Source organism: Frigoribacterium sp. SL97, from assembly GCF_026625765.1.
Taxonomy (GTDB): Bacteria; Actinomycetota; Actinomycetes; order Actinomycetales; family Microbacteriaceae; genus Frigoribacterium.
Genome location: NZ_CP113062.1, coordinates 3,631,015 through 3,688,685 on the forward strand (window position 1 = coordinate 3,631,015; position 57,671 = coordinate 3,688,685).

Consider the following 57,671-nt stretch of genomic DNA (forward strand, 5'->3'; position numbering starts at 1 on the left):
TCGTCGAGCAGGCGCTCGGCCAGGTCAGGCTCTTCTCCGGGCGGGCGCAGGACGAGCCGGTCCCCGACGAGGGCGTCCTGCGCGACGCGATGCGCGCCTCCGTGGGCTCGCCGATCCGCGACCGGTCGACGACCGACAGCGTGGCGCGCTGACCATGGCGACCCCTCTTCCGGTCTCGATCGGTCGGGTCGCGCTCGGCACCGGGCGTCCCGCGGTCTGCGTCCCGCTCGTGGCCCGGACCGTCGACGCGCTGGTCGACGCCGCCTCGGCGCTCGACACCGACACGGCCGAACTGGTCGAGCTGCGCATCGACTTCGTCGACGCCGCGTTCGCCGCGGCACCGGACCCCGACGGTCCCGTGCGTACGGGAACCGAGGCGACGGGAGCCGCCGACCTCGACCTCGTGGCCGACGTCGTCCGTCGGGTGCGTGGCGCGCTCGACGCCGAGCTGCCCCTGCTGTTCACCCTGCGGACCGAGCCCGAGGGAGGCGAGCACGACGTCGCCCCCGCGACCTACGACGCCGTGCTGCGCTCGGCGATGGCCACCGGACTGCTCGACGCCGTGGACGTCGAGATGTACACCGACCCCGACCTGCTCGGCGGGCTCGTCGACGCGGCGCACGACGCCGGGCTCGTCGTGGTGATGTCGTCGCACGACTTCAGCGGCACCCCCACGCAGGGCGAGATCGTGTCGCGCCTGCTCGAACAACAAGAGAACGGTGCCGACGTGGCGAAGTTCGCGGCCATGCCGTCGAACACGGACGACGTGCTGACCCTGATGCGGGCCACGGCCGAGTTCCGGGCGGGTGCCGGCATCGTTCCCGCGATCACCATGTCGATGGGGCCGCTCGGCGTCGTGTCCCGGCTCTCGGGCGAGACGTTCGGCTCGTGCGTCACGTTCGGATCGGCGGGGGCGACGAGCGCGCCCGGACAGGTCCCGGCGGCGGGGCTGCGGGCGGCGCTCGAGCTGGTGCACGAGGCGCAGCAGGGCTGACGGCGTCGCCTCGGCGTCGGACCGGCTTCGTCCGGGGCCTCGGGCGTCAGGGCTCCGGAGGCCCGACGCACGCAGAGTCCACCACCGGGAAACGAGCGACGGACGTCGCTCAACGGGACCACCACGGCGGTCGGGCCCACCGGAGTGCGAACAGGTTAGCGGTCGGTGGTCCGACCCCGTAACCCCCTTGCGCCCACGAGTGCCACGTGGTCCACGACGAGGACCGGCAATGGACCGGGGCTCTCGACGACGCCGTCGCCGCCGTGTCCCGGCGGGACTCCGGCGCCGTCCGGCCGGGTCAGGCCGGACCCGGGTACTGCCGCTCGCCACCCGTGTCGAACCGCTCGCCCGAGGCGCGCGAGGGCAGCAGCGACATGACGAGCAGGGTCAGCCACCCGAGGACCGGCAGCAGGTAGAAGAGCACGTACCAGGCGGTGAAGCCCCCGTCGTGCAGGCGCCGCGACTGCAGCGCCAGGGTCGGCAGGAAGCTGACCACCGACCACAGCACGACGACGACGCCCTGTGGGTCGATGTAGGTCCAGTCGCCGTTGTCGCCCCCGGCCCAGGTCGACGTCCCGCCGCTGCCCGTGGCCCAGGCCTGGAGCGCCCCCTGGAACACGAGCGCGATGACGAACCACCACCAGTACTCGCTGCGGCTCGCCCTCCCGTGGAACGTGGCGTACTTGCGCCAGAACCGGACGACCGCGACCTTCGGCGAGGCGCGGTGGTACGGCTGGTCGAGCGGCACGGGGCCTGCGGGTCCGGTCATGGGATCTCCTGCGGTGGGGTGACGGGCAGGACCATCCTCGCAGCGCCTCCGCCGCGTCGTGGCCGATCGGGGCGGCCCGTCGGTACTGTGGGGCCCGCCGACCCTCGCGTCGGCGCCGTCGCCCATCCGGGGCGGCGCCAGACGAAGGAGACCCCATGAGCATCGGCGGCGGAATCGCCTTGATCGTGATCGGCGCGGTCCTCGCGTTCGCTCTCGACTTCCAGGTCGCGGGCATCGACATCAAACTGATCGGCTACATCCTCATCGCGGCCGGCGTGGTCGTGACCATCATCGGCATCGCCTTCGCGTCGCGCCGCCGCTCGACGGTCTCCACGACCCGCAGCGCGGTCGACCCGGCCACGGGCGAGCGCGTCGAGCGTCGCTCGACCGACAGCGACCCGCTGGTCTGACCCGAGGGTCCGACGCGACCCGAGAACGCAGGAGGCGCGGTGCCGGCTGGCACCGCGCCTCCCGTGTGTCGGGGCGGGGAACGCCTAGAGCTGCACGCCGTCCTGCACGGACGCCGCGCGGTGGCGACGACGCAGCACGAGGGCGGCACCGGTGCCGGCCAGCATCAGCGCGAGCAGCAGGGCGGGCAGGGCGTCGGAGCCGGTGAACGCGAGGGGCCCGCTTCCGTTGCCGGCCGTCCCCGCGCCTCCTGCGCTCGAGCCGTCACCGGGGACCGCCGCGGGCGGGGTCGTCGGAGCCGGGGTGACGGCGCCTTCGACGACGGCGACGGTCGTCGCCAGCGTCGTGCCGCTCTGCGTGCCGGTCAGCGTGATCGTGTAGCTGCCGGGCTCGGTGGGGGCGGTGACGGTGTAGGTCGCGACGCCGTCGACCACGTCGGCGATGCCGAGGTCGGTCACCGTGCCGTCGACGTCGAGCGTGCCCGTGACCTGGCGGTCGCCGGCGAGGCCGGCGGTGCTGACCGGGAACTCGGCGCCGGGGGCGACCTCGGTCGGAGCCGAGATCGTCGCGTCGGCGCTGAGGCCGTCGAGGTCGCGGTCGAGCTGCAGGGCGTTCACGATGGTGAAGAAGTTGTCGGTCTGGTCGATCAGGCCGACGACGTTCGCGGCACCGGGGCCGTAACCCGCGACGCGCAACTGCGTGCCGGTGTGCTGCTGCGACCCGCCCGCCGCGGCGGTGCCGTAGGCGATCTTCATCGTGGTGCCGTCGACCGTCGTCAGCGCGGTGCTGAGCGTGGCGGGCGGCGTCGAGTCGACGATCTGGCTGGTGTGCGCGTGGTCCGCCGTGACGATGACCATCGTGTTGCCGTCGGCCTTCGCGAAGGCGAGGGCGGACTGGACGGCTTCGTCGAGGTCGAGCACCTCACCGATCTGACCGCAGGCGTCGGCGCTGTGGTCGCGCTTGTCGATCGAGGCACCCTCGACCTGCAGGAAGAAGCCCTGGTCACCGGTGTCGAGCAGGTCGATCGACTTCTCGGTCAGCGACTGCAGCGAGAGGCCGGTGGACAGGCGGGCCGGGTTCGGCTGGCAGGTCTGCGGGGCCAGGTCGGCCCCGCCGACGGTCGCCGTGGTGGCGGCGTACCGGGTCGGGAAGTTGCCGTCGGTGAAGGTGCCGAGCACGGGCTGCGCCTGGTCGGCGGTCGTCAGGGCGTCGAGGCCGGCCGCGTCGCGCACGACCTGGTAGCCACGGTCCTGCGCCTGGGCGAACAGGGTGTCGCCCTGCCACTGACCGGCACGGGCGGACTGGCCGAACGAGGTCGCGCCTCCGCCGAGGGTGAGGTCGGCACGGGTGCCGATGATCTGCTCGCTGATCGAGCCGAGGCCGCCCTGGTCGAGCGCGTCGGCGCCGCACTGGGTGACGCTGTCGGGGCCGTAGCAGCTGCGGGCGGCGACGTGTGCGGCCTGCACGGCCGGGGTGGCGTCCTGCAGCTCGGCGGTCGAGACGTTGCCGGTCTTCTTGCCGTTGGCCTTGGCGATCTCGAGCAGGGTGTCCTGCGGGACGCCGTCGACGTCGACCGAGATGGCGTTGTCGTAGGTCTTCGTGCCGGTGGCCCAGGCGGAGCCGGTCGCGGCGGAGTCCGGCACGTAGTCGGGCTTGCCCTTGTTCGCGCCGTCCCGGTAGACCGAGTACGTCGTGTACTGGCCGGTCAGGGGCAGGGCGTCGATGCCGGGCAGCGTTCCGCCGGCGCCGTAGGCGTAGTTGCGCGCCGACGTGATCTCGCTGTCGCCCATGCCGTCGCCGATCAGCAGGATGACGTTCTTGGCGGGGCCGACCTCCACCGAGTCGAGCAGCAGCTGCGTGCTGTCGTCGATGCTGCGGGCGGCACCACCGTTCTGGGCGACGTTCGCGGGGGTGGCCGCGAAGGCGGCGACGGGGCTGAGGGCGAGGGCGGCGGCGGCGGCCGTCGCGACGACCCCCGTCGTCAGGGCCGCACGCCGGCGGTTCGGGGTGTTCTTCGACACGGTTCTGCTCCTGTGATCGTGATCGTGATCCGGTCGCCACACGACGGAGTCGCCGCGGGGCGGGGACCAGCAGACTCCTGCCGGGTGGCCGCCACGTGAACGAGGCCGTGCGCGCGGGTGAACACCCTCGGACGGGGGTCGCCCGCTCGGCTGGCACGCCCCGCCGCCCCGGCCGGCCGGCCCGCCGCGCTGCCCCGCCCCGCTGCCGGCTCAGCCGACCCATCCCGCTGAGCCGACCCGCGCTGCCCTGCCTGCTCAGCCGGCCGTCGAGCGGAGCACCGACGACCCGTCGGGGCGGCGTCGCACCTCGACCCGGTCGGCGATGCGCTGCTTGAGCTCGTCGACGTGGCTGACGATGCCGATCACCCGCCCCGAGGCACTGAGCCGGCCGAGCTCGCTCATGACCGCGTCGAGGGTCTCGGGGTCGAGGGAGCCGAACCCCTCGTCGACGAACAGGGTGCCGAGCTCGAGCCCGCCGGCCTCGGCCTGGACGACGTCGGCGAGGCCGAGGGCGAGGCTGAGCGAGGCGTAGAAGGTCTCACCGCCCGAGAAGCTGCCGGGGTCGCGGGTGGTGTCGGTGGTCGCGTCCCGGATGACGAGCGAGAGCCCCGTCTTGCGCGAGCGCGACCCGACCTCGCGCTCGTCTGACGAGGCGAGCTCGTACCGCCCGCTCGACATGACCGACAGCCGGACGTTCGCCGCCGCCACGACCTCGTCGAACCGGCGCAGCAGCACGTAGGTGCCGAGCGTCACGCCCTTGACGTTCTCGCCGGTCGAGGCGCTGGCGAGGTTCGCCATGCGCACCACCGCCCGGGCGTGCTCGACGGCGGCGTCGGCCGCGGCGGTCACGGCCTCGAGGGCGGCCAGGGCCTGGCGCGACCGCCCGGCCCGGTCGCCGGTGCGCGTCGCGCGGTCGGTGGCCTCGTCGAGCTCGGCCTCGACCCGGTCGAGGGCCTCGACGGCCGACGGGACGTCCGCCACCTCGTCGCCGGTCAGCACGGCGACCTCGGGCTCGACCAGCCCGGCCGCGACGATCGCCCGTTCGCGCTCGTGGGCCGAGACCCGCGCCTCGAGCGCGGCGAGGTCGCCTGCCTCGAGGGCGGCGTCGGCGACCTGGTCGACGTCGTCGAACCCGCTGCGCTCGAGGGCGGCCGCGAGCTCGGCACGTCGGACGGCCGCCGCGTCGGACGCCACGTCGGCGGCGTCGAGGAGGGTCAGGAGGCGCGTGTCGCGTTCGACGCCGTCACCGACCGCTGCGGTGAGCTCGGCGATGGTCGGGGCCCGACCGTCGAGCAGTCGCGCGATCTCGGCCTCGTCGTCGAGCAGGGCCCGCCGGTCGGCGGCCACGCGCTCCCGGCCGGTGGCGGCTCGCTCGCGGAGGTCGTCCCGCTCGGCCCGCAGCTCGTCGACCTCGCGGTCGTGGGCCACGAGCGCCGCCTCGGATGCCGCGAGGGCGGTACGGGCCCGGGTGGCCTCGGCCACGCGCAGGGCGAGCCGGGCCAGGTCGGACTCGACGTCGTCGCGGGTCAGGTCGCCCAGGGCGCGGCGGGCCTCCGCGGCCCGCCCCTCGGCGGTCGCGTGCCGTGCGGCGGACTCGCGCTGACGGGCCTCGGCCGCTCGTGACGACCGCGACGCGGCCTCGACCTGGTCGTCGGTGGGGTGCTCGGTGCCGGGAGCCGCCGGGGCCGGATGCTCTCGCGAGCCGCACACGGGGCACGGATCGCCGACGACCAGAGCCGCGGCCAGGTGACCCGCCATGCCCTCGATCTGCCGACGGCGGAGGCCCGCCTCGTCGTCGAGGGCCTGCAGGGCCGCCGCCGAGTCGTCGGCCAGTCGTGCGGACGCCTCGTCGACGGCCCGGCCGAGGGCGTCGAGGTCGTCGAGGTCACGCAGGCGGACCCGCGCCTCGGCCGTCGCCTGCTCGGCGGCGACGAGGTCGGTCGAGGCGTCGGCCAGGGCGTCGCGCTCGACGACGAGCGACGCCCTGACGGCGGGGGCCGCGACGAGGTGCGCGTCGAGCTCACGGCGCCGCTCGTCGGCGTCGACCAGGGACTGCTCAGCCGCTTCGAGGGCCGTCCGACGACCGGGCAGGGCCTTCTCGGTCCGGGCCGCCTCGGTCAGGAGGGCGACTTCCGACAGTCGGGCGTCGCGACGCGCGGCGACGTCGGCTCGGAGCGGGACCTCGCCGTGCGCCGCGATCGTCTCGCCGTCCGCGACGACCCCGGCGGCCTCGGCCAGGCGTGACGCCGCATCACGCTCGGCCTCGGTCGCCCGCGTGACCGCGGCGAGCGCATCGGTCACGGTCGCGGCCCGGGTCGCCGCGGCGACACGCGAGCGGACCGTGGCGATCTCGCCGTCGCCCTCGTCGAGACGCGTCCGCCGGACGATCAGGTCGGCTCGTCGGTCGAGTGCCGCCCCCAGCGCCCGCATGCGATCGAGCCACCGTCGTGCCGCGTCTCGGGCCTCGACCACCCGTGACCGCTGAGCCGACGCGGCGAGGGCCTGGGCCTGGAGGTCACCGAGCAGGGCGGCCCCGCCGTCGGCGGCAAGCCCCTCGTCGAGGGCCTCGGCCTCGAGGCCGCTCGCCTCGAGCAGTCTGGCTCGCGCCAGCTCGATGTCGCGGTCGGCGGCGGCGACGGCGGCGTTCGCGACCTTCCGCCGGTCGACGAGCTCGGCCGTGGTGCGCTCGTAGATCTCGGTGCCGAAGAGCGACTGCAGGACCTCTTTGCGCTTCTCGCCGGTCGAGCGGAGGAAGGCGGCGAACTCGCCCTGGGGCAGGACGACGGTCTGCACGAACTGCTGGCGCGTGAGCCCGAGGATGCGCGAGACCTCGGCGCCGGCCTCTTGCGTGCTGATCGAGACGATCTCGCCGTCGACGGCGTCGGGCGACGAGAGGCGCCACAGCTTGGCGGTCGCGTTCGCCGGCGTCGTGCCCGTGCCGCGCGCCTTCGGACGGCGGTACGCGGGCGTGCGTCGGATGCGGTGAACGCCCGCTCCGTTCTCGAAGACGAGCTCGACGAAGGGCTCGACGTCGGGGGCTGCGTGGTGGCTGCGCAGGCGGTCGGGCGTCGAGGCCGAACCGGCGAGCCCGCCGTAGAGGGCGAAGACGATCGCGTCGATGATGGTCGACTTGCCCGAACCCGTCGGGCCCTCGAGCAGGAAGGTGCCCGAGGCGCCGAGCGCGGCGAAGTCGATGCTGTGCTCGCCCGCGTAGGGCCCGATGGCCCTCAGGGTCAGCCGGTGGAGGTTCATTCGCCGACCTCGCTCGCGAGTGCGGCCTCGTAGGCGCCACGCACCACGGCGAGCTCGGTCTCGCTCGCCGCCCCGCCCGAGGCGAAGGCGACGAACTCGGCCGCCACCTCGATCGGGTCGGACTCGGCCGTGACGGCGGCGAGCGCGGAGGCCTCGACCGCTCCGACGGGCGTGTGGAGGATCGCGAGGGCGTGCGGGAAGTGCTCGGCCACCCGCGTGTAGAGCCGTTCGGGGTGCACCGGATCGGTGACGAAGACCCGGAGCCAGGCGTCACGCAGGTCGTCGTGGCGCCCGTCGAGCAGGGCGTCGAGGGAGTCGGTCACCTCGGCCAGTCGTCGCGGGACGGGGGCCGGGACGAGCTCGACCGAGACCGAGCCGTCGGCGGCCAGCTCGACGATCGTGGACGACTTGACCTGGTTCCGCTCGCCGAACGAGAAGGCCAGGGGCGAACCCGAGTAGCGCAGGCGACCGGACGGGCCGACGCGCTGGGCACCGTGCAGGTGGCCGAGGGCGACGTAGTCGACGCCGTCGAACGCGGCCGACGGCACGGAGTCGACGCCGCCCACCCGGATGTCGCGCTCGCTCTCGCTGCGCTCGGGCGTCGGGGCGCCGTCGGGCTCGCGGTCGGCTGCGGGCCCCGCCACGACGAACGCGTGCGCCACCACGACCGACCGGGTGCCGGGTCGCCCGGCGAGGTCGTCGCGCACCCGCTGCATCGCCGCACCCACGACGGCCGCGTGCGACCGGGGCAACGGCTCGTCGGCTCCCGCCGGTGCCAGGGACCTGCGGACGCTGTCGGGGTCGAGGTAGGGCAGCCCGTAGAAGGCGACCGGCCCGTCCGGGTCGTCGACGACGACGGGCTCGTCGAGCAGGTCGACCGACGCCCGCAGGTGCAGGCCCGGGCGCATCAGCTCGGCCGCGAACCCCAGACGCACCGCCGAGTCGTGGTTGCCCGGCGTGACGATCACGGTGGCGTGCTCGGTCAGGCCCGCGAGGGCCCGGCCGAGGAGGCGCACGCTGGGCACCGCGGGGACGGCCCGGTCGTACACGTCGCCCGCGACCGCCACGACGTCGATCGACCGACCGACCACGAGCCCCACCAGGTGGTCGACGAAGGCCTGCTGGTGCTCGTGCAGGTCGACCCCGTGCAGCGTGCGCCCCAGGTGCCAGTCGCTGGTGTGCAGGATGCGCACGGCGCCCCTCTCGTGGATGTCGCGGTCGGTGCGGCAACAGGTGCCGGAGTCGGTGCCCCCGACTGTATCGGGGGCCTCCGACAGAGCCGACCGCGCCTCCTCGGGTACCGCGCCGCGCCTCCCCGGGTCCGGCACCGCGCCTCCTCGGGTCCCGCGCCGCGCCTCCCCACCGGTCGCCGCCCCGCCCACGGGAGTGAGATGGTCAGATGCCCGCACACCGTGGCGGGCCCGACGAGAGCGAGACCGTGAGCCACGACGCCCTGCAGCCCGACCAGGTCACCGCCCTCCGTCGCGAGGTCGAGGCCCGCCTCGACGCGATGGTGGCCGACCTGACGACCTACGCGAGCCTCGAGACGCCGTCCGACGACGTCGACCTGCTCGAGGCGGGGCTCCGCTGGATCGAGACCTGGCTCGGCGAGACCGTCGGCCCGCCGGCCGAGCGCCGGGTGCACGTCGTCGAGGGCTACGGCGACACGGTGACCCTCGACTACCCGTCGCCGTCGGGCTCCGCCGAGTGGGTGTCGGCCCTGTGCCACTACGACACGGTCTGGTCCGAGGGGACGCTGGCCGGGTGGCCCGTCACGGTCGAGGGCGACCGCATGACCGGCCCGGGCGTCTTCGACATGAAGTCCGGGCTGATCCAGCTCGGCAACGCCCTCGCGATCGGCGACCGCCTGGGGCTGCCACGTCCGAACGTGCGCCTGCTGCTCAACGGCGACGAGGAGGTCGGCAGCATCGCCTCGCGCGAGGCGATCGAGCGCGAGGTCGGACGAGGAGGCGCGGTGTTCGTCTTCGAGTCGGCCGCCGACGGTGCCGTGAAGACCGCCCGCAAGGGCGTCGGCATCTTCGAGGTCGAGGCCTTCGGGGTCGAGGTGCACGCCGGCCTGCACCCGCGCTCCGGGGCGAGCGCCGTCGACGAGATCGCCCGCGTCGTCCTGGCCCTGCACGCGGCCGCCGACGTCGAGGCGGGCACCTCGCTGAACGTGGGAGTGCTGCAGGGCGGCACCCGCACCAACGTCAAGGCCGGCTACGCCCGCGCGATGGTCGACGTGCGCGTCACCTCGTCGACCGAGGCCGAACGCATCGAGCGGGTGTTCGCCGGGCTCGCGGCGCACGATCCGGCCGCGACGCTGAAGGTCACCGGCGGCTGGAACCGCCCGCCGATGGAGCGCTCGGTCGCGACCGGCGCGCTGTACGAACGCGCCGCCCGGGTCGCCACCTCGCTCGGCTTCGAGTTGCGCGAGGTGTCGGTCGGCGGCGCCAGCGACGGCAACTTCGCCGCCGCGCTGGGCCTGGCCGTGCTCGACGGGGTCGGCGGCGTCGGCGGCGGAGCGCATGCCCGACACGAGTGGATCAGCGTGCACGGCATGGTCGAGCGCACCGAGTTCGTCAGCGCCCTGTTCGCCGACCTCGCCTAGTCCGCCCCAACCAACCCCACCGCACCGCTTTGCCGTGCTTTGCACCGCTCTGCACCGCTCTGCACCGCCGAGTGGACACGACGCCGCCGCGCGACACGGCGCCTTGTCCACTCGGCGGTTCGCTGCCGCGGCGCCGACGACGCTGTGCGAATAGCGCACCCTCACGACCACGACGCCGAGGTGCGGCCCGACCGCAGCGGCACCCCGCCACGGCGCACGATCGCCGCCAGCCGTCGCGGATCGAGCGCGTCGTCGATGTCACATCTCTCGATGCGTCGGACCCGCCCCGTGCCCAACAATCGAGCCTCGCGCTTCTTCTCACGGCGTACGACCTCGGCCGGGGACGAGCCCGCGAGCAAGCGAGGGTCCGAGTACTTGCCGAAACCGTCGAACTCGAGCACGAACCCGAACTCTTCGAAGAAGAAGTCGCATCGTCCGACGAATCCCCGGGCGTCGAAGAACTCCTCTTGCAGGATCGGCTGAGGCGCACCGAGCCGATGCAACGCGACTCGCACGAGCGACTCCCCGCCGTTCTCGGACAGGGGCGTGGCGAACGAGATCGCTCGCCCGAGTGCCAGCTCACCCCGCCGTCCGACCACGCCGTCGGCCATCGCCCCGAACCGGAGCCGGAACTCGTCACGCAGATCGTCGACTCGGGTGCGCATCTCGGCGGCCCTCGGAAGCCGACTCTCGACCAAGAGCCGACGACGCATCACGCCGTCGAGACAGAGGACGCCGTCGTCGAACCCGGATGACCTCGCGACGTCGAAGGCGGTGCGCAGCTCACTCGTGACCAGCAGGTCGCCCACCGACTCGATCTCGTCGTCCTCGAGACCGGCCCCGTGCTTGACGAGGACCGGCGTGCACTGGGTCGAGGCCCGACGTCGGTCGATCACGTGCACCCGGCGCGGGTCGCCCTGGACGCTCGGCAGCCCGTGCACGGCGACGGCCGAGCCGTGGGACACGACGCAGTCGGCGGGGAGCGCGGACACGGCGGCCCGCACCCGGACGACGTGGCGACGCCAGGGCCTCAGTCGGCCCCAGTCCTCCGTCGCCACGTAGACGCCCCGTTGGACGCGCACGAGACGTCCCGCGGCGGCGTCGCGTCGCAGGGCGCGCGCCTCACGGGACTGCGCACCCGGCGTGGCGGAGAAGATCAGATCGGGGAGGTCGTCGTCCATCCCTCGATGCTCGCCCGTCGATCGGACCCGGCCGCGCCTCCAGAACTTCGCTGTGGACGACCGCCCACCCACCGCGTCATGTCGACGAGACGACCTCTGCGCACCGAGAACCGCCGAGTGGACAGCGCGCCGCCGCATGACGCGGCGCGCTGTCCACTCGGCGGCGTCCAGCACCGGCGCCCGACCTCAGCCCTCCAGCGTGAAGTCGTAGACGCCGGCGTCGAAGCGGGCGTAGCCGGGGTAGTCGATCAGCTCGTAGAGCTCGGCACGGGTCTGCATCGTCGGCACCTGCGAGTCGAGCGACCCGTCGGCCACGAGCGCGTCGAGCGCCCGGGACGCCGCGCCCATCGCGGCACGCATGAGCGACACCGGGTGGATGACCATGCTCACGCCCACGTCGTGCAGTTGCTGGTGCGTGAAGAGGGCGCTCTTGCCGAACTCGGTCATGTTGGCGAGCACGGGCACGTCGAGCGCCGAGCAGATCGCCTCGAACTCGCCGAGGTCGGCCATCGCCTCGGCGAAGATCGCGTCGGCCCCCGCGTCGACCAGGGCCCGGGCCCGGTCGACCGCGGCCTCGAGCCCGTCGAGCGCCCGGACGTCCGTGCGCGCCATGATCACGAGCGACGGGTCGCGGCGCGCGTCGACCGCGGCCCGGATGCGCCCGGCCGCCGTCGCCGCGTCCACGACCTGCTTGCCGTCGAGGTGGCCGCAGCGCTTGGGGTTGACCTGGTCCTCGACGTGCAGCCCGGCCACGCCGGCGGCCTCGAGCGCCTGGACGGTGCGGGCGACGTTCATCGGCTCGCCGAACCCGGTGTCGGCGTCGACGAGCACGGGCAGGTCGGTCATCGACGCGATCTGCCCGGCCCGTGTGGCGACCTCGGTGAGCGTGGTGAGGCCGATGTCGGGCAGCCCGAGCTCGTTGGCCATCACGGCGCCCGACACGTAGACGCCGTCGAAGCCCTTCTGCTCGATCAGGCGCGCGGTGAGCGGCGTGAACGCGCCGGGGAAGACCAGGGTGCGCTCGTCGGCCAGCCCGGCCCGGAACGCCGCACGCTTGTCGGCCGGCGACACCGTCGAGTACAGCATCAGAAGAGCCCGCCCGGCTGGGCGGCGGCACCCGCGAGGGCGTCGGGAGCGACGATGCCGAGCTGCCGCACCTCGGCCGCCGTCAACGAGGGGAGGCGCGTGGCCAAGTCGACGAACCGCTCGACCTCGGCGTCGGGCAGCACGCCCTCGGCCAGCGTCCGGAACTTGCGCACGTAGTCCTCGCGTCCGAAGGGCCGCGCCCCCAGGGGGTGGGCGTCGGCGACGGCGATCTCGTCGACGAGGGTCGTGCCGTCGACGAACTCGACCTCGATGCGGCCGCCGAACGCCTTCTCGGTGGGGTCGGTCGAGTGGTAGCGGGCCGTCCAGGCGGGGTCCTCCGCCGTGGTGATGCGCTGCCACAGCTCGACGGTGTCGGGACGCTGCGCCCGGGCCGGGGCGTAGCTGCGCTCGTGGTGCCACTCGCCGTCCTGCAGGGCGACGGCCACGATGTAGGGGATGGAGTGGTCGAGCGTCTCGCGGCTGGCCGTGGGGTCGTACTTCTGCGGGTCGCCCGCTCCCGAGCCGATCACGACGTGCGTGTGGTGGCTGGTGTGCAGCACGATGCCGCGCACCTGTGCCGGGTCGCGGAGGGCGAGGTGCGCGCGGCCGAGCCGCCGGGCGAGGTCGATCCAGGCCTGGGCCTGGTACTCGGCCGAGTGCTCCTTCGTGTACGTGTCGAGGATGCCCCGCTTGGACGCACCCGGCGCCGGCAGGGGCACGTCGTACGACGCCCCGGGTCCGTCGAGCAGCCGGGCGATCACGCCGTCCTCACCCTCGTAGATCGGGGCGGGACTGCCCTGGCCCCGCATCGCGCGGTCGACGGCCTCCACCGCGGCCTTGCCGGCGTAGGCCGGGGCGTAGGCCTTCCACGACGAGATCGCCCCCTTGCGGGACTGCCGCGTGGCCGTCGTCGTGTGCAGCGCCTGGCCGATCGCCTGGTGCACCACCTCGGTCGAGAGCCCGAGCATCGTGCCGAGGCCGGCCGAGACCGACGGGCCGAGGTGGGCGACGTGGTCGATCTTGTGGGCGTGCAGGCTGATCGCCCGGACGAGGTCGACCTGCACCTCGTAGCCGGTCACGATGCCGCGCAGCAGGGCCGCACCGTCGAGTCCGCGGTGCTGTGCGACGGCGACCATCGCCGGGATGTTGTCGCCGGGGTGCGAGTACTCCGCCGCGAGGAACGTGTCGTGGAAGTCGAGTTCGCGCACGGCGACCCCGTTCGCCCAGGCGGCCCACTCGGGCGAGACGGGGTGCTCGGGCGCGACGCCCGTGACCTGCGAGCCCGCGCCTCCGGTGGTCGGCGGATGCGCGAGCGCCTGGTCGCGTGCGACGGCGACCGGCGCGCGCAGCAGCGACGCGGCCGAGACGGCGGCGTTGTCGATCAGGCGGTTGATCACCATCTCGGTCACGTCGTCGTCGACGGGTGCGTCGTCGGTCGCGAGCACGGCGAGGCGCCACGCGAGCTCGTCCTCGCGGGCCAACGGCTGGTCGCTGCGGTGCACGCGGACCGTGTGCACGACCAGGTCGGCGGTCGGGGCGCCCGACTCGCCCATGACCCCGGACGAGGAGGCGCGGGTCGCGTCGCTCCCGCCGCTCTCGTCGGTCGTCGCCCCGGCGTCGTGTGCGTGCTCGGACGCCTGCTCGTGCTGCGTGCCCATCGGCCACCCTCTCTGGTGGGGCGGGCGTCGTGCGGCCCGCCGTGCGCCGTCGTCGGTGACGGCCGTGTCGTTGCCGACCAGTCTCGCACCCGGTCCGGGCGACGCGTCTCGCCCCCGCCCCGGACGATGAGCCTGGCGTCCCCCGGCCCGCCGACGCGCCCCGTTCGAGGGTGAACCCGTCTGTCCGCCACCTGGCAGGCTGGGAGCATGACGACCGAGAGCCCGCTGGGGGGCGGCTCCGACGAGCGACGCCCCTCCGCCGACCAGCCGACCACCTCCTACCCCGCGACGGGGACGTCGACCCCGCCGACCCGACCGGGCCGCCCGATCGGGCTCGCGATCGCCGCCCTCGTCGTGGGCATCGTCGCGTTCCTGCTCGGCCTCGTGCCCGTGGTGGGCACGATCGTCGGACTCGCCGCCGTGGTGCTCGGCATCATCGCGCTGCTGCGGCACCAGTCGAAGGTCATGGCGTGGATCGGCCTCGGCCTGGGAGCCGTCGCCACCATCGTGTCCATCGTCGTCGCCGTCGGCCTCGGCGCGGCGATCGACAGCGTGCAGCAGGACGACCCGGCCGTGACCGCCACCTCCGAGCCCGCCCCCGTCCGCACCTCGTCGACGCCTGCGCCCACCCCGTCGGCCACGCCGTCGTCGGCGGCCGCCGACGTGCCGGCCGACCACTCGGACGCCCTGGCGGACGCCGAGACCATCGCGAACGGCCTCGGCAGCAGCAAGCTCGAGACCTACGCGAAGCTCGTGGCCGGCGGCGCCTCCGAGGCCGCGGCGCAGTACGCGGTCGACACGGTCGACGCCGACTGGCAGGCCAACGCCGTCCGCAAGGCCAAGGCCTACGCGGCGGACGGCATGACGGGCGACGTGCTGCGCAACCAGCTCGTCAGCGAGTACGGCGAACAGTTCACCGCCGAGGAGGCCGACTACGCCCTGGCGCACCTCGACGACTGACGCCTCGTGACGCGATCGTGATCCTGGCCGGCCCGACCTCATCCTCTGGGACGAGTGCTCGGGCCGGACCGGTCTGTAGCGTCGAGAGCGACCACCGGAGGACGACCGGAGGCCAGGAGGGCACGACCATGAGGAGCACGACCACGATGCGCACCGCCATCGGCACGGGGGCCACGGCCTGCCTGATCCTGGTGCTGACCGCAGGCTGCACGGGCGGCGCCGGCGACGCGACGCCGAGCCCGTCCGAGACGAACTCCGCGTCGCCGTCCTCGGCCACCGGCACGGCCACCGCCACGCCCGCCCCCACGCCCGCGCCCACCGAGACCGCCGGCCCGGTCGCCCTCCCGGTCGACTGCACCGACATCGTCGACCAGGCCACCTACGCCTCGACCTTCGGCGACATCCCGCTCAACCCGGTCGAGTTCGGCGGCTCGGGCACCAGCTCGGGCGTGGTCACGCCGACCACCCCGCCCGCCGGGGCCGGCGCTCGTGACGTCGTCGGGGCGGCGACCGAGCTGTCCTGCCTCTGGCGCGATCCGCGGGCCGACGTCTCGGGCATCTCGGTCGCGATGGGCCACCTCGAGCCCGCCGCCGGCGCCGCGGCCCTCGACGGTCTCGCCTCGCAGGGCTACACCTGCACCTCGGTCCACGAGGGGCGCAGCTGCCAGCTCGTGACGCCCGACCCGCTGTACCCGGTGGACCGCGCGCAGACCTACTGGCTGCGCGACGACGTCGTCGTCACCGTCGACCAGACGAACGTGCCGACGGACGACCTGATCGGCTCGATCGCGACGCGCCTCTTCGGCTGAATCCGCGCCTCCTGCACCTGTCGCACCGTGGACCGGACGTCGCACCGCCGAATTCGGCGGTGCGACGTCCGGTCGGGGGTGCGGCGCACACGCGGCGCACGCGCGGCGCACGCGCGGCACACGCGCGGCGCACGCGCGGCGGGCGCTACAGCACGTGCTTCGGCACGCGGTGCAGCGTGACCGCGCCGACGGCGTCGAACGGGTGCAGCGGGTCGGGGGCGACCGAGCCGGTCGGGCCCCCGAGCCTCGAGTGCCCCACGGCGCTGAGCACGGCGTAGGCGTCTCCGCGCGACCAGCCGTGGTCGTCCACGAGGAACGAGAAGGCGTCCTCGTACCCGCGGCGGATGCTCTCCTGCACCGGGTCGCCGAGGCCGACGAAGATCCAGTCGTCGGCGGTCTCGATGCGCGGCGCCCGCAGGCCGAGACCGGGCACCAGGTCGATGGAGACGACCGCCGTGCCCTCGGCCTCGATGGCCACGAACGACGACTCGCCCTCGGCCATGATCGCGTGCACGTCGCCGATCGACAGGTACGCCCCCTCGACCATGACCGGGAGGTAGACCGTCGACCCGACCGTGTTCTCGGTGACGTCCATGTTCCCGCCCTGGGCGTACGCGGGCATGATCGTCGAGTTCTCGCCCTCGGCGGGCGCCGTGCCCATGCAGCCGATCATCGGCCGGGCCTCGAACACGTGCCGGTCGGTGACGTGCACCCCGTCGGAGTCGATCGGCACGCGGCGGGTGAACATCTCGTCGCCCATGACGTGCTGCAGGGCCCCGGAGCCGGGCAGGCTGACCGACCAGCCGTGCTCGATGAGTCGGATCTCGTGCACCGTGACGGCGAGCGCGTCGCCCGGCTTCGCGCCCTCGACGTAGACCGGCCCGGTGACCGGGTTGATCGGCACGGACAGCTTCGCGAGGTCGTGGTGTCGGTGCAGCTCGGCGTAGACCGCGTCGCTCGTCTCGAACCCGATGCGTTCGCCGGTGCCCGGCTCGATGCGCAGGGCCGGCGGCACCGTGGCCGTGAAACCGGGGCGACCGTGCTCCTTGCCGAGGAAGTGGTCGATCCCGTCGCGGGCGGCGTCCTCGGCGGTCATGCGTCGCGCCGTTCCGAGTCGGCCGCGGGCACCGACGTGACCGCCGGCTCGTCCGCACCCTGCCCGAGGGACGGCGCCGCGCCTCCTCGGCTGCGGTAGTAGAGGAACACGCCCGCACCGAGCACCAGCCAGACGAGCCCGCCGATCTTGGCCTCGGGTGCCGCGTTCACCAGCACGTAGCCGATGATCAGGAACCCGACCACGGGCACGACGAGGTGCAGCAACCAGTTGCGCGACTTCTTCTTCACGACGTAGTGCACCACGACGGACACGTGCAGCAGCATGAAGCCGAACAGCGCCCCGAAGTTGACCAGCGACGAGATGACGTCGATCTGGCCGACGAAGAACAGCACGAGCACGGCCGAGAGCGCCGACACGACGAGGATCGCGGCCTGCGGCACCTGACGCGTGTTGATCTTCGACAGGAACGCCGGCAGCTGCCCGTCGCGGCTCATCGAGAACAGCAGACGCGACGTCGCGGCCTGGGCGGCCATGGCGTTCGCGATGCCGACGGCCAGCACGTTGACGACGAAGAACGCCGTCGCCCACCCGCTGTTCGACGCCTCGCGCACGAGGTCGAAGAAGGCGTTCCCGGCCTCGCCCTCGGGGAACGAGTCGCGGCCGCCGGCCAGCGCGCTGGCCAGCCAGGTCTGCAGGATGAAGCAGAACGCCACGATGAACAGCGCGATGATCATGGCCTTGCCGGCCCCGCCGCGCTTGCCGGTGCTCTCCTCGGCGAGGGTCGAGATGCCGTCGAAGCCGAGGAAGCTCAGCACGGCGATCGACAGCGCCGAGGCGATCAGGGGGGCGGTGACCTTGCTGGAGTCCCAGATCGGGTCGGTCGTGAACTCGGCACCGGGGATCGTGCCGCCGTTGAGCGCGGTCACCGCGATGATGACGAAGATCACGATGAAGACGACCTCGATGGCGAGGAACACCCGGTTCATCAGCTTGATCGAGCTGATGCCGAGCAGGTTCACGGCGGTGTTGACGGCGACGAAGATCAGCGCCCACATCCAGCGTGCGGTGCCCGGGAAGATGCCGATCATCGACTCGGCGGCGAAGACGTAGAGCAGCGTCGGCACGAGCAGGTAGTCGAGCAGGATGGCCCAGCCGGCGAAGAACCCGGCCACGGGGTGGATGCCCCGCCCGACGTACGAGAAGACCGACCCGGCGAGCGGGATCGACTTGGCCATCTGCGCGTAGGCGAGCGCGGTGAAGATCATCGCGACGAGGCCCACCAGGTAGACCAGCGGCACCATGCCCGAGGAGGCGTTGTAGACGGTGCCGAAGATCGCCCAGGGCGCGATCGGCACCATGAAGATCAAGCCGTAGATGAGCAGGTCGACGGTCGAGACCGACCGCTTGAGTTCTTGCTTGTAGCCGTACTGCTCGAGCTGCTGCTGGTTGCTCAGCTCACCGCCGGAGGCGGCCTTCGTGGGCAGGGACATGGTGTGCTCTCTCGCTCGGGTGGGGATCGGGTCGGTGCGGATGCGGATGCGGGTGCGGGTCGGGGGTGCGGGTGGGACGCGGATCGGTGCGGATCGGTGCGGGTCGGTGCGGGAGGCGCGGGCCGCGTCGGTTCAGGAGGCGCGGTCCGCGCTGGTCAGGAGGCGCGCCCGGCGTCGCGCAGCTCGTCGTGCGCCGCCAGGAACGGCGCGACGACGGCCCGGAACTCCTCGGGCTGTTCGAGGTGTGAGCAGTGGCTGGCACCGGCGAACACGTGCGACCGGACGTCGGCGATGCCGTCGACGAAGGGCTGCCAGGTGGCGGGCGTCGCCTCGTCGAACTCGCCCGCGACGACGAGGGTCGGCGTCGTGATCGCCGGCAGGCGGTCCACGACGGTCCAGTCGCGCAGCGTGCCGATGACGTGGAACTCGTTCGGCCCGTTCATCGTGTGGTAGACCGTCGGCTCGGCCTCCATCTGCTCCTCGCTGTCGACGAAGTCCTGCGGCATGGGCACCACGCGGCAGACGTGCCGCTCGTAGAACGCCTGGGTGGCGGCGAGGTACTCGGGGTCGGTGGTCGTGCCGTCCGCCTCGTGGCGTGCCAGCGCCTCCTGGGTGTCGGTCGGCAGCTGGTCGCGCAGCTCGGCGGCGCCCTCGACCCAGAGCTGCATGGACGCGGGCGAGTTGCAGATGGCCAGGCTCGCCAACCCGTCCGGCGTCGTCACGGCGATCTCGGCCCCGAGCATGCCGCCCCACGACTGGCCGAGCAGGTGGTACCGCTCGAGGCCGAGGTGCGCCACGAGGTTCGCGAACTCGGAGACGAAGAGGCTGGGCTGCCAGAAGTCGACGGGCGCGTCGGGCAGGTGGGTGCTGCGGCCGCAGCCGAGCTGGTCGTAGTGCACGACGGTGCGGCCGGTCTCGTCGGCGAGGGCCTCGAGGTTGCGAAGGTAGTCGTGGGCCATCCCCGGGCCGCCGTGCACCACGACGAGGGGCAGCGCACCCTCGCGCGGCTCGTCGGGCGTGGTGACCCGGTACCAGGTCTCGGCGTCGTGGAAGGCGGCGGTGCCGTTGGTGATCGTGGACATGCGGGTGAGCATGCACCCGGCTAAGGTCTCGCGACAAGACCTTTCGCGATGCCTTAATCTGCTCGTAACACGACGAGACCTCGACGGCTGCACGCACGACGGGTCGGCGAGCCGGGACGGGGACGCGATGGGCCAGGACGACAGCCGAGGAGGCGCGGGCGCCGCGCGCTCGGACGTCGCGGTCGACGGCGGCCTCGGTGGCGCCCTCGGGGCCCCTCTCGCCCCCACGACCCGGGTCGACGACCTCACCGACCGCCTCGTCACGGCCATCACCATCGGCGAGTACCTGCCCGGCTCGCGCCTCCCCGCCGAGCGCGACCTCGCCGCCTCGCTGCGGGTCGGCCGCATGACCGTGCGCGCCGCCCTGGCCCGACTCGTCGAGCAGGGGTTGATCGTGACGCAACGCGGGCGCGGCGGGGGCTCGTTCGTCCAGGCGCCGGCACCGGGTTCGGGCACCGACGTCGTGCGCCGCACGCTCGCCGCGCGCTGGTCCGACCTGCGCGACACGAGCGAGGCGATCAGCCGACTGCACGGCGTCGTCGCCGAGGCCGCGGCCGAGAACCGCACCCCGGACGACGTCGACCGGCTGCACGACCGGCTCGAGGGCTACCGCGGCGCGGCGTCGGGCCTCGCGTCGCAGAAGGCCGACGAGGCGCTGCACGTCGCGATCGCCGAGGCCGCCGGCAACGCCACGCTGCGCGGGGTGCTGTTCGACCTCGAGGCCCGGGTGAGCATCTCGGCGCCGGCGCACCTCTGGGGCGGGCCGGACGGCATGCGCGAGATGGAGCTGCGCGCCCTCGCCGACCACGAGGCGCTCGTCGCCGCGATCTGCGACGGGCGTGCGGCGGACGCCGCGGCCATCGCCCGCGAGCACGTCAAGATCGACCTCGAGCTGCTCGAACGCGAGCTCGGTCGCGCCGCGCACTGACCCCGCACCCGCGCCTCCCCGCCTCCGTCCCCGCGCCTCCTGAGCCCCTGCGACCACTGGGGTCTCGGTGCCGCGGCGCGGCCGAGGCCGGCCGTGACAGGCTGGGCGCGTGAGCGACTCGACGACGAACGACACCACCCCCACGACCGCCGGAGGCGTGGCGCACGGCGCCCCGCCCGTCACCACCCCGCCCGCCTGGTGGACGACCGCGACGGTCTACCAGATCTACCCGCGCAGCTTCGCCGACTCGAACGGCGACGGGGTCGGCGACCTCGGCGGCATCCGGCAGCGGCTCGGTCACCTGCACGACCTCGGGGTCGACGTGATCTGGCTGTCGCCGATCTACCGCTCGCCCCAGGCCGACAACGGGTACGACATCAGCGACTACGACGACGTCGACCCGCTGTTCGGTACGCTCGCCGAGTTCGACGCCCTGATGGACGAGGTGCACGCGCTCGGCATGAAGCTGGTCATGGACCTCGTCGTCAACCACACGAGCGACGAACACCCGTGGTTCGTCGAGGCCCGGTCGTCGCGCGACTCCCCGAAGCGCGACTGGTACCTCTGGCGCGACCCGCTGCCGTCGGGCGAGGGGACCGACGCCGCGGGCACGCCCGGGGCCGGCACCCACCCGACCGCCTGGCGCAGCGCCTTCAGCGGCCCGGCCTGGACCCTCGACGAGCCCACCGGCCAGTACTACCTCCACATGTTCGCGTCGAAGCAGCCCGACCTCAACTGGGAGAACCCCGACCTGCGCCGGGCCGTCTTCGACATGATGAACCGCTGGCTCGACCGGGGCGTCGACGGGTTCCGCATGGACGTGATCAACCACATCGCGAAGGAGCCCTCGTCGCTCGCGCCCGGAGCCTCGCACTTCGTCATGGGCGGGCAGATCCACGACCACCTGCGCGAGATGCACCGCGAGGTCTTCGCCCACCGCACCGACCGCGAGCTGATCACGGTGGGCGAGATGCCGGGGGTGACGGTCGACGACGCCCGGCTGTTCACGGCCGCCGACCGGCACGAGCTCGACATGGTGTTCCAGTTCGAGCACGTCGGCCTCGACCACGGACCGGCCTCGAAGTTCGACAACCTGCCGTTCGACCTCGTGGCGCTCAAGCGCTCGCTGTCGCGGTGGCAGGAGGGCCTCGCCGACCAGGGCTGGAACAGCCTCTATCTCGGCAACCACGACCAGCCGCGGTCGGTCTCGCGCTTCGGCGACGACGGCCGCCACCGGTTCGAGTCGGCGACGCTGCTCGCCACCGTGCTGCACCTGCACCGGGGCACGCCGTACGTCTACCAGGGCGACGAGATCGGCATGACGAACGCCGGGTTCACCGCGGTAGAGCAGTACCGCGACATCGAGTCGATCAACTGGTTCGACGAGTCGGTCGCGGCGGGGGCCGACCCCGAGGGCCTGCTCGAGGCGTTGCGCTTCCGCAGCCGCGACAACGCGCGCACCCCCGTGCCGTGGTCGGGAGGCGCGGCGGCGGGCTTCAGCACCGGCACCCCGTGGATCGAGGTGGTCGCGAACCACGACACCGTGAACGTCGACGCCGACCGTGCGGCGGGTGACCGCTCGGTGTTCGAGCACTACCGGCGGTTGATCGCACTGCGACACGAGTCGCCCGTGGTGGCGCTCGGGTCGTTCGAGCTGCTCGCTCCGGACGACGAGCGGCTCTACGCGTTCACCCGCACGCTCGGCGACGAGCAGCTGCTCGTGCTGGCGAACTGGTCGGGCGAGGCGTACGAGCTCGACCCGGCGCTCCACCCGGCACTGCGGCGCCGGTCCGTGCCGCAGGTCGTGATCGGCAACGTGCCCGGCGGGGGCGGGCTGACGCTCGCGCCCTGGGAGGTGCGCGTCCTGCGGGGCTGACCCGCGCCTCCTCGGCTCTCCCGCGCCGCGCCGCGCGGGGATTCGCACCGTCCGCTGAACGTCGCACCGCCGATGTTCGCGGTGCGACGTTCAGTGGAGGGTGCGACTCGCGCCCCCGGGACGCGCTAGCGTCGGCGAGGTGAGCGATCCCGACGACGCGCCCGCGCCTCCCGACGACCCGGCACCCGCCGAACCGGCACCCGCCGAGCTCCCGCACGGCTGGGTGCGCGTCGGCGAGCGCCGCTGGTGGTCGACGTGGGTCGGGGCGACGACCGCGTTCGCCTTCTTCGCGGTGATCCAGGCAGTCCAGTTCGTCTTCCGCATCGCCGAGATCAGCTTCCGGTGGGATCTCGCCCTGTTGGTGGCCGTCGGGGTGACGGTCGGGATCTTCGCGCTGATCACGGTGATCCGGAACGCCCGGGCCCCGCAGCCCTGGATCGACCTCGACTCCGGGCAGCTGCGCGCCGGCACCCGCCGCCCCGTCCCCCTGGCCAGGGTCGACCGTGCCGTCCTGACGACGGCCCCGCTCGGCAACGGCGGCCGCGTGCTCGTGCTCCGCCTGACCGCCAAGGAGGCGCGGGTCGACTTCATCCTGCGCGACCGGAAGGACGCGACCCTCGACCCGACCTCGACCGCCGTGTTGGCGGAGGCGCTGCGCCGCACCTCCGTCGCCATGCCGACCTCGATCCACGACCCCACCGGCCGGTTCGCGCGGTACAACTTCCCCGGCCACGTCGACCGCGACGACGCCGTCGCCCTCGTCGAGCACCCGCCCGCGGCCGGCGACCCGCTGCCCGCGGCCTGGTGACCGCGACTGGTGACCGGTTCGCCCTCGAGCGCCCTCGTCCGAGACCACGTCGCACCACCGTCGCGTCGTCGAACCACGCAGAAGGTGGTTCCCCGACGCAACGGTGGTGCGACCTCGCCGACGGGTCCCGGACTCAGCGCTTCCAGTACCCCGAGAACGTGATGCGGTTCTTCGGCAGCCCTGCCGCGTGCAGGTGCCGCCGTCCGCCGGTCGCCAGCGCGGACTCGCCCACGACGTAGGCGTAGGCCCGCGGGTCGGCCGCCGACCGGGCCAGCAGCGCGGCGAGCGCCCCCTCCCCGGGCGCGACACCCCCGGCACCCTCGGCACCCCCGGCACCCCGACCGTCTACGTCGTCGTCGCCGCCGAGCGGCCGGCTGCCGGACCCCAGGGCGCCGAGCGCCCGGGCGTCGAGCTCGTCCCGCACCACCCACGTCACCTCGACGCCGTCGGGCGCGTCGAGCGGACGCACGTCGGCCCGGGTCGGCACCTCCTGGATCACCGACCCCACGGAGGCGCGGTGCAGCGACCGCACGATGCCCTCCGTCCCCGGCAACCCGGTCTCGTCGGCGACCAGGTGGATCTCGGTCGCGTCGTCGGGGGCGTTGAAGAGCACGCCCTGGTCGAGCAGGCCGAGGGCGTCGCCGGGGCGGGCGGCGCAGGCCCAGATCGCCGCGCCTCCTTCGAGTTCGCCGGACCCGCCGCGGTGCAGCACGAAGTCGATGTCGAGCTCGGCGCGCGAGGCCCCGCCCGCACCGGCCGCACCGGCACCCGCGCCGGCCGCCCCCGCACCCGCACCCACACCGGCACCCGCTTCCGTCCCGGCCGAACCCGCCGGCCGGAACTCGCGCACCGTGTAGTTCGCGCAGTGCGGCCGCTCGGCCTCGGGGATCGCCAGGTACTGCGCGTACCAGAGCGACGTGGTCGCCCGCGGCAGCCTCAACGAGTCGCTGCCGGGCACCGGCAAGAACAGCCGGAACCACTGGTCGAAGCCCATGCCGCCGAACTCGTGCAGGTCGTCGCCGACGACGGTGACGCGCTGGAAGCTCGGCGAGACGCGCTCGGAACGCAGCACCTCGAGGCGGTGCACTCGGGGGTCGGCGGGCTTGACGGGCGGACGGCGGGTCGACATAAGGTAAGGCTAACCTAACGAACCGCGGGTCGCATCCGACGTCGACGACCACGCCTCCGACGGGCACACCGACGTCGAGCCACCCGCACGACCCGCACCACCCGCACCACCCGCACCACCCGCACCACCCGCACCACCCGCACCACCCGCACGACGCGCGACACCGCGCCCTGCCCCACCGCTCCACGATCCGAAGGAGACCCGTGTCCGAACGCCACGCGTCCGCACTGCTGACCACCGCGACCGCCGACGAGTACGAGCGCCTCACCGGCGCCGCCGTCGCCCGGATCGCCGACCGCTTCCGCACGACGCGCCAACCCTTCTCGGGCGAGAGCCGTGCGCACCTGCAACACCTCGTCGACGCCGTCGACCTGGACGCCCCGGGCACCGGCCTCGACGACGCCCTGCGCGAGGTCGACGAACTCTTCACGGCGAACGCCGTCTGGTTCCACGACCCCGCCTACCAGTCGCACCTCAACTGCCCGGTCGCCCTCCCGGCGGTCGCCGCCGAGGCCGTGCTCGCCGCCGTCAACCCCTCGGTGGACACCTACGACCAGTCGGCCGTCGGCACCCTGATCGAGCGTCGCCTCGTCGACTGGACCGCCGAGCGCATCGGCTTCGACCCCGCCACCCGCGACGGCGTCTTCACCTCGGGCGGCACGCAGTCGAACCTGCACGCCCTGCTGCTCGCCCGCGAGCACGCCACGGCGCGCGCCCGCGCCGACGCGAGGGACGAGGAGGCGCGGCTGCGGGGCACAGCCGCCCCCGGCCACCGACCCGTGCCGCGCGCCACGGCACTGCACGACCTGCTCGGCCGCATGGTCGTGGTCGCCACCGCCGAGAGCCACTTCAGCGTGCAGAAGTCGGCTCGGCTGCTCGGCCTCGGCGAGGACGCCGTCGTGACCGTCCCCACCGACGACGCCGGTCGGATGCGACCCGAGGCCCTCGCGGTCACCCTGGACGCCCTCGTGCAGGCCGGACACCTGCCGGTCGCCGTCGTCGCGACCGCCGGCACGACCGACCGCGGCTGCCTCGACCCGCTCGCCGCCGTCGCCGAGGTCTGCGACCGCACGGGCGTGTGGCTGCACGTCGACGCGGCGTACGGCGGCGGCCTGCTCGTGTCGCCGACGCGTCGGCACCTGCTCGACGGCATCGAGCACGCCCGGTCGGTCACGGTCGACTTCCACAAGACGTTCTTCCAGCCGGTGTCGTCGAGTGCCCTCATCGTGCGCGACGGGCACGACCTCGACCCGGTCGCCTGGCACGCCGACTACCTCAACCCGCTCACCGACCCCGAACCGAACCAGGTCTCGAAGTCGCTCCAGACCACCCGACGGTTCGACGCGCTCAAGCTCTGGGCGACGCTCCGCGCCCTCGGCGCCGACGGCGTCGGCGAGCTGGTCGACCGGCTGATCGACCTGGCGGCCGGGGCCCACGACCTGCTGCGGGGCGACGACGAGTTCGTGCTGCTCGCCGAGACCCAGCTCAGCACGGCGCTGTTCCGCTGGCAGCCGTCCGGCGTCGACGACGCCACCGCCGACCGGCTCGTCCCCCTCGTCCGACGCGTGCTCTTCGAGTCCGGCAGGGCGATCGTCGCGAAGACCGTGGTCGACGGGCGTCCCTGCCTCAAGCTCACGCTGCTCAACCCGGACGCGGGTCTCGACGACGTGAGGGGCGTGCTCGAGCTGGTCCGCGCCTCCTCGTGGGCCCTGCTCGAGAGCGACGCCCCCGCCCTCGTCGCCGCCGGGACGGAGGTCGCCCGATGACCGCCGCCACCACGGCAGCCGCAGCCGCCACCCCGCGCGACGCCCCGCGCCTCCACGACCTGGTCGGCATCGGCCTCGGCCCGTTCAACCTCGGACTGGCCGCCCTGACCGACCCGCTCGACGACGTCGACGCGGTGTTCCTCGACGAGAACGACGGCTTCGCCTGGCACCCCGGCATGATGATCGAGGGCGCCACGATCCAGGTGCCGTTCCTGGCCGACCTCGTGACGATGGCCGACCCGACCTCGCGCTTCGGGTTCCTGAACTGGCTGAAGGCGACCGGGCGGCTCTACCCGTTCTACATCCGCGAGGAGTTCTCCCCGCTCCGCGCGGAGTACGACGCCTACTGCCGCTGGGTCGCCGACCAGCTCGACACCCTGCGGTGGGGTCGACGCGTCACGAGCGTCGACGAGCAGCCCGACGGGACGTACGTCGTGACCTCGCGACGTGCTGCCGACCAGGCCGTCGAGACCTGGCACGCCCGACACGTCGTGCTGGGGGTGGGCACCGAGCCGCGCCTCCCCGAGCCGCTGCAGCGCCTCGCCGACCGGGGCGACGCCCACGGCCGGGGCGACACCCACGGCCGGGTCGTGCACAGCGCCGACTACCTGACGGCCCGCGACCGCCTGCGCGCCGCCGACTCGGTGACGATCGTCGGCAGCGGGCAGTCGGCCGCCGAGATCTACCGCGACCTGCTCGACACGACCCGCGTCGGCGACCGACCGGGGCACCGGCTCGACTGGGTCACCCGTTCGCCGCGGTTCTTCCCGATGGAGTACACGAAGCTCACGCTCGAGCTCACGAGCCCCGAGTACACCGACCACTTCCACTCGCTGCCGCGCGAGACCCGCGACCGCCTCGGCCGCGAACAGCGCAGCCTCTACAAGGGCATCAGCGGCGACCTCGTCGACGACGTGTACGACACGCTCTACCGGCTGAGCGTCGACGGGCCGGTCGACTCGACCCTGCTGACCGAGACCGAGCTGGTCGACGCCCGGTGGGTCGACGCCGACGAGCAGCTCGAGATCACGGTCCGGCACGCGCAGCTCGGCACGACGACCACCCGCCGCACGGACGCGCTCGTCGTCGCGACGGGCTACGCCGCACGACTGCCGTCGTTCCTCGACGCCCTCGGCGATCGCGTCGACCGGGACGACCTCGGCCGCCTCGCCGTGGCCCGGGACTACTCGATCGACGGGGGCCGGGGACGGCTGTTCGTCCAGAACGCCGAGGAGCACACCCACGGCCTCACCGCCCCCGACCTCGGCTTCGGCGCCTGGCGCAACTCGAGCATCATCGCCTCGATCACCGGCCGCGAGATCTACCCGATCGAGCGCCGCATCGCCTTCCAGACCTTCGGCCGGCCCGACGGGCCGACATCGACCGCGACACCGACAGCGACACCGACACCGACCGAGGAGGCGCGGGTCACCCGATGAGCACCACCCACGACACCGAGGCGCTCGCGCCCGAACTCGCGCCAGCAGCCTCGCCCGCAGCGCCCGCGGCACCCGCAGCGCCGTCCCGCACCGACGAGGGGGCGACGGGCGTGGCGTTCTCGCGCCGCGCCTCCTGCGGGCTCGTCACGATCGAGCCGTTCGCCGCGGACCCCTACGCCGTCTGCCTCCGCCGGTGGTTGGCGCACCCGGCATCGGCCGCCTGGCAGATGGCGGGCCTGAGCACCGACGAGGTGCGCGCCTACCTGGCCGCGATCGACGCCGACCCGCACCAGCAGGCCTGGCTCGGGCGGGTCGACGGCGAGCCGACGTTCTTCGTCGAGACCTACGACCCGGCCGAGGTGCTGCTGACCGAGGTGCACGACGCCGAGCCCGGAGACGTGGGCATGCACCTGCTCGTCGCTCCCCCGCGCGGGCAGCGGGTGCACGGCCTGACCAGCGCCGTCATGGCGAGCGTCGTCGACTTCGTCTTCGAGATCGAGCGGGCGAGGCGCATCGTCGTCGAGCCCGACGTGACCAACGACCGCATCGCGGCGAAGAACGACGAGGTGGGGTTCCGGGCACTCGGCGACGTCGAGCTGCCCGACAAGACGGCGCGACTCTCGGTCCTGACGCGACACGACCGGGCGGCGGCGCACCTCGCGCCCGGCCCCGTGGACTGGGCTCATCGGCACCTGGTGACCAAGGCGTTGAGCGAGTTCGCCCACGAGCGGCTGATCGCCCCGGTGGCCGACGACGACGCCGCGACCGCCCCCGCAGTCGACGACGACGACGCCGACGCCGCTGCGACGGACGGCGCCTGGCGGGTCGCCCTCGACCACGACGGCCACCGGATCGACTACCGGTTCACGGCCCGCCGGCTGACCCTCGAGCACTGGGCGATCGACGACACGACGGTCACCCGCACGATCGACGACCGCCCCGAGCCCCTCGACGCCCTCGCGTTGGTCGTCGAGCTGGACGACCTGCTCGGCATCCCCGAGTCGCTGCTCGCCACCTACCTCGAGGAGGTCTCGTCGACCCTGGCGAGCGCCGCCTACAAACGTCACCGGGGCGGCCCGACCGCCGAGCGGTTGACCACCGCGGACTTCCAGACGGTCGAGGCGGCGATGACCGAGGGGCACCCGGGCTTCGTCGCGAACGCCGGGCGCATCGGCCTCGGACTCGACGAGTTCCACGCGTTCGCCCCCGAGGCCGCGGCTCCCGTCCGGCTGGTCTGGTTGGCGGCGCGTCGGTCGGTGACGCACCTCGCACTCGGGGCAGGACTCGACGAGAGGACGCTGTGGCAGGCCGAGCTGGGCCCCTCGACCGTCGCCCGGTTCGACGCGACCCTCGCCGCGAAGGGCCTCGACCCGGCGGGGTTCCACTACCTGCCGGTGCACCCGTGGCAGTGGCAGCACCGCGTCTCGATCTCGTTCGCCCCCGACGTCGCCCGGCGTGATCTCGTGCTGCTCGGCGAGGGCGACGACACGTACCAGGCGCAGCAGTCGATCCGCACCTTCGCGAACCGCAGCCGGCCCGACCGGCACTACGTCAAGACGGCGCTGGCGATCCAGAACATGGGCTTCGTCCGCGGTCTCTCGCCGGCCTACATGAGGCCGACGCCCGCGATCAACGACTGGGTGCACGACCTCGTGCACACCGACGCGACCCTGCAGGAGGCGCGGTTCCGGGTCCTGAGGGAGCGCGCCTCCGTCGGCTACACCGGTGACGCCTACCACCTGACGACGACGTCGTCGCCGCACCGGAAGATGATCGCCGCGCTCTGGCGCGAGAGCCCGGTGCCGCTGGTCGGCCCGGGTGAGCGGCTCGCCACGATGGCGGCGCTGCTGCACCGCGACGGCGCCGGCGACGCACTCGCCTCGGCCCTCGTGAAGGCCTCGGGGCTCTCGGCCGAGGACTGGCTGCGGTCGTACCTGCACGCCTACCTCCGACCGGTGGTGCACTGCCTGCGGGCGCACGACCTGGCGTTCATGCCGCACGGCGAGAACGTCATCCTCGTGCTCGAGGGGTGCGTGCCGACGGCCGCGTTCATGAAGGACATCGGCGAGGAGATCGTCGTCGTCGCCCCGCGCGAGGTCCCCGAGGCGGTGCGGCGGACCGTGCACCCGGTCGACGACCGCGAGAAGGCGTTGGCGGTGTTCACGGACGTGTTCGACGGGGTGTTCCGACACCTGGCCGCCATCCTCGACGGCGACGGCGTGCTGCCCGCGGCCCGGTTCTGGGCGCTCGTGGCCGAGTGCGTCGAACGGCACGCCGACGAGCACCCCGACCTGCCGGGGTCGGTCGACCTGCGGGCGGCGCGCTTCGACCACTCCTGCCTCAACCGGCTGCAGCTGCGCGACACGCGCCAGATGGTCGACCTCGCGGCGCAGTCGTCGTCGCTGATCTTCGCCGGGACGCTGGCGAACCCGATCGCGAGGTAGGGGCGGCGCCCCGGGGCGGGGGCGGTCGGGCCGCCTCCGCCCCTGGGAGGTGGCGGTCGATTCACGGTCGACCACCACCCGATCCGCGCAGGGCCACGGGCCGTGCGGGCCGCCGCCGATCACAGGGGAGAACCATCGGCGGCGGGTCGAGCTGCTCGAGCGACGATACCGCCGTCGAGTTGCTTGGACTTGAAGATACTCGCCCGACAAGGGGAAGGCAACGACCGAGCGCTGGGCATTCGCTGCACGGAGGCGGGTGATTCGAAGCTCGAACAACTCACTCGGCGAGGTATCGTGGCCTCCGTGGCGTCCGTCGCCGCGCCTCCTCGTCTTCGCTCCGTCCTCGCGTCGCCGTCCCGCCAGCAGAGAGCCCACCATGTCCGACGTCTCCCCTCAGCCGCCCGCCGGCTCCCTTCCGCCCCTCGACGACGAGGGCCAGTTCGACGTGACCCTCGTGCTCTCGGCGTACGCGTCGCTGCAGCGACAGGGCGAGCGCGTGCAGAAGGTCGTCGCCGACCACTTCGGCATGGGCACCACCGACCTCCGCTGCCTGACCTTCATCGCCACCGACCACGACACGACCCCGAAGCGCGCCGCCGAGTTCCTCGAGCTGTCGACCGGGGCGACGACCAGCCTGGTCGACCGGCTCGAGAGCGGCAGGTACATCTCGCGCCAGCCGCACCCCTCCGACCGGCGGAGCGTGCTGCTCGAACTGGCCCCGGCCGGGCGCGAGGCGATCGACCAGATCCACGACTTCTACCGCCGGGCGTTCCGCGACGCGGTCGACCCGAACCACCTCGACTTCCTCGCGGCGGCGATGCGCGCGATCGGCGACTCGTTGACGCGCGCGGCGGCCGGCGACGACGCCGTCGGCTGAGCGACCCCCGCCGCCACCGCCGCCGCCACCGCCACCGCCGGGTCGAACCACCGATGTGGCGTCGGGATGGTCCGCGCGACCTGCACGGGCGCACGCGGCCGGTCGTAGGGTGGGTCGATGACCCCCTCGGACGTCCTCGTCGAAGCCTTCTCGCGCCTCCCCGCCATCGCCGTGCGGGCGGTCGCCGACCTCTCGGTCGACGACCTCGCCTGGCGCCCCGACGACGAGGCGAACACGATCGCCTGGCTCGTCTGGCACACCGCGCGGGGGCAGGACGTCCAGATCGCCGACCTCGCCGCGTCGGAGCAGGTCTGGACGGCCGACGGCTGGGCCGAGTCGTTCGCGCTGCCGTTCTCGCCCGCCGAGATGGGCTACGGCATGTCCCCGGCCGACGTGGCCGCGGTGCGGGTCGACGCCGAGCTGTTGATCGGCTACCTCGAGGCCGTGACGCTGCGGACGCGCGGCTACCTCGACGACCTCGACGGCGCCTCGTACGACGACGTGGTCGACGAGGCCTGGGACCCTCCGGTCACGGCCGGCGCCCGTCTCGTCAGCATCCTCAACGACTGCGTGCAGCACCTCGGCCAGGCCTCCTACGTGCGCGGCCTGCTCGACCGCCGCTAGCCGCCCGGCTGCCGGCCGCCCCACCGAATGCCAGCAATCCGCCGAGACCCTCTTGCGCGCGCGGGTGTCTCGACGACTTTCCGGGGTCTCACCAACGCAGGAGGCGCGGGTTCAGTCCTCGAGGGACGACGGGAAGTCGGTCGGCACCGTGAATCCGAGCCGCGCGGCCAGTTTGTCGAGCTCGGCCCGGCGCGCCTCGTACTCGGCGGCGAGCACCGGACCGACGACGGCGTCCGCGTGTGGCCAGCTGCCGTCGGACGTCGCCTCGCGCCACAACTCGATCGACGTGAGCGCGGATCGCGTGGCCACGCAGGCTCTGGCGAGGTCCACGACGTCCGCCACGGGGGCGTGCCCGGCTTCCGCCCACTGCCGCACCTCGACGGGCACGTACTCGAGGACGCCGGGCGTCTCTGCTCGTGAGCGATGCCCGGCACGCACCCGTCCGCGCGTCCCGAGCCCGCCGATCCAGCGGGCGAGGGCACGGAGACCCGCCGACGTCGCCGCGCCCGCGGATGCTCCGGCGGCCGCGGGCACGACGAAGGACGGTGGTTCCCGCCAGCCCGCCACGTCCCAGGCGAGCCACCAGGCGACGGCCACCCCGAGCGCCACGCCTGCCCAAGAGGCCACGCGCCTGCCCGCCGAACCGTTCGAGACGAAGGCCCGGCGACGCACGACCTCCAAGGCGACGTCGAGAGGGACGGACGGATCGGTGACGAGGTAATGGGTCTCGTCGCCTGCGCGGGCGACGCTCACGAAGGCCGTCATGCCGCGTCGTCCCTCATGAGCACGGGGTCGGGGTCGAACCCCAGCGGTCCCGCGACGACCCGGAGCGCCTCGGCGGCGTCGCCGATCGCCGAGCTGAGGGCGACGAGCGGCCGGGCGTCCGTGCGGCGGTCGAGTGGGAACTCGAGCTGAGGTCCCGGGTCGCCCACGAATTCCAGTGCTCCGTCGCCGTCCACGTCGACGTACCCGTGGAGGAGTTCCTCGACCGTCCACGAGGCCTCGACGAGTTCCGTGTACAACGACACGGCCTCGTTCAGTCGCCACACGTCCGAGGCGAGCGTCTCGTCGGTGACCCACCCGAGTACGTCGTCGTCCACCTCGACGATGCCGGGCGCCGTGACCGGTACCGGCAGGTCGGGAGTCGTCACCGCCCACACCCCCCTCGCGGCGAGACCAGCGGCGCCGAACAGGACGATCCCGCCGACGAGGTTGACGGTCCCCTCCGCAAGCGCCTCGGTCAGCTGCAACGCATCGACCACGTCGTCGATGCCCGCGCCACCCGCCACGACCACCAGCACGAACGCGAGCAGCGGCGCGTACCGCACCACCCTCCGCACCGGCCCGACGTACGTCCCCGCGTTCCGCCGCCGCAGCTCGGCCACCGCCGCCTCGGCCGCCGCCGCGTCGAGCGACGGGTCGACGACGTGCCAGCGCCTCCGGTTCTCCAGGCGCACGCGCAGCAGGCCGGGGCGGTCGCGGATCGGGGGCACATCGAGAGACTAGGGGGCGTGCGGCCTGCCCGCCGCGCCCCCGTCCACGGGACGTCCGCCGCGGGCCGGCGGCGCGCCTCCTCGGCTCGTCTGCCTCGCACGGCGCCCGCACGACGAAGAACCCCGTTCCGGACGATGCACCCACGCGATGCGGGGTCCGTCGTCCGGAACGGGGTCCGAGAGCAGGAGGCGCGGTGTGAGCCCCCGAGGAGGGCTCGCTACGCCCGCACTCCCGCGAGCTCGTCGATCAGGCGGTCGCCGGAGCGGGCCTCGATCATCTCGGCGTCGATCTCGGCGCGGTCGAGCAGCTCTTCCATGCGACGGCGGCGCTGACGCGTGATGAGCGTGACGACGGTGCCCTCCTTGCCCGCGCGGCCGGTGCGGCCCGAGCGGTGCATGTAGGTCTTGTACTCGTCGGGCATGTCGGCCTGGACGACGAGCTCGATGTCGTCGACGTGGATGCCGCGGGCGGCGACGTCGGTCGCGACGAGCACGTTGACCTTGCCGCTCGTGAGCAGCTGCAGGTTGCGCGTGCGGCGGGCCTGGTTCAGGTCGCCGTGCAGGCTCGTCGAGCGGATGCCGGCGTCCTCGAGCTGGTCGGCGAGCTGCTCGGCGAAGGCGCGGGTGCGGGCGAAGACCAGGGTCTTGCCGCCGCCCGAGGCGAGCTGCTCGATGACCGCGGTCTTGTCGCGCTGCTCGATCAGGAGCACGCGGTGGTCGATCGTGGCGCTGGCCTGGTCCTCGCCGGCGACCTCGTGGACGGCCGGGTCGACCAGGAACTCGTCGACAAGCTTCGCCACGCCCTTGTCGAGCGTCGCACTGAAGAGCAGCTTCTGGGCGCGGGCGCCGTCGGGGCGGACCGTCGCGGTCTCGCGGATGATGCGCTGCACCGGCTCGAGGAACCCGAGGTCGCACATGTGGTCGGCCTCGTCGAGCACGGTCACGACGACCTCGCTCAGGTCGAGACGACCCTGGTCGATGAGGTCCTCGATGCGGCCGGGGGTGCCGATCACGATGTCGACGCCGCGGTTGAGCGCACCGACCTGGCGCTGCTGGGGCACGCCGCCGTAGACCTGCGTGGTGAACAGGCCGACCGAGCGGGCGATGGGCTGCACGGTGCGGTCGATCTGCATGGCGAGCTCACGGGTCGGGGCGAGGATCAGCGCGCGGGGCTTGCGGCCCATCTTGCGGTTCTTCGCGCCGTTGTTCTCCATCAGCTTCTCGACCAGCGGCGCGCCGAAGGCGATCGTCTTGCCCGAGCCCGTGCGGCCACGGCCGAGCACGTCACGACCGGCGAGCACGTCGGGGATCGTCGCGGCCTGGATCGCGAAGGGAGCCGCGGCACCCATCGAGGCCAGCTGACGCTCGATGTTGTCGCCGAGGCCCAGGTCGCCGAAGCTCACGCCCTCGACGTCGGCCGCGGTGACGACCTCGGCCTTGAGCTTCTCGAGCTTGACGTCGTCCTCGGGCGAGTAGTGGGTCGCCGCGTCGCGCTTGGGGTAGAAGTCGCTCGAGCGGTCGCCGACGCGTGCCGGGCGGTCGCTGCGGTCGAAGCTGCGGGGCGCGCGGTCGTCGCGCGCCGGGCGGTCGCTGCGGTCGAAGCTGCGGGCGGGGCGGGCGTCACGGTCGACACCACCGGAGGCGCGGCCCCCGCGCTCGGGACGGTCACCGTACGAACGCTGGGCGCGGTCGTCGCGCGCCGGGCGGTCGCTGCGGTCGAACGAACGAGGGGCGCGGTCGTCGCGCGCCGGGCGGTCGTTCCGGTCGTACGAACGAGGGGCACGGTCGTCGCGAGCCGGGCGATCGCTGCGGTCGAACGAACGAGGGGCACGATCGTCGCGGGCCGGGCGGTCGCTGCGGTCGTAGCTGCGGGCGCCGCGGTCGTCGCGGGGGGCGCGGTCGTCGCGTGCCGGGCGGTCCGAGCGGTCCCACGAGCGGGGTCCACGGTCGGAGCCCCGGGCGGCGTCGCGGCCACCGTCGCGGCCGTAGCCGCGGGCGGCCTCGCGACCACCGTCACGGCCGAAGCGGGGAGCGGCGTCGCGGCCACGCTCGCCGTTGCGGCTGTCGAAGTCGCGGTTGCCGAAGCGGTTGCCGCCGGCCGGCTTCTCGCGGGGCTCCCAGTTGGGGCGGCGGTCGTCGGAGCGGGCCGCGCCGGGGGCACGGTTGCCGCCGCCGTCACGGGTGCCGAACTCGCGGCGTCCGCGGTCGGCGCGCTCGCTGGCGTCCCAGCGCTTCTTGGGGGCAGGGGCCCCGGCCTCGTCGGCGCGGTGGCCACGGTGCTTGGGGCTCTTCGAGCCGGCCTTGGGGGCACCACCGGTGCGGTCGGTGCGCGGGCGGGAGTTGTCGTAAGGAGACATGGAGGAGTTCTTTCCGGGCTTGTCAGAGATGACGCGAAGAAATACCCGGGCAGCCATTGACCAGGACCGTTCACAATCGTGAATTCATCCCGTCGTGACTCGACGGGAATCCGGCCCACAAGACTTACAAACCCTCGTGCTGTTCAAAGCTGTGCATGATCGGCACCACCAGGTGCCGATGTGCTCGCGCCACAGGCGCGGTGTCTTGAGCCGACCCACCTACGATACCCGAGCCTCCCCCGAACCGGAAGCCCCGCCTCCTCCGGTCGGTCGGCGGCCGGAGCCCGCCGGCCGAGGTCACACCCGGGCAGCAGCCGTCTCGGCGCCCTCGGCCGCCTCGGCGCCCTCGCCCGACTCCGCCGCCCGTCGATCGGCCCGGCGTTCGCCGATGCGCTCGAACAGGTAGTAGATGACGGGCAGCACCACGAGCGTCAGCAGGGTGGACGACACGAGCCCGCCGATCACGACGATGGCGAGCGGCTGCGAGATGAAGCCGCCGTGCCCGGTCACGCCGAGCGCCATCGGGGTGAGCGCGAAGATCGTGGCCGCCGCCGTCATGAGGATCGGCCGCAACCGCCGCGACGCTCCCTCGAGCAGCGCCTCGCGCACGCGCAGACCCTTCTCGCGGTACTGGTTCACGAGGTCGATCAGAACGATGGCGTTGGTCACCACGATGCCGACGAGCATGAGCACGCCGATCAGCGACGCCACCCCGAGCGGCACCCCCGAGGCGAGCTGCAAAAGGATCGCCCCGGTCGCCGCGAACGGGATCGACACGAGCAGCAGCAACGGCTGGATCAGGCTGCGGAACGTCGCCACCATCACGATGTAGACGATCAGGATCGCGATCAGCACGGCGAGACCGAGCTGCGAGAAGGCGTTGGCCTGGTCGGCCGTCGCCCCGCCGATGGTCGCGTCGGTCCCGTCGGGCAGGTCGACGGCGGCCACGGCGTCGGACACCTCGGTGCCGGCGGCCGAGAGGTCGTCGCTCGACGGCGTGATCGTCACGGTCGCCGAACGCACCGCGTCGGTCGTCGTGACGGAGGTCGGCCCGGTCGTCTGCTCGACCGTGGCGATGGAGTCGAGGCGCACGGGCCCGGTCGGGCTCGGCAGCTCGAGGGCCTTCAGCTCGTCGATGGTCGCCGGCGGCGTCGGGTCGACCGTGTAGACGTCGACCGAGCTGTCGTCGATCTCGAGCGACCCCACCCGGAAGGGCTGGATGGCCTGCGACACGATGCCCCCCACGGCGACCTCGCTGTAGCCGAGGGCCGCGGCCGCGACGCGGTCGACCTGCACGCCGATGACCGGCTGGGCCGCCTGCAGGTTGGAGCTGGCCTCGGCGGTGCCGGGAAGCCCCTGCACCTTCTTCAGCACGGCGTCCGTCGCGGTCTGCAGGCTGTCGGGGTCGGGTGCCGTGACGTCGACGGTGATGTCGTTGCTCGTGCCGAACCCGCTCGACGCCGAGACCTCGATCTCGCCCGCGTCCGTGACGTCGTCCAGCCGCGACCGGACGTCGGCCTGCAGGGCGTCCTGGTCGGCGCTCTCGTCGGTGGTGATCGAGTAGGTGACGGTGCTGTCGCCCGATCCTCCGAGGAAGCTCGCGATCGACGTCCCGCTCGAGCCGATGGTCAGCTGCACCGTCTCGATGCCGTCGACGCCCTCGAGCACCTGCTCGACCCGGTCGGCGGCGTCGGACTGCGTCTGCAGGCTCGACGCGGGCGGCAGGGTCTGCGTGACGCTGAAGGTGTTCTGACCGCTCGCCCCGAGGAAGTTCGTCTTCATGAAGGGGATGACGGCGCCCGTGCCCACGAGGATGAGCAACGCCACGAGGATCGTCACGACCGGACGCTGCAGGGTGCCGCGCAGCACCGGGACGTACGCGCGACGCAGGCGGTCGAGCGGCCGGGTGTCGGACGGGTCGGAGGCGCGGGTCGTCAACGACTCGACCGTCGCCCCCTCGACGGCGGCGGTCTCGCCCCCCGGGGCATGCTTGTGGGCCTTCGGTGCCCGGAGGAACCAGTACGCCAGCACGGGCACGATCGTCAGCGCGACGAAGAGCGACGCGACGAGCGCGATGGTGACCGTCAGGGCGAACGGCCGGAACAGCTCGCCGGTGATGTTGCCGACGAAGGCCAGCGGCAGGAAGACCACGACGGTCGTGACCGTGGACGCGGTGATGGCACCCGCCACCTCGCGGACGCCGACCTTGATCGCTTCGAGCCGGTCGACGCCCGCGGTGAGGTGCCGCTTGATGTTCTCGATGACGACGATCGAGTCGTCGACCACGCGGCCGATCGCGATCGTCAGCGCACCCAGGGTCAGGATGTTCAGGGTGTAGTCCGCCGCCTGCAGCCCGATGAACGTGATGAGCACGCTCGTCGGGATGCTGATGGCGGTGACGATGGTCGACCGGATCGACAGCAGGAAGACCAGGATGACGATCACGGCGAACACGAGGCCGAGCAGCCCCTCTTCGGCGAGCGCGTCGATCGACTGCTGGATGAACGGCGCCTGGTCGAACACCACCGACAGCTCCACGCCGTCACCCAGGTCGGAGGCGAGGCCCGGGATGGCGTCGCGCACGGTCTGCGACACGTCGACGGTGTTGGCGTCGAGGGTCTTGGTGATGGCGACCGTGAGGGCGTCCTGCCCGTCGACGCGGCTGATCGAGGTGACGGGTGCGCCGGTCAGCTGCACGTCGGCGACGTCGCCGATCGTCGTGGCCGAGGTGCCGCCGAGGAGCGGCAGGGCGCGGATCTCGTCGACGCTCGTGAGTCTCTGACCGGCCTGGATGGACAGCGTCTTGCCGTCCTGCGTGAGGGTACCGCCGGGGATCAGCGTGCCGTTGGCGTCGAGGGCGTCCTGGAAGGCGGCCGTGGTCAGCCCCGCGGCGGCGAGCGCCGTCTGGTCGGGCGAGATGGTGACGCGTTGGCCGGCGTCGCCGTAGATCGAGGCCTCGCGGACGCCGTCGAGCTTCTGCAGGTCGGGCACCGTGACGGTGGTCAGCCGGTCGACGAGGGCCTGCGAGTCGGCCGAGTCGTAGCCGGTGACGGCGATCTGGATGACGGGCAGGTCGTCGAGGCTGCCCGTGACCACCTGGGTGTCGACGGAGTCGGGCAGCGAGAGCCGGTTGATCGCCGACTGGATCTTCTGCTCGGCCGAGTCGAGGTCGGTGCCGTAGGTGAACTCCGCCGAGACCGTGCTCTGCGAGGTGCTCGAGGTCGCCGAGGTGCCCTCGAGCCCGGGGATGATCTGGACGGCCTGTTCGATCGGGGTCGAGACGTCCTCGTTGACGACCTCGGGCGTGGCCCCCGGGTACGAGCTGACGATCGCGATCTGCGGGAACTGCACGTTGGGCGCGAGCTCTTGCTTGAGCGAGGTGAGGGCGATGCCGCCGAAGACGGCGACGACGATGGTGACGAGGGCGATCAGCGCGCGGTTGCGCAGGCTGAAGACGGACAGCAGGTGCACGGTGCTCCGGTGGTGAGAGGGAGAGCGGAGGAGGCGCGGTGAACGACGTGCACCGCACCTCCATTGTCACCAGCCTCTCTGGGAACTGGCGGCGGTTCCTTTCACGCTGTGCAGATCCCTGCCTGGTCACCGTGACGGGGACGAGCCCATCGCACGACCCGGCTCAGACGACCTCGGCCAGCAGGGGCGAGGTCGGCGCCTGCACCCCGTCGACCCCGTCCCACGCCGCGCGCAGGGCGGCGAGCGCCCGGTCGGTGTCGCTGTCGGCGTACGAGAACGGCACGCGGAGGAACCGCTCGAACGCCCCGTCGATGCCGAACACCGGGCCGGCCGCGAGCAGCAGGCCCTCCCGGCGGGCCGCGAGGGTGAGTTGCGAACTGACCGGCGCCCCGAGCCCCACCCAGGTGGTGAGGCCGCCCGCCGGCGACGGCACCTGCCACGACGGGAACGCCTCCCTCAGGCCGTGGACGACGCGGTCGCGACCTCGTCTCAGGTGGCCGGCCCGCGCCTCCAGCACGCGGTCGAAGTCGCCGAGCAGCTCGGCGACCACCAGCTGCTCGAGCACGGGGGTGCCCAGGTCGCCCGCCGAGCGGGCGCGCACGAGCCGCTCGACGAGCGGGCGCTCGGCACGGATCCAGCCGATGCGCAGCCCACCCCAGAGCGACTTGCCGACCGAGCCGATCGTGACCGCGCGTCCGTACGCGGCCATCGGCGAGGGGGCGTCGCGACGGTCGTCGATCGCCATCTCGGCCATGGTCTCGTCGGCGATCACGACGGTGCCCTCGGCGGCCGCCGCCTCGAGCACGCGCGCCCGCTGGTCGGCGGGCATCGTCGCGCCCGTGGGGTTGTGGAAGTCGGGCATCAGGTAGGCCACCGGCGGGCTCGTGCGCCGCAGGGTCTGCATCAGCGCCGCTTCGTCCCAGCCGTCGTCGACGGTGACGCTGACCGGCACCAGGCGGGCGCCGGCGCCGCGGAGGGCCTCGAAGGCGTGCGGGTAGCCGGGCGCCTCGACGACGGCCCGGTCGCCGCGCGAGACCAGCACGCGGGCGAGCAGCGCGATCGCGTGCTGCGCCCCGAGGGTCACGACGATCTGGTCGGCACTCGTCTCGAGCCCCCGCCGTCGGTACCGTTCGGCGATCGCCTCGCGCAGCACCGGCCGCCCGACCGGGTCGTAGCCCGGGTCGTCCAGGTACGCTCCGAGCCGCCCCGCCGCCCGCTGCGCCGCCTCGGCGATGCCGTCGACCGCGGGCAGCGCCGCCTTCGTCAGGTCGAGCAGCCCCTCCGTCGTCGTCGGACGCGGCACCGAGGCGCGGGCCGGCAGCCGGACGACGCTGCCGCTGCCCCGCACGCTGTCGACGTGCCCCGAGTCGCGGAGGGCGGCGTAGGCCGCGGCCACGGTCGTGCGACTGACCCCGAGGTGCGCGCAGAGGTCGCGTTCGGACGGCAGGCGCGTGCCGACCGGCAGCCGGCCGTCGAGCACGAGCAGGCGGATGCGGTCGGCGAGCGCCAGGTAGCCGGGAACCGAGGAGGCGCGCCACGAGTCGAGCAGGACGCCGAGCGCCCGCGACGAGACCGTGGTGGCACCGTGGTCGAGGTTGGTCACGCGGCCACCCTAGGCGGATTGGACCCTTGCCACCAGGCCAGTCGAGCGATTGGATCGACCCCATGCTCCTCTCGCGTCGCCTGCTGCAATTGTTCGTCGGCCTCACCGCCTACGGCTTCGCCATCGCCCTCATGGTCCGCGCGGGCATCGGCGTCGCCCCGTGGGACGTGCTGTCACAGGGGCTCGTCCGCCACACCGGGCTGACGTTCGGCACCGTCACGTTCGTCACGAGCCTCGTCGTGCTCCTGCTCTGGATCCCCCTGCGCCAGCGACCCCGCTTCGGCACGATCGCCAACACCCTGATGATCGGTCCGGTCGCCGACCTCGGCCTGCGCGTCCTGCCGCAGCAGACCGAGTGGTGGGCACAAGGCCTGACCTTCGCGGGCGGCCTGCTGTTGCTCGCCGTCGCGAGCGGCCTCTACATCGGAGCCGACTTCGGGCCGGGCCCTCGCGACGGGCTCATGCTCGGCCTCCACGCCCGGTTGGGCTGGCGGGTGGGCGTCACGCGCACCGTCATCGAACTCACGGTCCTCGCCGCGGGGTGGCTGCTCGGCGGACAGGTCGGCATCGGCACGGCGGCCGAGGCCCTGCTCATCGGCCCGCTCGTGGCGATCACGTTGCCGCTCTTCGCCCGGCGCCGGGTGGCGACCTCCGTGGTCGCCCCGGCCCGCGCCTCCTCGCCCGCCTGAGCCGCGGCCGGTACGAACCAGTTCGGACCGACCCTCGCTGACCGGGAATAAATCGTCCACGAGCGAAGTTGACAGGCCCTCGCACGGGAGTAGAGTCGCCGCTCGTGACCAACGACACCCGGTCGCCGAAGCGTTGGCTGATCGGTGAACCCCTCCCCTCGGAGAAGCTCGAGGGGCAGCTGCTCCCGAAGCACCTCGCACTACCGATCTTCGCCAGCGACCCGCTCAGCTCGGTGGCCTACGCGCCGCAAGAACTGCTGATGATCCTGCTGATCGGCGGCCTCGGGTTCCTGACCCTCGCGCCGTGGGTGGCCGTCGCGGTCGTCGTCCTGCTGCTGGTCGTGGTGGCGTCCGTACCGTCAGCTGATCAAGGCGTACCCGTCGGGCGGCGGCGACTACGAGGTCGCCCACAAGAACCTCGGCGAGAAGGCCGGGCTCGTGGTCGCCTCGGCGCTGCTCGTGGACTACGTCATGACGGTGGCCGTGTCGGTCGCCTCGGGCGTGGACAACATCATCTCGGCTGTTCCCGAACTGGCGCCGGTGCGCGTCGAGCTCGCGATCTTCTTCGTCGTCCTGCTGGCGGCCGTCAACCTCCGGGGCGTGCGCGAGTCGAGCAAGGCCTTCGCGATCCCCACCTACCTCTTCGTGTCGAGCGTCTTCGTCATGATCGTCATCGCCCTGGTGCGCACCGCCCTCGGCGACCCGCCCGTCGCCGAGAGCGCCGAGTACACGGTGCAGGCCGACCAGCTGACGCAGGCCGCCTTCATCCTGCTGTTGCTGCGGGCGTTCTCGAGCGGCTGCTCGGCCCTGACCGGCGTCGAGGCGATCGCCAACGGCGTGCCCGCGTTCCGGCGGCCCAAGGTGCAGAACGCCCAGAAGACCCTCGTGCTGATGGGCAGCATCGCCATCGTCCTGTTCGCCGGCCTCGTCGCCGTCGCCTTGATCGCGAAGGTGCACTACGCCGAGGACGCCTGCGACCTCCAGGGGTTCGTCGACTGCGCCACCACGCCGCAGCGCAGCCTCGTCGCGCAGATCGCGAGCGCGGTCTTCGGCGGGTCGCTGTTCGGCATCCCCTTCTACGTGATCCAGGCCTGCACCGCGGCGGTGCTGTTGCTGGCGGCGAACACGGCCTTCAACGGGTTCCCCTTGCTCGGGTCGATCCTGGCCCGCGACCAGTACGCCCCCAAGGCGCTCAACACGCGCGGCGACCGACTGATCTACTCGAACGGCGTGATCGTGCTGGCGCTGGTGGCCTGCGCCATCCTGCTCGTCTACCAGGCCAGCGTCACCGGGCTGATCCAGCTGTACATCATCGGCGTCTTCGTCTCGTTCACGCTCGGCCAGACCGGCATGGTCGTCCACTGGACCCGCATGCTGCGCGAGGGATGCGCCGACCGTGGAGCGGTGTACCGCGCCCGCGGCATCAACGCCTTCGGCGCCCTGCTCACGGCGTCGGTGTTGATCGTCGTGACGGTGACCAAGTTCACGCACGGCGCCTGGCTGGTGTTCGTCATCATGCCGATCCTCTTCGTGCTGATGCTCGGCGTGAACCGCTACTACCGGGACGTGCTCGTCGAGATCGAGCCCGACGCCACGACGCAGTTCGGCTCGCACGGCGACCACGCGATCGTGCTGGTCGGCACCATGCAGAAGCCCGTGCTGAAGGCCCTCGACTACGCCATCGCCGCACGCCACGAGTCGCTCGAGGCGATCCACGTGGGCATCGACGACGAAGCAACGGCGCTCCTGCAGCGTCAGTGGGCCGAGCAGGACATCGAGGTGCCCCTGCGCATCGTCGCCTCGCCGTACCGCGACATCAGCATGCCGCTGATCAAGTACATCAAGGCCCACCGTGAAGAGCACGGCAGCGAGGTCGTCACGGTCTACACGCCCATCTACATCGTCGGCCACTGGTGGGAGGCCGCGCTGCACAACCACAAGAGCCGCCGCATCCGCCAGAAGCTCATGCTCGTGCACGGCGTGACGATCTCGCTCGTGCCGTGGCTGCTCGACTCGTCCGAGGTGCTCTACGGGCGTCGATCGCGGCCGATCCCCGGCCAGGACCGCCGTGGGGAGCCGATCCGCCCCCGCCCCGTGCCGCGCCGCGTGCTCGAGCCGGCCGGTCGCCGGTCGGGCGCCGCCGGCGGGGCCCTGGGCGCCGACGCGGGCCCGGACGGCCGCGCCGGGGCGGCGGTCGAAGGAGGCGCGGTGCAGCGGGGCCTCGACGTCCAGCCCGCGCAGAACGGCACGAAACCCGGCCCGAAGCAGACCCCGCGCGCACCGGGCTCGGCGGCCGGCAACCGCGGAGGCGGCGCCGCCGCACGCAAGGCCCGCTCGGCCGCCCGCAACTCGACCGGCACCTCGCCCCGCAAGAAGAAGTAGCGCCGGCGCCCGGGAGCGTCAGCGCCAGACGGTGCGGGGCCGCAGCAGCCGGTGCCGCGGCTCGCTGTCGTCGAGCAGCAGCGAGAGCACGGCTCCTGCGACGTCGACGAGCGGTTGCTCGACGCTCGACAGGCCGAGCGCCGAGGCGACCGGGGTGTCGTCGTAGCCCACGACCGGCACCGATGACCCCAGCACGACCGATGCCCCGAGCGCGAGGGTGTCGCTCGCGCACACCACGGCGTCCACCGCGACTCCCGCGTCGAGCACCGACCGGACCGCAGCCGAGGCGAGCGGCACCGAGTCCTCGACGGCCAGGTCGAGCGCGTCGATCGAGGCCGGATCGAGCGTGCCCCGTGACGCGAGCGCCTCGCGCCACCCGCGCCTCCGGTCGTCCCCGGCGCCCGAGCCGGCAGGCCAGCCGAGGAAGGCCACGTGCGTCGCACCCCGGTCGAGCAGGTCGTCGGTCGTCGAGGCGAGGCCGGCGCGTCCGTCGACGTCGACCCAGCGGTGTTGCGGGTCGCCCATGTCGTCGATCCCCCAGGGCCGACCGAAGGTGACGAAGTCGGCGCCGGCGTCGATCAGCCATTCGGTGCGCGGGTCGTCGAAGAACGTCGAGGTGAGCACGAACCCGTCGACGTCGGCGCCGTCGAGCAGGCGGCGGAACTGGGCGATCTCGTCGTCGGGCCCGGCCGCCGTGTACAGCAGGATGCGGTGGTCGCGAGCGTCGGCCTGCTCGGTGACCGCGTGCAGGAACCGGTCGAGCACCGCGCCCGAGATGCCGTTCTGCACGGGGTCGAGCCGGATGCCGATGGTCGAGCTCTTGCGGGTGCGCAATCGTCGCGCCGACGCGTGCGGCCGGTAGCCGAGGTCCGCGATCGCCCGCTCGACCCGGCCCCGCGTGTCGGGTCGGACGATGTCGGGCGCGTTCAGCACGTTCGAGACGGTCTGCCGCGACACCCCCGCGACCGAGGCGACGTCGCTGACGGTCGGGAGGCGCGGTGTCGGAACCCGAGTCATCGTGCCCTCCACCCCGGCGCCGGTCGGCGGCCTCGGGTCACGTTACCCCAGCGCCCGGGTGCCTCTCGGCTCCCCGGTCTTGACACCCACGGGGCGGCCTGCCTACTCTGACGACACGGATTTGATCGATCAAATCGCACGTCCGCCCCCGCTCCATCCCGAGGCGCCACCCCGGCACCACACCCCGACCACAGCACCCGCACCATCGCAACGACGCGACGAGAGGCCCACCATGCGACGACGCACGACCCGCCTGGCGGCAGCAGCCGCCCTCACCACCATCTCGGCCCTGGCTCTCACGGCCTGCGGCTCCGGCTTCAGCGAGGGGTCGGGCGCCGCGAGCGACGGCGCCCTCACCAGCAGCGACGACTCGCTGACCGTGCTGATCGGCTCGAGCGGAGACGCCGAGACGAAGGCCGTCACCGACGCCGTCGCGAGCTGGTCCGACGACTCGGGCACCGGCGCCGAGGTCAGCGTGGCCTCCGACCTGCCGCAGCAGCTCAGCCAGGGCTTCGCCTCGGGCGAGCCGGCCGACGTGTTCTACGTCTCGACCGACACGCTCGCGGGCTTCGCCGGCAACGGCAGCCTGCTGGCCTACGGCGACCAGCTCGCCAACGAGGGCGACTTCTTCCCGACCCTCGTCGACAGTTTCACGCTCGACGACCGGTTCTACTGCGCGCCCAAGGACTTCTCGACCCTCGGCCTGATCATCAACACCGACATGTGGGCCGCGGCCGGCCTGTCCGACGCCGACGTCCCGACCGACTGGGACTCGCTGAAGGCGGTCGCCGCGAAGCTCACGACGGCCGACCACGTGGGCCTGGCCTTCAGCCCCGAGTACGCCCGGGTGGGCGCGTTCATGGCGCAGGCCGGCGGCGCGGTGACCACCGCCGACGGCACCGAGGCGACGCTCGACTCGTCCGAGAACGTCGAGGCGCTGACCTACGTGAAGGACCTGCTGACCAGCGGCGACGCCGCGTTCTCGAGCGACCTCGGCGCGGGCTGGGGCGGCGAGGCCTTCGGCACGGGCAAGGCGGCGATGACCATCGAGGGCAACTGGATCACCGGCGCACTCACCAACGACTACCCCGACGTGTCGTACCAGGTGGCCGAGCTGCCCGCCGGCCCCGGCGGCCAGGGCACGTTGCAGTTCACCAACTGCTGGGGCATCGCCGCCGACAGCCCCAACCAGCAGGCCGCCGTCGACCTCGTCGAGCAGCTGACGAGCACCGACCAGCAGCTCGCCTTCGCCGACGCGTTCGGCGTCATGCCCTCGATCCAGTCGGCCGCCGACACCTGGAAGTCCGACAACCCCGACCAGGCCGCGTTCCTCGACTCGGTCGAGTTCGCCCAGGGCACGCCCACGCAGGACGGGTCCGCCGCCGTGATCAGCGACTTCAACTCGCAGCTCTCCGGCCTGAAGGACGGCGACCCGAAGACGATCCTCGAGTCCGCGCAGAAGAACTTCGAGGCGATCCTCCAGTAACCCTCGGGGCACCGCGCCTCCCCCGGCGCGGTGCCTCGCACTCCCCACCCGACGGGGGCGGCCGGGGCCGCGACGCGTCCTCCCCAGGGCGGTCGCGCCTCCGTCCCTCCCCGGTCCCGCTCCCCGCCTCCCCCGCGGCCGCGCCTCGTCGGCGATCATCCGAGGAGGCGCGACCCATCGACCCGAGACAGCGCACGAAAGGCAGTCCCCATGACCGCGATCTCGACCAAGGCCCCCCGCCGGCGCAGCGCCGTCTCGCGCGGCGAGGGCCTCTCGGGCTGGCTGTTCGTCTCGCCCGTGCTGATCGTCCTGGGCCTCTTCCTGGCCGTGCCCGTCCTGATGGCCCTCTGGGTCAGCGTCTCGGACTGGACCGGCCGGGGCTCCCCCTTCGCGGCCGGCGTCGGCTTCGTCGGGGCGCAGAACTACCGAGACCTGCTCGGCGGCGGCGGCCTGGCCGAGCGCGACTTCGGCCTGAGCCTGCGCAACAACGCCTGGTACGTGATCCTCGTCGTGCCCATCCAGACCGCCGTGGCTCTGCTGCTCGCCGTGTTGGTGAACCGCCAGGTGCTGCGCGGCCGCGGGTTCTTCCGCACCGCGTTCTACTTCCCGTCGGTGACCAGCTCGGTCGCCATCACCGTCCTGTGGCTGTTCCTGTTCTCGCAGAGCGGCGCGGTGAACAAGCTGCTCTCGTTCGTCGGCATCACCGGGCCCGCGTGGTTCAACGACGCCAGCGGCGTGCTGCACAACCTGCTCGCCGTCGTCGGCGTCACGCAGCCCCCGGCCCTGCTGGCCGACCACACCGCCCTCGGCGTCAGCTGGTGGGACTGGCTGGCCGGGCCGTCGGTCGCGATGTCCGCGTTCATCCTGATGGCCGTCTTCACCACCAGTGGCACGTTCATGCTGCTCTTCCTGGCGGCCCTGCAGAACCTCGGTGGCGACGTCCAAGAGGCCGCGATGATGGACGGCGCGAGCGGCTGGCAGCGCTTCTGGCGCATCACGCTGCCGCAACTGCGACCGACGCTCTTCACGGTCCTCACCCTCGGCCTCATCGGCACCTGGCAGGTCTTCGACCAGATCTACACGGGCACCCAGGGCGGCCCGCAGAAGACCACGCTGACGCCCGCCTACCTCTCGTACACCTCGGCGTTCGGCGAACAGGAGTGGGGTCGCGGCGCGGCCATCGCCTTCGTGCTGTTCGTCATCATCGTCGCCTTGACGATCCTGCAGCGCATCGTGCTGCGCGAACGGGCCGTGTCGAAGAGACGCACCCGGCTCTACACGACAGGAGTCGAGCGATGACCACGACCGCACCGATCGCCGACCGGACGAACCCCTCCTCGCCGGTCGCGCCTCCCCCGGCCCCACCTCACCCGGCCGGGCGCGAGCCCCGCAGCACGCGACGCATCGCCGGCACCTCGGTGCTCTACGCCGTGCTGATCGTCATCGCGGCGATCTACATCCTGCCGTTCCTGATCAACGTGGCGACGTCGTTCAAGACCGACCCCGAGGCGGCCTCCGACCCGCTGGCGTTGATCCCGATCACGCCGACGGTCGCCGCCTACCGCCAGCTGTTCCTCAACAGCGACTTCCCGACCTGGTTCCAGAACTCGGCGATCGTGACGATCGTGGTGACGCTCGGGCGGGTCTTCTTCAACTCGCTCGCCGGCTACGCCCTGGCGCGGCTGCAGTTCCGGGGGCGCAACGTCATCTTCGTGCTGCTGATCGGCGTGATGGCGGTGCCGACGGTCGTGCTGCTCATCCCGAAGTTCCTGGTGATCAACCAGCTCGGCATGTACGACTCGTACTCGGGCATGATCGTGCCGCTGCTGACCGACGCCGCCGGGGTCTTCATCATGAAGAACTTCTTCGAGTCGATCCCGCGCAGCGTCGAAGAGCAGGCGCGCATCGACGGCGCCGGCACCTTCCGGGTCTTCTGGTCGATCGTCCTGCCCATGGCTCGCCCGGCCCTCGTGACGATCATCATCCTGTCGTTCCAGGGGTCGTGGAACGAGCTCTCGCACTTCATCGTGTCGACCCAGTCGCCCGAGCTGACCACCCTCACCAAGGGCGTCGCGAGCCTCGCCTCGGGGCAGCTGAGCCAGGGGTCGCAGTACCCGATCAAGCTCGCGGCCGCCGCGGTCATGACGATCCCGGTCGCCATCGTCTTCTTCGTCTTCCAGCGCCGCATCATGAACGCCAGCGCCGGGGCCGTCAAAGAGTGATGCACGCCGCGACGCCCACCCCGTCGCACCCCACGCCCGCCAACCGGAGCCCCAGGAGCCCCCGATGACCCAGACCTCCCCCCTCGATTCCGACCACGCCGACCGGTCGACCCCGACACCCGGCCTCCAGCCGTTCCTCGCCGCCGAGACCGTCGTGCTGAGGGCTCCCGTCCAGGCGTGGTCGGCCGCCGACGGGTCGATGGGCGCGGCGACGATCCACGGCGTCTACCTCGGCGATGTGCGTCTCGTCGCCGGGCACGGCGTCACCGTCGACGGCCTCGTCCCCGAGCACGTGGCCACGGTGCCCCTCGGAGCCTCGTCGGTCCGCTTCGAGTCGCTGCTGCGCGGCCTCGACGACGCCGGAGCCGACCCCGACGTCCGCCTGAGCTCGCTCCGTGACGTCACGACCACGGGCGTCCACGAGCGCCACACGGTCACCTCCCGGCTCGACCGCGAGCTCACGGTCACCCTGGCCGCGACCCTCCGACCCGACGCCTCCCCCATGGACCACGTGAAGGCCGGGATCGTGGGCGCGCCCGTGCGCGACGCGACGCTCACGTCCGACGGCACCCGCGCCTCCTGGCGGGCAGAAGGAGTCCGGGTCGACCTCGAGGCCCGAGGAGGCGCGGTGCGGGACACCCCCGCCGGCCTCGTCGTCGAGTGGGTCGCCGTCGTCCCCGCCCGGGGTTCCGTGACGGTCGGTCTCGACCTGGTCGCGACCGCCCCCGACGCCGTCGTCCGGGGCGTGCCGACGCCGCCGCACTGGGCCGACCTCGACCCGGCACCGCGTGACGACCGGCTCGCCCGCTGGGTCGACCGTGCCCGCGACGACCTGGCGGCGCTCCGGCTGACCACGACGACGGCACCCGACGACGTGTTCTACGCCGCAGGTGCGCCCTGGTTCTTCACGCTCTTCGGCCGCGACTCGCTCTGGGCCGCCCGCTTCACCCTGCCCCTCGACCTCACGGTCGCGGGGGGCACCCTGCGGGTGCTCGCGGGCCTCCAGGGCACTCGACACGTGCCAGGGACGGCCGAGCAGCCGGGCAAGATCATGCACGAACTCCGTCAACGGACGTTGACGATCCCCGGTGAGGACGTCAGCCTGCCCCCGCTCTACTACGGCACCGTCGACGCGACCGCGCTCTGGATCTGCCTGCTGCACGACGCCTGGCGCTGGGGCCTGCCGCAGGCCGAGGTCGAGGCACTGCTGCCGCACCTCGACGCAGCCCTCGCCTGGATGCGCGACTCGGGCGACAGCGACGGCGACCTGCTGCTCGAGTACGTCGACGAGACCGGTCACGGCTTGGCGAACCAGGGCTGGAAGGACTCCGGGGACAGCGTCCAGTGGCGCGACGGAACCCTCGCCGAGGGGCCGATCGCGCTCTGCGAGGTGCAGGCCTACGCGTACGAGGCGGCCGTGCACGGGGCCGACCTGCTCGACGCCTTCGGTCGGGCGGGCGGCGACGCGTGGCGCGACTGGGCGGGGCGCCTGCGCGACCGGTTCCGCGCCTCCTTCTGGGTCGACGACGACGCGGGCGCCTACCCGGCGATCGCCCTCGACGCGGCCAAGCGGCCGGTCGACACGGTCACGAGCAACCTCGGGCACCTGCTCGGCACGGGTCTGCTCGACCCGGACGAGGAGGCGCTGGTCGCCTCCCGCCTCGTCTCGCCCGAGCTGTCCAGCGGTTTCGGCCTCCGCACGATGTCGACCGACAGCGCCGGCTACTGGCCCCTGAGCTACCACGGGGGCAGCGTCTGGACCCACGACACGGCCATCGCGGTGCAGGGCCTCGCCCGGGCCGGGTTCGCCGACGAGGCCGCGGTGCTAGCCGAGGGCCTGCTCGCGGCGGCGCCGACCTTCGACTACCGGATGCCCGAGCTCCACTCGGGCGACCCGGCCCGCGAGGTGCCGTCGCCCGTGCCGTACCCCGCCTCGTGCCGCCCCCAGGCCTGGTCCGCCTCAGCCGCCGTCGCCGTCTGGTCCGCCACGCACGCCGTGCGCCCGCCCCGCCACCCATGACCGCTCGCCCCGCCGCCGATGGTGCGCGCACCCTCCCGCCGAACGCGGGCGAGCCCGCGCACGGGCATCGCCTGCGTCACCCCTGCCGTCGGCGCTCGGCGTCGCTCTCCGACAACCGCGCGACCACCTGACGGGCGATCGCCCGGCCGGCCCGGTTCGCCCCGATCGTCGAGGCCTGCGGCCCGTAGCCCGCGAAGAACAGCCGCGGGTCGAGGGTGGAGGCGCCGTCCTCGACGCTCACGCCCCCGTCGGCCGAGCGCAGGCCGAGCGGTGCCAGGTGTCGCAGCTCGGGTCGGAACCCGGTCGCCCAGACGATCGCGTCCGCGTGGGCGGAGGTGCCGTCGGCCCACCGCACCCCGTCGGGTTCGACGGTCGCGAACATCGGCCGCTCGACCAGCACGCCGCGCTCGATGCCCGACACGAAGCGCCGGGTGCGGGGCACGCCCGTCCCGCTGACGATGCTCGGCAGGGCCTGTCCCGCCCGTGCCGCGCGGTCCTGCGCGGCGACCGCCGCGACGGCCGACTCGACGTCGAGCTCGCCCTGGTCGAGCCAGTCGACCGGCCGGCGGGTCACCCACGTCGTCGAGGCCGCGACGCCGTCGAGCTCCAACACGAAACCGATCGCGCTCGTGCCGCCGCCGACGACGACGACGTCGAGCCCCTCGAGCTCGGAGGCCGCCCGGTAGTCCGAGGTGTGCAGCTGACGCCCGCGGAAGGTGTCGCGCCCGGGGTACCACGGCACGAACGGGGCACCCCAGGTGCCGGTCGCGTTCACGACGACCTCGGCCCGCAGAGCGCCGAACCCCGGCCCTGTCGCCGCAGCCGGAGCGCCCCCCGAGGAGGCGCGCCCCGCCCACCGCACCGAGAACCCGTCGCCCAGCCCGGTCACCCCGGTCACCTCGACCGGGCGCCGCACGTCGAGCCCGAGCGCGTCCTCGTACCGGGCGTACCGGTCGGCGACGACGTCACGCGCCGGGGCCGACCGGTCGGCGTCGGCGAACCCCAGCCCCAGCTCGGCCATGCCCGGCAGGTCGTGCACCCGGTGCGCGGCACCCAGCCGCAGGCTCTCCCAGCGGTGCTGCCACGCGCCTCCGGTTCCGGGGCCCCGGTCGAGGACGACGAGATCGCGACCCACCTCGAGTCCGAGCCGGCGCAGGTACCACGAGACCGACAACCCGGCCTGGCCCGCACCGATCACGAGGACCCTCGTCCGCTCGCCTTCGCCCCCTGCAGTCATCCGGACCATCATGCCCGTCCGAGGCGGCAGCCGGGGCTAGGGGTACATGATAAGATCGGTCCAGTTTTTCACCAGCATCCTGTCGGCAGTTCCCGGGTCGTCCGACACCGTTTCCGGGCCGAGTTCAGAGGGGGTCACGCATGGGGCGCGGCCGTCAAAAAGCCAAGCACACCAAGGTCGCCAGAGAGCTGAAGTACTTCAGCCCTGACACCAACTACGGTGCACTCGAAAAAGAGTTGGCGACGAAGAACGACTCCGGCGACGAATACGTCGACAAATGGGCCGACGACTTCGACGACGAATACGACACCGAGCACGACCAGAACAAGAGCGCCTGAGGCCGGCTGGCTGATGACCTCTTCGTCCTCGTCCCACGCCTGGGAGCAGGTCGTCGTCGATGCGAGCGACCCGTCCGGGCTCGCCCGTTGGTGGGCCGACGCTCTCGGGTGGGTGTTCGTCTCGGTCGACGACGACGAGCCCGAGATCCGTCCGACGGCCGACACGCTGCCGGGGCTCCTCTTCGTGAGCGTCCCCGAGGCCAAGACGGTCAAGAACCGTCTGCACCTCGACTTCCGTCCGACGCCGGTCGACGGCCAGAGCCGCGAGGCGACGCAGGCCGACGAGGTCGCGCGGCTCGAGTCGCTCGGGGCCGTCCGCGCACAGGTCGGCCAAGACGACACGGACGTGTCGTGGGTCGTCCTCGCCGACCCCGAGGGCAACGAGTTCTGCGTCCTCTGAGTCCGCACCACGCACGCCACACGACGACGGCCCCTCGATCTCGAGGGGCCGTCGTCGTGTGTCACCAGCTCACCGGGTGACGGGCCGACCGGGCGCCGGGGCCACGGTCAGGAGGCGCGGCTCAGCCGCCGACGAGCGTCGCGACCGCGGGCAGCAGCCCCACGACCAACAGCAGGATCATGCCGCCGGCCGTGAGGGCCGCGACCTTGCGCCCGCCGGTGACGGGTGACGCGGACGAACGCAGCGGCGCGGGCTGGGCGGGGACGCGGCTGATCCGGGCGCTGCGCGGAGCGGCGACCGCCGCGCGCGAGACGGTGGAGAGGGGGATGCGGGTGGTGCTCATGGGTCGACTCCTTCGTCGTCCGGTCTGACGTCGTCGTCAGGACGCCCGGCAGGGGCGTGGCTTCATCGTACGTCCGCCGCCGGACGAACGCCACGCGACGTCGCCGGTGATCAGCCCGCGTAGGACCCGACGAGCCGCACCGCGCCTCCGTCGACTCCCTTGGCGCCCTGTTCGAAGCCGGACAGGTCACGCGCCCGGGTCGAGACGGTGCCGACGGGCCACGTCGCGATGCCGTCGGCCTCGAGGGCCGCGGTGACCGAGTCGGCCTGTCCGGCGGCCACGACGGCGATCATGCCGATGCCGAGGTTCCAGGTGCCCTCGCTCGACTCGAGGGTCGAGCCGGCCAGGTCGCTCAGCACCCGGAAGACGGGCAGCGGCGACCAGGTCGAACGGTCGACCTCGGTCCACGACCCGAGGGGGAGCACGCGGGCGAGGTTGGCGGCGATTCCGCCCCCGGTGACGTGGCTGAGCGAGTGGATCGCGCCGTCGAGCGCAGGGTCGTCGAGCACGCGCAGCAGGGGCGAGGTGTACAGGCGCGTCGGTTCGAGCAGTGCCTCGCCGACGGTGCCCGAGAACTCGGGCAGGGTGTCGTCGTAGCCGAGGTCGCGTGAGGCCAGGATGTGGCGCACGAGCGAGAAGCCGTTCGAGTGGACGCCCGACGAGGCGAGGGCGAGCACGACGTCGCCGTCGCCGACGAGGTGCGGGCCGAGCTGGCGCCCCGACTCGACCGCACCCACCGCGGCGCCGGCCACGTCGTAGTCGTCGGGCCCGAGCAGGCCGGGGTGCTCCGCCGTCTCGCCGCCGACGAGGGCGGTCCCCGTCGCGCTGCAGGCGCGGGCGATGCCCTCGACGATCGAGGCGATGCGGGTCGGCACCACACGGCCGCAGGCGATGTAGTCGGTCATGATCAGCGGCCGGGCGCCGACGACGACGATGTCGTCGACGACCATGCCCACGAGGTCCTGCCCGATCGTGTCGTGCTTGTCGAGCGCCTGGGCGATGGCGACCTTCGTGCCGACGCCGTCGGTCGACGTCGCGAGCAACGGCTTGTCGAAGTCCTTGAGGAACGACACGTCGAACAGCCCGGCGAACCCGCCCACGCCACCGACGACACCGGGGCCGTGCGTGGCGCCGACGGCCGCCTTCATCAGCTCGACCGCCCGGTCGCCGGCGGCCGTGTCGACCCCCGCTGCGGCGTAGGAGGCGCTGGTCGAGTGGGCAGAGGAGGTCGCCATTCGTTCATCCGTTCGGTGTCGCTCTAGACTGTCGCGGTAACCCCAACTCTACGGTCTGGAGCCAGATCCGCATGTGCGGCATCGTCGGTCTCGTCGCGCACGAGCCAGCAAATCAACTCGTCTACGACTCGCTCCTCCTGTTGCAGCACCGAGGGCAGGACAGCACCGGCATCGCGACCGCCGAGGGCGGCATCTTCCACGTGCACAAGACCAAGGGGCAGGTGCGCGAGGGCTTCCGGACCCGCGACATGCGCGCCCTGCTCGGCAACATGGGCCTCGGTCACGTGCGGTACGCCACCAAGGGCGCGGCCAGCAACGAGCAAGAGGCGCAGCCGTTCTACGTGAACGCGCCCTACGGCATCGTGCTGATCCACAACGGCAACCTGACGAACACCCGCGAGCTCACCAGCGAGCTCTTCCACGTCGACCGTCGCCACCTCAACACGAACAGCGACACCGAGCTCCTGGTCAACGTGCTGGCGCACGAGCTGCAAGAGCAGGTCAACGGCAGCGAGCTCGACCCCGAGCAGATCTTCGCCGCGGTCTCCCGCGTGCACGACCGGGTGCAGGGCTCCTACGCGGCGATCGCCATGATCGCGGGCCACGGCCTGCTGGCCTTCCGCGACCCCTTCGGCATCCGCCCGCTGGTCCTGGGCCGCCGTCTCGCCGCCGACGGCGTCCGCGAAGAGTGGATCACCGCCTCCGAGTCGCTCGTCCTCGAGTCCGGCGGCTACGAGATCGTCCGCGACGTCGCCCCCGGCGAGGCCGTCTTCATCTCGCTCGACGGCCAGATGGTGTCGAAGCAGTGCCACGCCAGTCCGCGCCTCATCCCCTGCTCGTTCGAGTACGTCTACCTGGCCCGCCCCGACTCGATCATGAACGGCATCTCGGTCTACGACGCCCGCCTGCGCCTCGGCAACCGGTTGGCCGACACGATCGCCGCGCACTCGCCGATCGGCGACATCGACGTGGTCATGCCGATCCCCGACTCGTCACGCCCCGCGGCCATGCAGGTCGCCCAGAAGCTCGGCATCGAGTACCGCGAGGGCTTCTACAAGAACCGTTACGTGGGCCGCACCTTCATCATGCCGGGGCAGGCCGAGCGCAAGCGGTCGGTGCGCCAGAAGCTCAACGCGATGTCGAGCGAGTTCAAGGGCAAGAACATCCTGATCGTCGACGACTCGATCGTCCGCGGGACGACCTCGCGCGAGATCGTCGAGATGGCCCGCGCCGCCGGAGCGAACAAGGTGACGTTCACCTCGGCCGCTCCCCCGGTCCGGTTCCCCCACGTCTACGGCATCAACATGCCGTCGCGGCACGAGCTGGTCGCCCACGACCGCAAGATCCCCGAGATCGCCCGCGAACTGGGTGCCGACCACCTCATCTACCAAGAGGTCGCCGACATGCAGGCGGCCATCACCGAGGGCAGCGACGTCACCGAGCTCGAGATGAGCTGCTTCACGGGCGAGTACGTCACCGGCACCGTCAGCCCCGAGTACCTCGCCTGGGTCGAGGCCAACCAACTCAGCTGAGTCGCGCCGCCGTCGCCACCCGCACCTCGCCCCTGCTTCCACCCGCCGGGGGAGGTGCGGTGTCGGCAGGCGTCCCTAGGCTGGGGGCCATGAGCGACGTCGGCATGCCCCGCCCCGAACCGACCGCGACGCCCCCGGCGTCCGCCCTGCAGATCACCGGTCTGCGCAAGGCGTTCGGCGACAAGGTCGCCGTCGACGGAATCGACCTGACCGTGCCGACGGGCTCGTTCTTCGGCCTCGTCGGCCCGAACGGCGCCGGCAAGACGACCACGCTCTCGATGGCGACCGGTCTGCTGCGTCCCGACTCGGGCAGCATCGCGGTCCTGGGCGTCGACGTCTGGTCCGACCCGACGCACGCCAAGTCGCTCGTGGGCGTGCTGAGCGACGGCATCTCGCTGTTCGACCGCCTCACCGGCGAGCAGCTCGTCACGTACCACGGCCTGCTCAACGGCATGAGCCGCGAGACGACGGCCCAACGGGTCGGCGACCTGCTCGACCTGCTCGACCTGCGCTCGGCCGGCGGCACGCTCGTCGTCGACTACTCCGCGGGCATGACCAAGAAGGTGGCGCTCGCCTGCGCGCTCGTCCATGCCCCGCGCCTCCTCGTCCTCGACGAGCCGTTCGAGTCGGTCGACCCGATCTCGGCCGCCAACATCCGCGACATCCTGCACGGTTACACGCAGAACGGCGGCACGGTCATCGTGTCGAGCCACTCGATGGACCTCGTCCAGCGCATGTGCGACCACGTCGCCGTCATCGCGGCCGGGCGCGTGCTCGCGGCCGGCACGACCGACGACGTGCGCGCCGGCTCCACCCTCGAAGACCGCTTCGTCGAACTCGTCGGCGGCCGTCAGCACAACGAGGGGCCGTCGTGGTTGCGCACCTCCTGAGCCTGCGCTGGCGGGTGCTGCTGAACGGCTTCAAGCGCAGCACCTGGCAGATCGTCGCGGCCGTCATCGGCGGGCTCTACGGCCTCGGCGTTCTCGCCGCCGTCGTGGTCGGCCTCGTCGCCCTCTCGTTCGCGCCCGAGCGCTGGGCCTGGACGGCCGGCGTGCTCGGCGGTTCCCTCGCCGTCGTCGGCTGGATCGTCGTGCCCTTCGTCGCCCGGGGCTACGACCAGACCCTCAGCGTCTCGAAGCTGCGCCCGTTCCCCCTGCCCGCCGACAGGCTCCTCGTCGCCCTGTTCGTCACCGGGTTGCTGGGCATCCCGGGCATCGTCACGCTCGTCGCCGCCCTCGCGACGACCTTCAGTTGGCTGCACCACCCTCTCTCGGCCGTCCTCGCGCCGTTCTGCGGGGTGCTCGGCGTCTTCGTCTGCGTCGCGGCGTCCCGCGCGGTCGAGACCGCCACCAGCGCGCTGGGTGCCAAACGTCGCTACCGCGAGTTGATGAGCGTCGCGATCTTCGTGCCCCTCATCCTGGCCGGGCCGCTGATCGGCCTGGTCGGCCAGGGGCTCAGTTCCGTCGGCGACGACCTGCCCCGTGTCGCCCACGCCCTGTCGTGGAGCCCGCTCGGCGCCGCCTGGTCGATCCCCGGCGACGTCGCCCTCGGCCGACCGGGCGAGGCGGCCCTCAAGGCCCTCATCGCCCTGGTCACCCTGGGGGTGCTCCTCCTGCTCTGGCGACGCGGACTGGCGACGGCGCTCGTGGCTCCCCCGGCCGTCACGGCCACCGCGGCGTCCAAGGGCCTCGGGCCCTTCGCCCGGTTCCCCGCGACGCCGACCGGTGCGGTCGCCGCCCGGACGGCCGTCTACTGGCTGCGCGACCCGCGGTACGGCGGGTCGCTGATCGTCGTCCCGCTGATGCCGGTCCTGGCGATCTTCCTGTCGTTCTCCCTCGAGACGACCTGGCCGCTGTACGCCATCGGCCCGGCCGTCGCCGCCCTGCTCGCGATCACACTGGCCGCCGACGTCTCGTACGACGGCACGGCCTTCGCCGCACACCTGTCGACCGGCTTGGCGGGTGCGGCCGACCGCGCAGGTCGCGTCCTCACTCTCTCGCTGTTCGCGGTGCCCTCCGTCGTGCTCGCCACGCTCGTCCCCCTGGCGGTGGTGGGTCGATTCGACGTGGCCCCGGCCCTGCTCGGCATCGGCCTGGGCCTGCTGCTCACCGGGTTCGGCGTGTCGAGCGTGGCCTCGGCGCTGTACCTGATGCCCGTCCCGGCGGCGGGCGAGAGCCCCTTCAAGTCACCGCCCGGGGCCAACGTCACCTCGACCCTCGGGCTCTACGCCTCGTGGGCGATCGTCTTCGTGGCGTCGCTGCCCGAGCTCGTGCTCGGCATCGTGGCGCTGGTTCAGGGGTCGGTGCTGTTGGGGCTGCTGACGCTCGTCGTCGGCGTCGTCCTTGGCCTCGTGCTGACGATCGTCGGCATCCGGCGCGGCGGACGCCTCCTCGACGCCCGCGGCCCCGAACTGCTCACCAGGTTGCGGCGGGCTCGCGGGGCCTGACCCGGGCCGTCAGCCGCGCACGCGGCAGGTAGGCGAGGCCTGGCGCGGCTAGGTGAGGCCTGGCTCGGCTCGGCTCGGCTCGGTGAGGCCTGGCTGGGCTCGGCTCGGCTCGGCTCGGCTCGGCAAGGCGA

The 57,671-nt window shown here is 72.8% G+C and carries 44 protein-coding genes and 1 pseudogene (1 of these 45 running past the window's edge); 25 read left to right on the forward strand and 20 right to left on the reverse strand.

The window, feature by feature from the left end:
• Positions 1-152: the 3' end of a shikimate dehydrogenase gene (locus tag OVA02_RS17750; protein WP_056049397.1), read on the forward strand. Its footprint begins 724 nt before the window's first position; 152 of the gene's 876 nt are visible here — the last part of the coding sequence; its start codon lies beyond the left edge, outside the window; it ends in the stop codon at positions 150-152.
• A 2-nt stretch (positions 153-154) separates the two neighbouring features.
• Positions 155-994, forward strand: a complete 840-nt coding sequence (gene aroD, locus OVA02_RS17755) for a type I 3-dehydroquinate dehydratase (protein ID WP_056049401.1) — start codon at positions 155-157, stop codon at positions 992-994.
• Positions 995-1,292: 298 nt separating this feature from the next.
• On the opposite strand, the gene OVA02_RS17760 is transcribed toward aroD, so the two are convergent.
• On the reverse strand, positions 1,293-1,763 hold the full coding sequence (locus OVA02_RS17760; protein WP_056049404.1) for a DUF805 domain-containing protein: 471 nt from the start codon (positions 1,761-1,763) through the stop codon (positions 1,293-1,295).
• 155 nt (positions 1,764-1,918) lie between these two features.
• On the opposite strand from OVA02_RS17760, the gene OVA02_RS17765 reads away from it, so the two are divergent.
• Entirely contained in the window at positions 1,919-2,173 is a 255-nt protein-coding gene (locus tag OVA02_RS17765) for a DUF6458 family protein (RefSeq protein ID WP_043593189.1), read from the forward strand.
• An 84-nt stretch (positions 2,174-2,257) separates the two neighbouring features.
• On the opposite strand, the gene phoA is transcribed toward OVA02_RS17765, so the two are convergent.
• From phoA to OVA02_RS17780, 3 genes are all read right to left on the reverse strand, one after another.
• The gene (gene phoA, locus OVA02_RS17770) at positions 2,258-4,192 is read right to left on the reverse strand and encodes an alkaline phosphatase (RefSeq protein ID WP_267658942.1); all 1,935 of its coding nucleotides are present in this window, start codon (positions 4,190-4,192) and stop codon (positions 2,258-2,260) included.
• A 255-nt stretch (positions 4,193-4,447) separates the two neighbouring features.
• A complete protein-coding gene (locus OVA02_RS17775) occupies positions 4,448-7,444 on the reverse strand; it encodes an AAA family ATPase (RefSeq protein WP_267658943.1) in 2,997 nt (998 codons plus the stop codon).
• The gene (locus tag OVA02_RS17780; RefSeq protein ID WP_267658944.1) at positions 7,441-8,637 is read right to left on the reverse strand and encodes an exonuclease SbcCD subunit D; all 1,197 of its coding nucleotides are present in this window, start codon (positions 8,635-8,637) and stop codon (positions 7,441-7,443) included. The genes OVA02_RS17775 and OVA02_RS17780 overlap by 4 nt, the downstream gene beginning before the upstream one ends.
• Before the next feature lie 206 nt (positions 8,638-8,843).
• Between OVA02_RS17780 and OVA02_RS17785 the strand changes: the two genes are divergently transcribed.
• Positions 8,844-10,055, forward strand: a complete 1,212-nt coding sequence (locus tag OVA02_RS17785; RefSeq protein ID WP_267658945.1) for a M20/M25/M40 family metallo-hydrolase — start codon at positions 8,844-8,846, stop codon at positions 10,053-10,055.
• A 161-nt stretch (positions 10,056-10,216) separates the two neighbouring features.
• Here OVA02_RS17785 and OVA02_RS17790 read toward each other — a convergent pair whose 3' ends face one another.
• The 3 genes from OVA02_RS17790 to OVA02_RS17800 all read right to left on the reverse strand — a co-directional run bounded on the left by OVA02_RS17790 (position 10,217) and on the right by OVA02_RS17800 (position 13,875).
• Positions 10,217-11,236, reverse strand: coding sequence for a hypothetical protein (locus OVA02_RS17790; RefSeq protein WP_056049415.1), 1,020 nt, complete (start codon positions 11,234-11,236; stop codon positions 10,217-10,219).
• 186 nt (positions 11,237-11,422) lie between these two features.
• A complete protein-coding gene (gene prpB / locus OVA02_RS17795; protein ID WP_056049418.1) occupies positions 11,423-12,322 on the reverse strand; it encodes a methylisocitrate lyase in 900 nt (299 codons plus the stop codon).
• Entirely contained in the window at positions 12,322-13,875 is a 1,554-nt protein-coding gene (locus OVA02_RS17800; protein WP_267659723.1) for an MmgE/PrpD family protein, read from the reverse strand. Before OVA02_RS17800 ends, prpB begins: the two co-directional genes overlap by 1 nt.
• Before the next feature lie 312 nt (positions 13,876-14,187).
• Between OVA02_RS17800 and OVA02_RS17805 the strand changes: the two genes are divergently transcribed.
• Both OVA02_RS17805 and OVA02_RS17810 read left to right on the forward strand, forming a co-directional pair.
• Positions 14,188-14,940, forward strand: coding sequence for an Ltp family lipoprotein (locus OVA02_RS17805; protein WP_056049421.1), 753 nt, complete (start codon positions 14,188-14,190; stop codon positions 14,938-14,940).
• A 128-nt stretch (positions 14,941-15,068) separates the two neighbouring features.
• On the forward strand, positions 15,069-15,749 hold the full coding sequence (locus OVA02_RS17810) for a hypothetical protein (RefSeq protein ID WP_267658946.1): 681 nt from the start codon (positions 15,069-15,071) through the stop codon (positions 15,747-15,749).
• A 145-nt stretch (positions 15,750-15,894) separates the two neighbouring features.
• Here the strand turns inward: OVA02_RS17810 and OVA02_RS17815 are convergent, their stop codons facing one another.
• The 3 genes from OVA02_RS17815 to OVA02_RS17825 all read right to left on the reverse strand — a co-directional run bounded on the left by OVA02_RS17815 (position 15,895) and on the right by OVA02_RS17825 (position 19,378).
• Positions 15,895-16,845 (reverse strand): acetamidase/formamidase family protein, encoded by a 951-nt coding sequence (locus OVA02_RS17815; protein ID WP_123572045.1) that lies wholly within the window; start codon positions 16,843-16,845, stop codon positions 15,895-15,897.
• On the reverse strand, positions 16,842-18,296 hold the full coding sequence (locus OVA02_RS17820; RefSeq protein WP_056049559.1) for an APC family permease: 1,455 nt from the start codon (positions 18,294-18,296) through the stop codon (positions 16,842-16,844). Before OVA02_RS17820 ends, OVA02_RS17815 begins: the two co-directional genes overlap by 4 nt.
• A gap of 155 nt (positions 18,297-18,451) precedes the next feature.
• Positions 18,452-19,378, reverse strand: a complete 927-nt coding sequence (locus OVA02_RS17825) for a proline iminopeptidase-family hydrolase (RefSeq protein ID WP_267658947.1) — start codon at positions 19,376-19,378, stop codon at positions 18,452-18,454.
• 127 nt (positions 19,379-19,505) lie between these two features.
• Here OVA02_RS17825 and OVA02_RS17830 point away from each other — a divergent pair, with 127 nt between their 5' ends.
• The 3 genes from OVA02_RS17830 (at position 19,506) to OVA02_RS17840 (ending at position 22,990) form a co-directional block, all read left to right on the forward strand.
• Positions 19,506-20,306, forward strand: coding sequence for a FadR/GntR family transcriptional regulator (locus OVA02_RS17830; protein ID WP_267658948.1), 801 nt, complete (start codon positions 19,506-19,508; stop codon positions 20,304-20,306).
• Between the two features lie 157 nt (positions 20,307-20,463).
• Positions 20,464-22,182 carry a glycoside hydrolase family 13 protein gene (locus OVA02_RS17835; RefSeq protein WP_267659724.1) on the forward strand — a complete coding sequence of 573 codons (1,719 nt, stop codon included), beginning with the start codon at positions 20,464-20,466 and terminating at the stop codon, positions 22,180-22,182.
• A gap of 139 nt (positions 22,183-22,321) precedes the next feature.
• The gene (locus OVA02_RS17840) at positions 22,322-22,990 is read left to right on the forward strand and encodes a hypothetical protein (protein ID WP_200413086.1); all 669 of its coding nucleotides are present in this window, start codon (positions 22,322-22,324) and stop codon (positions 22,988-22,990) included.
• Between the two features lie 133 nt (positions 22,991-23,123).
• Here OVA02_RS17840 and OVA02_RS17845 read toward each other — a convergent pair whose 3' ends face one another.
• Positions 23,124-24,119 (reverse strand): siderophore-interacting protein, encoded by a 996-nt coding sequence (locus tag OVA02_RS17845; RefSeq protein ID WP_267658949.1) that lies wholly within the window; start codon positions 24,117-24,119, stop codon positions 23,124-23,126.
• Between the two features lie 203 nt (positions 24,120-24,322).
• On the opposite strand from OVA02_RS17845, the gene OVA02_RS17850 reads away from it, so the two are divergent.
• From OVA02_RS17850 to OVA02_RS17870, 5 genes are all read left to right on the forward strand, one after another.
• Positions 24,323-25,885 (forward strand): pyridoxal phosphate-dependent decarboxylase family protein, encoded by a 1,563-nt coding sequence (locus tag OVA02_RS17850; protein WP_267658950.1) that lies wholly within the window; start codon positions 24,323-24,325, stop codon positions 25,883-25,885.
• Positions 25,882-27,324 (forward strand): lysine N(6)-hydroxylase/L-ornithine N(5)-oxygenase family protein, encoded by a 1,443-nt coding sequence (locus OVA02_RS17855; RefSeq protein ID WP_267658951.1) that lies wholly within the window; start codon positions 25,882-25,884, stop codon positions 27,322-27,324. The genes OVA02_RS17850 and OVA02_RS17855 overlap by 4 nt, the downstream gene beginning before the upstream one ends.
• Complete coding sequence (locus OVA02_RS17860) at positions 27,321-29,768, forward strand: GNAT family N-acetyltransferase (RefSeq protein WP_267658952.1); 2,448 nt, start codon at positions 27,321-27,323, stop codon at positions 29,766-29,768. Before OVA02_RS17855 ends, OVA02_RS17860 begins: the two co-directional genes overlap by 4 nt.
• A 376-nt stretch (positions 29,769-30,144) precedes the next feature.
• Positions 30,145-30,645, forward strand: coding sequence for a MarR family winged helix-turn-helix transcriptional regulator (locus OVA02_RS17865; protein WP_267658953.1), 501 nt, complete (start codon positions 30,145-30,147; stop codon positions 30,643-30,645).
• Between the two features lie 117 nt (positions 30,646-30,762).
• The gene (locus OVA02_RS17870) at positions 30,763-31,269 is read left to right on the forward strand and encodes a mycothiol transferase (protein WP_159825830.1); all 507 of its coding nucleotides are present in this window, start codon (positions 30,763-30,765) and stop codon (positions 31,267-31,269) included.
• Positions 31,270-31,380: 111 nt separating this feature from the next.
• Here OVA02_RS17870 and OVA02_RS17875 read toward each other — a convergent pair whose 3' ends face one another.
• From OVA02_RS17875 to OVA02_RS17895, 5 genes are all read right to left on the reverse strand, one after another.
• Positions 31,381-32,034, reverse strand: coding sequence for a hypothetical protein (locus OVA02_RS17875; RefSeq protein WP_267658954.1), 654 nt, complete (start codon positions 32,032-32,034; stop codon positions 31,381-31,383).
• A complete protein-coding gene (locus OVA02_RS17880) occupies positions 32,031-32,762 on the reverse strand; it encodes a hypothetical protein (protein WP_267658955.1) in 732 nt (243 codons plus the stop codon). Before OVA02_RS17880 ends, OVA02_RS17875 begins: the two co-directional genes overlap by 4 nt.
• A 218-nt stretch (positions 32,763-32,980) precedes the next feature.
• Positions 32,981-35,119, reverse strand: coding sequence for a DEAD/DEAH box helicase (locus tag OVA02_RS17885; protein WP_267658956.1), 2,139 nt, complete (start codon positions 35,117-35,119; stop codon positions 32,981-32,983).
• A gap of 297 nt (positions 35,120-35,416) precedes the next feature.
• Positions 35,417-38,590 carry an efflux RND transporter permease subunit gene (locus OVA02_RS17890; protein WP_267658957.1) on the reverse strand — a complete coding sequence of 1,058 codons (3,174 nt, stop codon included), beginning with the start codon at positions 38,588-38,590 and terminating at the stop codon, positions 35,417-35,419.
• A gap of 163 nt (positions 38,591-38,753) precedes the next feature.
• Positions 38,754-40,193, reverse strand: a complete 1,440-nt coding sequence (locus OVA02_RS17895; RefSeq protein ID WP_267658958.1) for a PLP-dependent aminotransferase family protein — start codon at positions 40,191-40,193, stop codon at positions 38,754-38,756.
• A gap of 62 nt (positions 40,194-40,255) precedes the next feature.
• On the opposite strand from OVA02_RS17895, the gene OVA02_RS17900 reads away from it, so the two are divergent.
• Complete coding sequence (locus OVA02_RS17900; RefSeq protein ID WP_267658959.1) at positions 40,256-40,882, forward strand: YczE/YyaS/YitT family protein; 627 nt, start codon at positions 40,256-40,258, stop codon at positions 40,880-40,882.
• A gap of 104 nt (positions 40,883-40,986) precedes the next feature.
• Positions 40,987-43,015: pseudogene (locus OVA02_RS17905) on the forward strand (APC family permease); the annotation flags it as partial.
• Between the two features lie 267 nt (positions 43,016-43,282).
• Here the strand turns inward: OVA02_RS17905 and OVA02_RS17910 are convergent.
• Positions 43,283-44,281, reverse strand: a complete 999-nt coding sequence (locus OVA02_RS17910; RefSeq protein WP_043597449.1) for a LacI family DNA-binding transcriptional regulator — start codon at positions 44,279-44,281, stop codon at positions 43,283-43,285.
• Between the two features lie 232 nt (positions 44,282-44,513).
• On the opposite strand from OVA02_RS17910, the gene OVA02_RS17915 reads away from it, so the two are divergent.
• The 4 genes from OVA02_RS17915 to OVA02_RS17930 all read left to right on the forward strand — a co-directional run bounded on the left by OVA02_RS17915 (position 44,514) and on the right by OVA02_RS17930 (position 50,009).
• On the forward strand, positions 44,514-45,767 hold the full coding sequence (locus OVA02_RS17915) for a sugar ABC transporter substrate-binding protein (protein ID WP_043597415.1): 1,254 nt from the start codon (positions 44,514-44,516) through the stop codon (positions 45,765-45,767).
• 210 nt (positions 45,768-45,977) lie between these two features.
• Entirely contained in the window at positions 45,978-47,066 is a 1,089-nt protein-coding gene (locus OVA02_RS17920; protein ID WP_043597416.1) for a carbohydrate ABC transporter permease, read from the forward strand.
• Positions 47,063-47,989 carry a carbohydrate ABC transporter permease gene (locus tag OVA02_RS17925; RefSeq protein ID WP_173151986.1) on the forward strand — a complete coding sequence of 309 codons (927 nt, stop codon included), beginning with the start codon at positions 47,063-47,065 and terminating at the stop codon, positions 47,987-47,989. Before OVA02_RS17920 ends, OVA02_RS17925 begins: the two co-directional genes overlap by 4 nt.
• A 64-nt stretch (positions 47,990-48,053) precedes the next feature.
• The gene (locus OVA02_RS17930; RefSeq protein WP_267658960.1) at positions 48,054-50,009 is read left to right on the forward strand and encodes a glycogen debranching N-terminal domain-containing protein; all 1,956 of its coding nucleotides are present in this window, start codon (positions 48,054-48,056) and stop codon (positions 50,007-50,009) included.
• Between the two features lie 76 nt (positions 50,010-50,085).
• On the opposite strand, the gene OVA02_RS17935 is transcribed toward OVA02_RS17930, so the two are convergent.
• Positions 50,086-51,246, reverse strand: a complete 1,161-nt coding sequence (locus OVA02_RS17935; RefSeq protein ID WP_267658961.1) for an NAD(P)-binding domain-containing protein — start codon at positions 51,244-51,246, stop codon at positions 50,086-50,088.
• Between the two features lie 140 nt (positions 51,247-51,386).
• Here OVA02_RS17935 and OVA02_RS17940 point away from each other — a divergent pair, with 140 nt between their 5' ends.
• Positions 51,387-51,584 (forward strand): DUF3073 domain-containing protein, encoded by a 198-nt coding sequence (locus OVA02_RS17940; protein WP_056227242.1) that lies wholly within the window; start codon positions 51,387-51,389, stop codon positions 51,582-51,584.
• Positions 51,585-51,597: 13 nt separating this feature from the next.
• On the forward strand, positions 51,598-51,984 hold the full coding sequence (locus tag OVA02_RS17945) for a VOC family protein (RefSeq protein WP_267658962.1): 387 nt from the start codon (positions 51,598-51,600) through the stop codon (positions 51,982-51,984).
• Between the two features lie 121 nt (positions 51,985-52,105).
• Here the strand turns inward: OVA02_RS17945 and OVA02_RS17950 are convergent, their stop codons facing one another.
• Both OVA02_RS17950 and purM read right to left on the reverse strand, forming a co-directional pair.
• Complete coding sequence (locus OVA02_RS17950; protein WP_123572025.1) at positions 52,106-52,327, reverse strand: hypothetical protein; 222 nt, start codon at positions 52,325-52,327, stop codon at positions 52,106-52,108.
• Between the two features lie 110 nt (positions 52,328-52,437).
• Positions 52,438-53,562, reverse strand: a complete 1,125-nt coding sequence (gene purM, locus OVA02_RS17955) for a phosphoribosylformylglycinamidine cyclo-ligase (RefSeq protein ID WP_159825804.1) — start codon at positions 53,560-53,562, stop codon at positions 52,438-52,440.
• Positions 53,563-53,633: 71 nt separating this feature from the next.
• Between purM and purF the strand changes: the two genes are divergently transcribed.
• The 3 genes from purF to OVA02_RS17970 all read left to right on the forward strand — a co-directional run bounded on the left by purF (position 53,634) and on the right by OVA02_RS17970 (position 57,540).
• Entirely contained in the window at positions 53,634-55,094 is a 1,461-nt protein-coding gene (purF, locus tag OVA02_RS17960; protein WP_056049492.1) for an amidophosphoribosyltransferase, read from the forward strand.
• 89 nt (positions 55,095-55,183) lie between these two features.
• Positions 55,184-55,984: an ABC transporter ATP-binding protein gene (locus tag OVA02_RS17965; RefSeq protein WP_233568550.1), complete on the forward strand. Its 801-nt coding sequence runs from the start codon at positions 55,184-55,186 to the stop codon at positions 55,982-55,984.
• Positions 55,966-57,540, forward strand: coding sequence for a transporter (locus OVA02_RS17970; RefSeq protein ID WP_267658963.1), 1,575 nt, complete (start codon positions 55,966-55,968; stop codon positions 57,538-57,540). Before OVA02_RS17965 ends, OVA02_RS17970 begins: the two co-directional genes overlap by 19 nt.
• Positions 57,541-57,671 lie beyond the last annotated feature (131 nt).

What these genes read in the sequence shown, in the direction of transcription:
- purF (WP_056049492.1), top strand. Translation starts at nt 53,634, where the DNA reads ATGTGCGGCATCGTCGGTCTCGTCGCGCACGAGCCAGCAAATCAACTC.
- OVA02_RS17760 (WP_056049404.1), bottom strand. Translation starts at nt 1,763, where the DNA reads ATGACCGGACCCGCAGGCCCCGTGCCGCTCGACCAGCCGTACCACCGC.
- OVA02_RS17815 (WP_123572045.1), bottom strand. Translation starts at nt 16,845, where the DNA reads ATGACCGCCGAGGACGCCGCCCGCGACGGGATCGACCACTTCCTCGGC.
- OVA02_RS17910 (WP_043597449.1), bottom strand. Translation starts at nt 44,281, where the DNA reads ATGACTCGGGTTCCGACACCGCGCCTCCCGACCGTCAGCGACGTCGCC.
- OVA02_RS17860 (WP_267658952.1), top strand. Translation starts at nt 27,321, where the DNA reads ATGAGCACCACCCACGACACCGAGGCGCTCGCGCCCGAACTCGCGCCA.
- OVA02_RS17915 (WP_043597415.1), top strand. Translation starts at nt 44,514, where the DNA reads ATGCGACGACGCACGACCCGCCTGGCGGCAGCAGCCGCCCTCACCACC.
- OVA02_RS17830 (WP_267658948.1), top strand. Translation starts at nt 19,506, where the DNA reads ATGGGCCAGGACGACAGCCGAGGAGGCGCGGGCGCCGCGCGCTCGGAC.
- OVA02_RS17965 (WP_233568550.1), top strand. Translation starts at nt 55,184, where the DNA reads ATGAGCGACGTCGGCATGCCCCGCCCCGAACCGACCGCGACGCCCCCG.
- OVA02_RS17810 (WP_267658946.1), top strand. Translation starts at nt 15,069, where the DNA reads ATGAGGAGCACGACCACGATGCGCACCGCCATCGGCACGGGGGCCACG.
- OVA02_RS17900 (WP_267658959.1), top strand. Translation starts at nt 40,256, where the DNA reads ATGCTCCTCTCGCGTCGCCTGCTGCAATTGTTCGTCGGCCTCACCGCC.
- OVA02_RS17945 (WP_267658962.1), top strand. Translation starts at nt 51,598, where the DNA reads ATGACCTCTTCGTCCTCGTCCCACGCCTGGGAGCAGGTCGTCGTCGAT.
- OVA02_RS17785 (WP_267658945.1), top strand. Translation starts at nt 8,844, where the DNA reads ATGCCCGCACACCGTGGCGGGCCCGACGAGAGCGAGACCGTGAGCCAC.
- OVA02_RS17775 (WP_267658943.1), bottom strand. Translation starts at nt 7,444, where the DNA reads ATGAACCTCCACCGGCTGACCCTGAGGGCCATCGGGCCCTACGCGGGC.
- OVA02_RS17920 (WP_043597416.1), top strand. Translation starts at nt 45,978, where the DNA reads ATGACCGCGATCTCGACCAAGGCCCCCCGCCGGCGCAGCGCCGTCTCG.
- OVA02_RS17870 (WP_159825830.1), top strand. Translation starts at nt 30,763, where the DNA reads ATGACCCCCTCGGACGTCCTCGTCGAAGCCTTCTCGCGCCTCCCCGCC.
- OVA02_RS17865 (WP_267658953.1), top strand. Translation starts at nt 30,145, where the DNA reads ATGTCCGACGTCTCCCCTCAGCCGCCCGCCGGCTCCCTTCCGCCCCTC.
- OVA02_RS17885 (WP_267658956.1), bottom strand. Translation starts at nt 35,119, where the DNA reads ATGTCTCCTTACGACAACTCCCGCCCGCGCACCGACCGCACCGGTGGT.
- OVA02_RS17790 (WP_056049415.1), bottom strand. Translation starts at nt 11,236, where the DNA reads ATGGACGACGACCTCCCCGATCTGATCTTCTCCGCCACGCCGGGTGCG.
- purM (WP_159825804.1), bottom strand. Translation starts at nt 53,562, where the DNA reads ATGGCGACCTCCTCTGCCCACTCGACCAGCGCCTCCTACGCCGCAGCG.
- prpB (WP_056049418.1), bottom strand. Translation starts at nt 12,322, where the DNA reads ATGCTGTACTCGACGGTGTCGCCGGCCGACAAGCGTGCGGCGTTCCGG.
- OVA02_RS17875 (WP_267658954.1), bottom strand. Translation starts at nt 32,034, where the DNA reads ATGACGGCCTTCGTGAGCGTCGCCCGCGCAGGCGACGAGACCCATTAC.
- OVA02_RS17820 (WP_056049559.1), bottom strand. Translation starts at nt 18,296, where the DNA reads ATGTCCCTGCCCACGAAGGCCGCCTCCGGCGGTGAGCTGAGCAACCAG.
- OVA02_RS17935 (WP_267658961.1), bottom strand. Translation starts at nt 51,246, where the DNA reads ATGACTGCAGGGGGCGAAGGCGAGCGGACGAGGGTCCTCGTGATCGGT.
- OVA02_RS17825 (WP_267658947.1), bottom strand. Translation starts at nt 19,378, where the DNA reads ATGTCCACGATCACCAACGGCACCGCCGCCTTCCACGACGCCGAGACC.
- OVA02_RS17765 (WP_043593189.1), top strand. Translation starts at nt 1,919, where the DNA reads ATGAGCATCGGCGGCGGAATCGCCTTGATCGTGATCGGCGCGGTCCTC.
- OVA02_RS17950 (WP_123572025.1), bottom strand. Translation starts at nt 52,327, where the DNA reads ATGAGCACCACCCGCATCCCCCTCTCCACCGTCTCGCGCGCGGCGGTC.
- OVA02_RS17800 (WP_267659723.1), bottom strand. Translation starts at nt 13,875, where the DNA reads ATGGGCGAGTCGGGCGCCCCGACCGCCGACCTGGTCGTGCACACGGTC.
- OVA02_RS17940 (WP_056227242.1), top strand. Translation starts at nt 51,387, where the DNA reads ATGGGGCGCGGCCGTCAAAAAGCCAAGCACACCAAGGTCGCCAGAGAG.
- OVA02_RS17855 (WP_267658951.1), top strand. Translation starts at nt 25,882, where the DNA reads ATGACCGCCGCCACCACGGCAGCCGCAGCCGCCACCCCGCGCGACGCC.
- OVA02_RS17845 (WP_267658949.1), bottom strand. Translation starts at nt 24,119, where the DNA reads ATGTCGACCCGCCGTCCGCCCGTCAAGCCCGCCGACCCCCGAGTGCAC.
- OVA02_RS17925 (WP_173151986.1), top strand. Translation starts at nt 47,063, where the DNA reads ATGACCACGACCGCACCGATCGCCGACCGGACGAACCCCTCCTCGCCG.
- aroD (WP_056049401.1), top strand. Translation starts at nt 155, where the DNA reads ATGGCGACCCCTCTTCCGGTCTCGATCGGTCGGGTCGCGCTCGGCACC.
- OVA02_RS17805 (WP_056049421.1), top strand. Translation starts at nt 14,188, where the DNA reads ATGACGACCGAGAGCCCGCTGGGGGGCGGCTCCGACGAGCGACGCCCC.
- OVA02_RS17930 (WP_267658960.1), top strand. Translation starts at nt 48,054, where the DNA reads ATGACCCAGACCTCCCCCCTCGATTCCGACCACGCCGACCGGTCGACC.